Source organism: Xanthobacter pollutisoli, assembly GCF_040044995.1.
GTDB lineage: Bacteria > Pseudomonadota > Alphaproteobacteria > Rhizobiales > Xanthobacteraceae > Xanthobacter.
The window spans coordinates 108,823-163,763 of the sequence record NZ_JBDZDP010000007.1 but is presented as its reverse complement, the minus strand read 5'-3'; the positions used below and the strand labels follow the sequence as shown (position 1 = coordinate 163,763).

Sequence of the window (54,941 nt, the reverse complement as noted above, 5' to 3'; positions counted from 1 at the left end):
AGTGGACTGCGGAGTATGGGGGGTCTAGCGGCATATAGAGTCGCCCATCATTTAATAACTACATTTTCCCCCTGAGATTCCGAGATGCGGTATGCTGAGCTCAATATATTGTCGAGATGATCCCCTGATATCGAACGGAATGATATATTTTTTATTACGCTTTCCCACGAAATTGAGGTGGGCATATTCTCGTCACGCCCCCTACCATAGTCGTACATTGAATTTATAATGCAATGAATAATACAATATTCAATATAATATGAATATAGATTGTAAATGACAATTGACCTAGATTTTTGTCTATCAGACAAATCCGCTATTCGCGATGACTGATACTGTAGCATACTGATCATATTCTCAATCAACGTCGTTTTTACTTGAGCGTACTCGATAAAATCGGAAAAAAAATTTATTGGTTCATCTGGAAGTATCGGAATTTCTCTGTCGTCAAGGAGTGCCGTTCTAGATATTCTTGCTGCCTCGTAACGCAATATCGCAATTTCAACGGATCTGATTGATTTTTCAACGTATCGGCTTGTATCGCTGAGGCGCAGTGGCATTAACGCCCTCTGTGCTTTGTGTTTCTGGAGCCTGCGAAAATCCTCTAATCTATCAGCTTGACGAACTTGATTGTATAATAGGATTGCGCCTATGCCGGTGCTGATTGCGGCTATGCAGCCGAGAATGAATGTTCCGGGATCGTCGACCCATCTAAGCAGAACTGTATCTTCGATTAGCTTAGAAATGCATTCATATGAAAATAATGGAGTGCATTTTATATTTTTGATATGAAATCCATATGCCGCTCCTATCCAGACGGACAGGGCACATGAGATAATAAGCAAAAAAGTGGAAAGTCGAGAGAGAATTGACATGTATAAACCTAGGGTCCGCTCGTTTTTGAGTCATCATATCTCAAAGAGGATCGATAACTGTCGATTGCTCTGTGATCTGTCTCCAGTAGGGCGGCATCCCTATTCGAGTAGGAGCCATTGGTCGATAGATCGGTTTCCAGGGACATGGCCGAAGCGATAGGCTAACGGTACCATCCTTCTAACGAGCCCCGGCAGCCTTTGCCGCATCCCTCTCGCGCTCCCACGCATCCCATGGATCTTCCGGCATCGCCCCAGCCTCGCGCAGCCCGCTCGCCTTGTCGAGGGCGGCGTCAAGCGCCTTGCGGTCCCATCGGTTCGTGCCAGGGATCGGGCCCGGCACCAGCCCCTGCCGCTGCCAAGCCGAGAAGCCGCTGCGCGTGAGGGCGCAGTAATCCGCGGCTTGCTGGAGCGTCAGGCAGCGCGGCTCGATGGCTGGACCGGTGGTGTTCTTGTCGTGCGCCATGGGCTCCGGTCCTCTGTTCGCCGCGGATGGGCGGGCCTGAGGATAGCGAGGATCATTGCCGCCGTCGTCTTTTCCAGCCTCCTCCTCGGGATCACGCTCGCGATCCGACCGAGGAGCGGGACATGCAACTGCGGTGGGCAGCCAGGGGCGCGAGGATTAAGGGCGAACCTCACGCGGTGAAGGATTAGTCGGTCGCGGCAAAGTGCGCTGTTCTTCGGAGTTCGGTAGCGGTCGCGCCAGCACTGCAAAAACTGACCTAGGGTGCGACTGGTCTATTTCCACCTTGACGCGAGGCGCCTGGAATTCGCCGGAATTGGCCGCTCGGCGCCAATGGCGAAAAGACGCTATCGGATCAGCTTGGACCCTCAAATCGCCGCCCACGGGTCTCCCAGGCGATTGGCGCGACACTTCCTTGACTTGGGGAGGGTAATATGGAAGCATGACAGTAGAGAGCGAGTCTCTCCATAGAAAAACCGAGGCCCGGCAAGGCCTCGGTTTCTATGATCCGCAACTGCCTACGAAGCCTTGCGGAGGGTCGTGTTCACACGCGCAATCATGCGCATTCGCGCCCTTTTGTCAAGCTTCGTAGGCCTCTTTAAAAGAGGTTTAAAATGAAGACTGACCCCCGCGGCCCCTCACCGAAACTCACATTTGAGGACGCGGTCCGCATCTGGCCTCGCCATTGGAAAGGCGAATTTCAGAACCGAATCGCATCCGATTTCGACGTCAATCCCGGCCGCGTCAACGAAGTGCTCAAAGAGCGCAAGTTCCTGGGCAGCAAGGAAGAAGCGCTGAAGCGCTTCGGAAATCCTTCCTGATATACTCAGCAAGAGCAGAGAAGCCCGGCTTAGGCCGGGCTTTTTTGGTTTAAAGTCTTCGTCCCCGCTGGGAACCAGCGCAATTCAGTCGATCCCAGCGCTTCCTTATCCCAGACGAACCATGCGTAGGCTACGGTGCCTGAGCCTGCCTGCGGAGCGCCTTTCGGGTAAAACGTGATCCGCTCGGAAAACACCCACACCCGCGTTGGCGGCGTTGTGGCGAAGAGTGACCGATGGCGGGCACCCCCCTCCAGGAACGCAAGGCGGAGGAGTAAGCAAACCTTTCTACTGGCTTGATCAAGCCCCCGAGAAGCGAAGCCCTCAGCGCTGTGGTAGGGCGGGTTCGTTACGATGTTGGAAGCGCGCCTGTCGGCTGTTAGGAAATCGATGCCAGCTGAGCCATAGCCGCGGTCTACGAGGTCGGAGCTGCTCACCTCGCATCCGGTTTCCGCCAGCACCTCCGACATTGCGCCATCGCCGCAGGCCGGCTCCCAAATATCGCCGACAAACGCCTCGTTTCGTACGAGCGCGCGGGTCGCCCACGCGGGCGTCGGATAGAAATCGGGCCCGTCCAAATCTACGCGACGTTTCATTGTCGGCTGCGCTGTGCGGCTCAAGCTATATGTCGCATCCATGGTTGCTCTCTACTCTAAATTCCCAAACAGGGGCGCATTCTCAGATCGTCTCGTTCATTGTTTTCGATCTTTCCTCAGCCGCACCCCAGGCCCCTCGCCGTTCTCGGCCACGAAGATCACACCGGCGGCTTCGAGGGCGGCGCGGATGGCCCGCTCATCGCGCTCCCCATCACGCAGCAATCGTCTAGCCCCATTGTGTGCCAGGTCGGAACAGCAGATCACCGCCAGCCTCATCCCCTGTTCGGGCAGCGCCTTCCGTCGCCGCTCGTCATAGATCCGGCGCTGCTCACCGCGCGAGATGCCGGCTGCGGTAATTCGCCGGTCAAAAAATGGGACCGGCTCACCATGCTGGCGCTCGTGATACTCCACCACAAGGCCAAGCTCGGGATAGTAGGCGTCAACGGGAAGGCGGGCGCATCGTCCGTTCTTTCCGGGATCGCCCAGGAGAAACGGGAAGCGCCACTGACGATGCGCCTTCATGCCGAGCTGAAGGTCGCACAAGTCGATCACGTAGGCTTCATCGCTGTGAGCGCGAGGCACCACGGCTACTTCGGCTTCTGATTTTTCACACGTGCCTCCCGCCCTTCTTTCGCGATTTGCGCGGCACGACGTGCTCCGGTTATGAATGGGTCATCGGGGGCTTTATGCTCGCCAGTCGGCGCCAGGGATGCAAGCGCAGCCTCTACGGCCGCCCACGACCAGCGGACGCAGCCGTTGGACAGGCGCAGCGGCCGGGGCAGCACGCCGCGCCGAACCATCTCATCAACCGTGCTCTCTGACATGTCGAGTTCGCGCGCCAGTGTCGATCGGCTCACATATGCAGGTGGGCGGTCGGACGGCATGACCTAGGCTTGGCTTGCGCCCTGCTGAGACCTCAGCCTCACCCCCGGCTGCCCATGGTTCAGGAACTCGACGCCGGCTTCTTCGAGGGCGCGCATGACCGCGGCGACGTTGTTCGCCAACCCCGCCGCCGCCCCCTCGCTAGCCTCCATCCGCTTCAGGGTCGGCACGGAGATGTTCGCCCGCGTGGAAACTTCGGCCTGCGACAAGCCGACGAGCGCGCGAGCCGCCGCAATCTGCCTTCCAGTGAGCGGTGAATGATCCATAGGGATTAATTTTATCCTTAAGTGTTGACTAATGTCCTTTTTCGATCCATAAGTATCATATTGATGCGTTGGATCAAAGCCGGACAGCTCACCATGCTGAACAAATCCCTCCTGATGCGCCGCGCCTGGTCGCTGCTGCGGCAGTCCATGGCGCCCTACAGCCGGCCCGCCTTCGCCGCCCACCTGCGGCAGGCGTGGCACGAGGCGCGCAACGCCCCGGTGACGCCGTGGGAGGTGCTGCAGCGCTATGTCTCTGTGGCGCGCGGCTGCGACCGGGCCGAAGTCATCCGTCGCGCCGAGCACGCCCTGGCGGCAGCCCACATCACGGCGGCGCGCTACCGGAACGCACCTGAACCCCGCGACGCCTATGCGGCTCGCAAGCGCTCGAATGACATCCAGCGTCTCGCAGCGCTGGAGCGGATCGTCGCCGCCGAGAAGGCGGCCGCCGGCCTCTCCGCCACCTACACCGCCAAGCGCGACGGCGCCGGCTTCGTCCTGAAGCGCAACGGCGTCGAGTTCGGCCGGCTGATCGGCTCGGCCGGTGCGCTCACCTTCACCACCACCGACAACGCCCTCGCGGAGCGGGTGCGCACCGCCGTCGTGCCGTGGGGCGGGGTTCCCGCGGCGCTCGCCAAGGTCCGGGCCGCAGACGAAGCCCTGCGCCTCGCCCGCATCGCCTGATCCCGAGGCGGCCCACCGCCTCCCCCGCATTCGTCATTTCACCACCGGAGAAGACCCATGCCGAAGCCCACCGCGGCGGCAAACGCCGCCCCCATGCCTGCATCCTCCCGTCGCGCATTTCTCAAGGCCGGCGCTGCCCTCGGGACCGTTGCTGCCCTCGCCGTGCCGGTGGCCGTGCTGCCGAAGGCAGAGGCCAGCCAACCTGATCCGGTGCTCGCTGCGCTTGCGGCTGTCCGCAGCGCTCGGCAGGATCGCGCTCGCCTGTATCGCAAGGCCGATGCCGAGCATATGGCCGGCGGCATTTCTGCTGGGACGGATGACGAAGTGATGGCCGCGTGTTCGGCCTATATGGCCGCTCTGCGCCATGCCGTGCGCACGGTCCCGACCACCGCAGACGGCATGCGGGCATGGCTCGCCCTCATGTGGGCTCCCGGCACCTGGGAGGGCGCCATTCCCGAAGAGGAAGTCCGTCCCATCCTCGCGACCGTGCGCGCCTATCATGCTCGGGAGGCAGCCCATGCGTGAGCAGCCCACCCTTTCCCGACGCGGCGCCCTCCTCGGAGCTGCCGCGCTCTCCCTCGGGGCAACGGCTGCGGTGGTTTCGGCCGCTCCCGTCTCCGATCCTGTGTTCGCGGCCATCGCCACTTTCCGGGCGAAGCGCGCGGCCTTCAATGCCGTCATCAAGGAGCAGGGCGAATATGAAGAGCGGTGCACCGCGCGCGGCGTCTCGTTCTGTGCGCCCTCGCCGGAGGGTGACGAAATTGAGGAGCGATACAACGCGGCCTGCGATGCCGACGCGGATGCGTGGTGGGATTTTCTGAACACTACGCCCACGACGCGCGCCGGGCTTCTCGCCTATCTCGACATGCTGACCGAGAAGGACGGCTACAGCGGCGGACCGGTGGCCGATGACGAGGCCATGGGCGCCATCTGCGGCGCGATCCGTGGTTTCGTGATGGGAGGCGACCATGCGTGAGCGCGGCTCCTCTCCTTCTCGGCGCGGCCTCCTCAAAGGGACCGTCGCTGCCACGGCTGCGGCATCGCTGGCAAATCTTGCCGTTGCCGATCAGGCCGACGCGGAACTGCTCACCATGGGGAGCGAGCTGGAAGCCTTATGGGTCGAGGAGCAGGAATTCTCTGCCCAGGCCGAAAGGCTAAACAAGGTTGGCGAGCGCCTTAGGCCCGAGCCGTCCGCAGCGTTGCTCGCCTACGACAACGAAGGTGAGCCCCTGTTCCACTTTAGGGCTGGTGCCTACCGACCAAACCCTCCAGTGCTGGCGCACGTCCAAGACTGCGAAAGGGCATGGCGCGTCACGGGCTTTCGGGAAGGGCCATGCCCGGAGGCGGCGCTTCTCGTGGATCTGGAAGCCTGGAATAGCGGGGGAGCACGAGCCCACGAGGCGTGCGGTGCGGCTGCCGCGGAGCGGGAGCTGGAACGTGCCGCTGCTGCTTGCTGTGTGCTGGTGAAGCGCATCGTCCACATGCCAGCCAGGACGGCTGCCGGCCTCGCCGTGAAGCTCCGGGCGCTCACCATCGCCCGAACCGATGGGCCCGAAGACGACTATATCGGCGAGGTCATCACGAGCCCGGAGGACTACACGACGGACCAGCGTATGGCGTTCAGCGTCCTTCGCGACGCGCTCGCCATTCTCGGTGTGGGAGCCACGCAATGACCCGCCGCACGTCCGCAGGTCGGCCGGGCCGCGCCCTCGCCATTGTGCCACAGCCCCCGGCTGTCCAATTTGAGCACCAGCCCGAGTTGCGCGACCTGATGATGCTCCCGACGCTCCCGCCGGGCCACATGACGTTCCCCGTGGAGGACAACGCCGTCCACCCGCACCTGCGCCGCTGCGAGTTCGCGGTGGTGGACCTCGCCGACCATCAGCCTGCGCAGGGCGAGCTGTTCCTGATCGCCTACCGTGATCTGCGGATCGAGTGTGACCTGAGCCCCATTTCTCCTCCGGTTCAGGAGAGAGTCCGCATGCACTGGATCCCGCCGGCTGATCCGCGGGACTGCGAGGCGGCGCTACGCTCCGGACGCTTCGGCGCGAGCGAAGGCCCGTTCACCACCGAGCACGCGGCCGAGAAGCTGGTGGGGCGCGTCGTGGGGGTGCGGGTGCCGGAGCGGCCCTAAAAGGGCGACATCAGGCCGCGCGAGCAAATATTTCGTCCGCGGCAGTCAGTTCTACCGTCTGCGCCACGCGGTGAAGCACCTTGAGGCGAGGGGTATCCTTGATGCTCGTCAAAACCGCCACTCGCTTCGGCGCGGCGTCGCCAAGATCCTTAACATCGAGAAATTTCATCGTGGCGCTGCTGACCGAGTTGGCGTGGGGCGACACGACATCGAAGAGAGTAAGGTGGCCCTCAACTGCAAGCGCCGCGTCGAACTCCCATTCTTCCGATGCGCCCCTAAACCTCCTCTCAGGGAGGAGAGAGCGCGAACCGAAAAGATGCTCCAACCGATCAAGCAGCATTGCTCGATGATCCGGGTGGACCGATGCGGCGAGATGCTCCGCAGTGGTCTCCACCGCCGTCTTTGCTGCGTTCGCTACCGCGGCGACGGCCACCACCAAATCCGCCTCGCGAACATCGAGGTCGAAGATCATATTCCGGTCAAAGCGGACGCCGAAGCGTTGCGCGACCGTTGGCGCCAGGCGCGCAAACGCGCGCTCGCCCCCCATAAGGCCTGCTTCCCTGCGAGCTGAACCTGCATCCGTGACTAGGAAACCGTCTCTGCCCCGCGACAGCTCAACGCCGATCATGCTCCCGCCTGGATAGAGAAGCGGGGTGGATAGCCGCGCAACTTCACGCCCCCCGGAGACCAGCACCAGGGAGCGCGCCACTTCTGCAGCGATATCGGCCATGGATGCGGTTGCAGTTAGGATCATGGTCAGAGCAGCACCTGCCAGCTATCCGGAGGAGGTATGTCCTCGATGCCGTCGACGCGAAATTCGAGAGATACAATACGCAGAAATTGACGAAAACTCACCACCGGTTCGTCGGTGCCGATGGCCGCAGGGAGATTGTCATGTGGAGCGAACCCCTTCCGCCCCATATGAGCGTTGTCTGAAAATCGGTGGACGTGGTCCCCGGTCACGATAGACGGAAGGTGGCCTAAGGCAGCGTTTTTACGGCATCTGGTGTTCATGTGCGGATCCGCGGGCCAGGCGTCGACCCGAGCAATCGCGCAGAATGAACGGCCGCCAGACGCCTCCAATGTTGCAGTGACCTCAAATTGGCGACGGAAGGAATAGACACAAATCCGCAGCCGCACCCCCTCTAGCCCGGGACCGTTCTTCTCCCCAAGGGGCACGAGGAGGTCGATGGTCTCTGCGCTCGCGGTTCGCAGCTCGCCCCAAACAGGTCGGATAATTGCGCCACTTTGGAGCACAGGAGGAGAGGGCCATTCAGGCCAGCCGATGATCTCCTTGGCCACCTCCGCGGCATGGCGCCACGATTGAGGGACTGGACTATCACCGTCTTCTGCTCCCGGACGTCTGCCCAAAGCCCGCGCACCCTCTCTCGGATCATGCGAGCGCGTACAGGGTGCTCGCACAACGGCCCAGCCTTACAACCTATTCACGAGAGTCGCCTTGCTTGTCCACCACGGACCACCACGAGCTAACGCACGTGCTGGGGCAGATGCTGGGGCACAGAATTTCGACGTCCGAGATTATGACGTCAAATCAGCATCTTAATATCGGAAATCTGGTGTCCCGGAAGGGATTCGAACCCCTGACCTGCGGTTTAGGAAACCGCTGCTCTATCCTGCTGAGCTACCGGGACGCGCCCTTCTTCTAGAACGCCCGAGCGCGTGAGGGAAGGGCCGTCGGCGGGTGCGCGACGGGCTGGAAAGAGGGCGGAAACGCGCTGTAAGGACAGTTGATCCTTGAGGCCTTCATGCCTGCGGCAGGAAGGGGCTATCCTTGCGGTATGAGTGAAGACGAGGCGACCGGGCATATCCTCGGCCAAGGGGCGTCGGACGACGGGATGTCCGCCGCGGGTCCATCGGGCGAGGGGACGGCGCGCAGGCGCCGCGTGATGCCGGCCGTGGCTGCAGTGCTTGCGCTCGTGCTCGTCGCGCCGGCGCTGACAACCGCCCATGCCGCCCCGGCCGGCCGAGGAGCGGGTTCACCCGCGCCGGCGGTGCCTGCCGCCGGCCTCTGCGCCGTGGCGCCCGGTTCGGCGGGGGCGCAGGCGGCCGCGTGGACGGACGCCGGGGCGCTCGTCCTTGCCGACGGTCGCGCTCTCATTCCGGAAGGCATCGCACTGCCGACACGGCTGGAGCCGGATCCCGCCCGCGTCGCGGCGGCGGCCGAGGCGGCCCGGCAGGTGCTCGTCGGCTGTTCGGTGGCGCTCGCCGGCGGATCATCCGATCGTCACGGCCGACTTGCGGGCGCGGTTGCCCTCGTCTGTCCGCAAGCGGAAGGGGACCGGCGGGAGGACCTCGCGCGGGCCTTGCTGCGCGCCGGAGCCGGTCTGGCACGGGCAGAGGGCGAGGCGGCCTGCATGGAGGCGCGGCTCGCGGCCGAGGCCGAGGCGCGGGCGGCCGGACGGGGCATCTGGGCCGACCCCGCCGTGGCGGCACCGGCGGCGGATGCCGGCGCGCTGGCGCTGCGATCCGGCCTTTTTACCCTAGCGGAAGGTCGCGTTTTGGCCGCCGGCGGGCGGGACCGGATCTATCTGAATTTCGGATCAAGCTGGAAGCAAGATTTCACGGTCATGATTGCGAAGGAGGATTTCGCCACAATCTTGGGCGATAGCCTCGATGCCGCCGTTTTGCGGGGTACGCGGATCCAGGCGCGCGGAGTGGTGCGTGCTGACGGCGGGCCTGCGATGATGGTGCGCCGCCGGGGCGAGATGGCCCGCCTCGACGGTGCAGGGTGGGCGCCGGTGAGGCGCCGGGGGCAAGGAACGGACGCGAGGTGATGGTGCCGGACAAGCGGATGCGGCAGACGGCGAGCGGGATGCGAGGTGCGGCGCGGCAGGCCGTGCCGGCGCGCCGCGTCCGCCGGGCCGTCATGGCCTTGCCCCTGCTGCTCCCCCTTTGGCTCCTCGGCTGCGCCGGTATCGACCTCGACCAGGCGAGCGTGCCGCTCACCTCCGCCAGCGCCGCGGCCGAGTTTGCCGACATGTCGCCCGCCCAGCGCCGCGAGCATGAGCGGCTCGTGGCGAGCTACGGTGGCGCCTATGACGATCCCGAGCTGAAGGCGCTGATCCAGCAGGTGGTGGAGCGCCTCGTGGCTGCTTCCGAGCGGCCCGACCTCAAATACCGCGTCACGGTGCTCAATTCGCCGGCCATCAACGCCTTCGCCCTGCCGGACGGGTCGCTCTACGTGACCCGCGGCCTGCTGGCCCTGGCCAACGACACGTCCGAGCTGTCATCCGTGCTCGCCCACGAGATGGCGCACGTCATCGCTCGCCACGCCACCATCCGCGAGGACCAGGTGAAGCAGGCGGTGCTGGTGAGCCGGGTGATCTCCGACGTGGTGAACGATCCCGACCTCGGGGCGCTGGCCATGCAGAAGAGTCGGCGCACGCTCGCCTCCTTCTCCCGCGGGCAGGAACTGGAGGCCGATGCCATCGGCGTCGGCATCGCCGCGCGGGCGGGCTTCGATCCTTACGGCGCCACCCGCTTCCTCGGCGACATGGGCCGCTATGCCGAGCTGAAGAGCACGGCCTTCTCCGGCCAGAACGCGTCCCAGGGCGCCTCCACCACCCCGGACATGGACTTTCTGTCGTCCCATCCGGCGACGCCGGAGCGCATCTCCATCGCCATCGCCAATGCGCGCCAGTATGCCGGCGCCGGCGGGCAGGCCGATGGCGAGCGCGACCGCAGCGCCTATCTGTCGGCCATCAACGGCATGGTCTATGGCGACGATCCCAAGGAAGGCTTCGTGCGCGGGCGCAAGTTCTTCCATCCCAAGCTCGGCTTCACCTTCACCGCGCCGGACGGTTTCTCGCTGGAGAACACCTCCCAGGCGGTGCTCGGCGCCACCCAGACCGGCCGCGAGGCGCTGCGGCTCGATGCGGTGCGCATCGCCACCGACCAGTCGCTGGCGCAATATCTCTCCTCCGGCTGGATCGACGGGGTGGAGATCAACACGGTGGAGACCCTCACCGTGAACGGCTTCTCCGCGGCCACCGCCGTGGCGCGGGGCGACCAGTGGTCGTTCCGCATGTTCGCCATCCGCTTCGGCACCGACGTCTACCGCCTCATCTTCGCCGCGCGGGAACTGACCCCCGAGCTGGACAAGCAGTTCCGCGCCGCCGCCGACACCTTCCGCCGCGTCTCGTCCGGCGAGGCGGAGACGGTGAAGCCGCTCAGGGTGCGCATCGTTCAGGTTGGCCTTGGCGACACGCCGGAGAAGCTCGCCTCCCGCATGCAGGTGCCGGACCGGCCGGGCGAGCGCTTCCTGATCCTCAACGGCCTCGATGCCAACGCCAAGCTCAAGTATGGCGAGAAGGTGAAGATCATCGCCGACTGAGCGCCATGCCCCTGCCTGCCGCTGGCCTCCCTGCAAAGTGATAGGGCCCAAGCGGTGCCGTTCGCACCCGGTGCTATGCTCCCGCCCTCCCGGAAGGGGAGGAAATGCATGTACAAGAAGATATTGGTCGCCACCGACGGCTCGGCGCTCTCCGACCTCGCACTGGCCCATGGCGTGGCCCTGGCCGCGGTGCTCAAGGCGGGTCTGGTTCTCGTCACCGCCACCGAGCCGTTCCATCTGCTCTCCACCGAGGCCGACCAGATCGCCGACACAGAGGCGGAATACCGCCGGCAGATGCAGCGCCGGGCCGCCGCCCTGCTGGAGCGCGCCGCGTCCGTCGCCGCAGCGGCGGGACTTTCGGCAATGCCGGTGCACATGGAGGGCAACCACCCCTTTGAGAGCATCATCGCTGCCGCTGGGCAGGAGGGCTGCGACCTCATCGTGATGGCGTCCCACGGCCGCCGCGGCCTCTCGGCCGTGGTGCTGGGCAGCGAGACCACCAAGGTGCTCACCCACTCGAGCATCCCCGTGCTGGTGGTGCGGGCCCAAGCGCCCCAGGCCGCAGAAGGCACCAGCGCGGCAGTGGAGTGGCCCTCGCCCGATCCTGCCTTCCTCGCACCGGGGCGCTGAGGCACGCGCCGGCGCCCTGCCGGTCGCATCCATCCGCGTCGCCATGTTGCGCCGTGATATTGCGCCGTCCCTTGCGTCGCCGGGGGTTTTGCACTATCTCAGCGCGGTCCGAGGCCGCGCTCCTTCAAAGCAGGGAGCCGCCCGGGCGGGCAGGAACATGCGGGATACGCGGTTCCGTTCGTGGAGGCAGCCCGCCCTGGCTTTCGCTGAGCGCGCATCGACACCCAATTCATCGCCCGTACCGCCCGGCTTTCGCGCCGGCCCGCCGCTTTGCCGGCGGCCGTTCGTCCTTCCTTCGTGAAGGCGGACACCCGAGCGGTCCGGGCCTCGCAACGCGAGATGCCGGCGCAATATGTTTGGAGCGTGAATGTCCGCCGTAGAAACCACCCGTGACGATTTCGCCGCCCTGCTCGACGAGAGCTTCGGCCGCGCCGACATGCAGGAAGGTGCCGTTGTCAAAGGCATCGTGGTCGCCATCGAGAAGGATCTGGCGATCATCGACATCGGCCTGAAGACCGAGGGCCGCGTGGCCCTGCGCGAGTTCGCCGGCCCCGGCCGCGAGAGCGCGATCAAGGTGGGCGACGAGGTCGAGGTCTATCTCGAGCGCGTCGAGAACGCCATGGGCGAGGCCGTCCTCTCGCGCGACAAGGCGCGCCGCGAGGAGAGCTGGGTCAAGCTCGAGAAGGCCTTCACGGCCAACGAGAAGGTGTTCGGCGTCATCTTCAATCAGGTCAAGGGCGGCTTCACCGTCGACCTCGACGGCGCCGTAGCCTTCCTGCCGCGCTCCCAGGTGGACATCCGCCCGATCCGCGACGTCGGCCCGCTGATGCACAATCAGCAGCCCTTCCAGATCCTCAAGATGGATCGCCGCCGCGGCAACATTGTCGTCTCCCGCCGCACCGTGCTGGAAGAGACCCGCGCCGAGCAGCGCCACGAGCTGGTGCAGAACCTCGAAGAGGGTCAGGCCATCGACGGCGTGGTCAAGAACATCACCGACTACGGTGCGTTCGTTGATCTCGGCGGCATCGACGGCCTGCTGCACGTCACCGACATCGCCTGGCGCCGCGTGAACCACCCGACCGAGGTGCTCAACATCGGCCAGACGGTGAAGGTCAAGATCATCAAGATCAACCACGAGACCCACCGCATCTCGCTCGGCATGAAGCAGCTTCTGGGCGATCCCTGGGAGGGCATCGAGGCCAAGTATCCGGTGGAGGCCCGCTTCAAGGGTCGCGTCACCAACATCACCGACTACGGCGCGTTCGTGGAGCTGGAGCCCGGCATCGAAGGCCTCATCCACGTCTCCGAAATGAGCTGGACCAAGAAGAACGTCCACCCCGGCAAGATCGTCTCCACCTCCCAGGAGGTCGAGGTTCAGGTGCTGGAAGTGGATTCCGCCAAGCGCCGCATCTCCCTCGGCCTCAAGCAGACCCTCCAGAACCCCTGGGAGGCCTTCGCCGAGAAGTATGCGCCCGGCGCGGTCGTGGAAGGCGAGGTCAAGAACAAGACCGAGTTCGGCCTGTTCCTGGGTCTCGACGGCGATGTGGACGGCATGGTCCACCTCTCCGACCTCGACTGGAACCGTCCCGGCGAGCAGGTAATCGACGAATACCGCAAGGGCGACATGGTGAAGGCCGTGGTGCTCGACGTGGACGTCGAGAAGGAGCGCATCTCGCTCGGTATCAAGCAGCTGGCTGGCGATCCCTTCGCCGACGCAGGCGAGGTGAAGAAGGGCGCTGTCGTGACCTGCGAGGTCACCGACGTGAAGGACGGCGGCATCGAGGTGAAGCTCACCGGCACCGACCTCTCCGCCTTCATCAAGCGCTCCGAGCTCGCCCGCGACCGCAACGACCAGCGCCCCGAGCGCTTCTCGGTGGGCGACAAGCTCGACGCCCGCGTCACCCTGTTCGACCGCAAGGCGCGCAAGGTGCAGGTCTCCATCAAGGCGATGGAGATCGCGGAAGAGCGTGAGGCCGTGGCCCAGTTCGGCTCGCAGGATTCGGGCGCTTCGCTCGGCGACATCCTGGGCGCCGCGCTGAAGCAGCGCGCCGCCGGCGGCGAGGCCGACGAGAAGGAAGACTGATCGCCGCGCGCGATCGCAGGATGGAAAGGGCCGGCGCGTCGCGCCGGCCCTTTTCTTTTGCGCCGCGCCTCATGGGCGAGCCAAAGATTGCGGCCCCTCTTCAGACTATCCCCGTCGCCCGCCGCAGTGCGTCTACCTTCCGCTCCGCCGGCCCACGAAACGCCACATAACCGTCGGGCCGGACGATAACCCCCTCGCGGATGCCGAGGCGGTAGGCGGCGGCGAAGGCGCCCGCCGCGTCCTCCAGCAGGCTCATGCCGAAAGGATCAGGAAGATCCGCACCGGCCGGAGCCACGCCTACCGTTCGTATCGGAAGTCCCGTCGCCCTCAGGTGCGCGGCGAACGCCTCGGCAGCGGCGAGCCCCTCCTGCGTCCCGTCCAGCATGAGGAGCGCGACGAAATCGGTGCCGCGCAATAGCTCGAAGACGCGCAGCGGCGCCCCAAGGCCGCGCCGCCGCAGCCCGGCGGCATCGGGCGCCCGGTCCCCGGCCACGGGGGGCCTGTCGCCGGGCAGGCCGTCGCCGCTCGCCCCCTCCACCAGCGCCGCGCCAGCCAGGCCTGCGTAGGACACCCGGATCTGGGTGTCGGCCAGCCGGTCGCGGGGGCCGGCGGGAGCGCCGATCCTCACGCTGTCGGCGAGGGTGCGGGCGATGACCTCCGCGGCAACTGGCCGGCGCTCCGCTTCATAGCTGTCCAGCAGGCGCACCGGCGCCCGACCCTGCATCACCAGAGCGAGTTTCCAGGCAAGGTTGTAAGCGTCCTGAATGCCGGTGTTCATGCCCTGTCCGCCGGTGGGCGGATGGATGTGGCAGGCGTCCCCCGCCAAAAACACCTGCCCGGCGCCATAGCGCGCGGCCAACCGCATGGAGATGCGGAACTGGGACGACCAGCGCAGGTCGTCGACCCGCATCTGTCCCGGCGCGAGGCGCTCGGCCACCTCCTGGATGTCGGCCAGCGACGGCCCGGGCCGTTCCGACTGGATGCCGTGGGACGAGGCGTCGGCGGGCGCGCCCGAAGGCTGGGCGCCGGCCAGGCGCTCAGGCGCCAGCATGGACACGCGATAGCGCCCGTGCTCGGGCAGAGGGATGGCGATGAACATGTCCGGCGCCGTGTCCTCGCGGGTCCGGATGAGGCGAAGAGCGACGCCGCGCGGCGGGGCGAGGGCGCCTGTAAACGCGAGGCGCACGTCGCCGAGCATGAAGGGATAGGGAAAGGCATCGCCTTCAAACGCAATGCCGAGGACGTGGCGCACCGTGCTGTGGGCGCCATCGCAGCCCACCACGAAGCGGGCGTGGGCGACGTCCGCGCCGCCATCGGCAGTCGCAAGCTCCAGCCGCACCGTGTCGCCGGCCTGGACGAGGCCGGTCACCGCGACGCCTCGCTCCACTGTGATCCCGAAGCCCGCGAGATGGCTGGCAAGGATGCGCTCGGTTTCGGGCTGGGGAATTCCGAGGGTGCCGTAGGGCAGGTCTGAATAGTCCGCGGGGAGGATGCGCATCGGCGTATCGTCCACCGCCAAGGCGAGGCCGGTGAGCCAGAGGCCGGCGTCGATCATGGCGCGGGAAACGCCCATGTCCTCGTAGATTTCGAGGGTCCTGGGCGTCACGCCGAGGGCGCGGCAGAAGGGGGAGGGCGCTGCGGCCTTCTCCACGATGCGGCAACGCACGCCGTGCCGCGCCAGCTCCGCCGCCAGCGTGAGACCCACCGGTCCGGCGCCGACCACGATCACATCCGCGCTTGCGCCCATCTCGTTCCCCCGTTGATCCCGGCCGAATCGTTCAACCTTCGCCCGCACCATGCAAGCCCGCGTGGTCGACGGCGGTAAGGAGGTGGACGATCTCCCGGGCGGGATCGCGGGCGCGCATCACCGCCCCCATCACGGCGATGCCTGCGGCGCCCGCGGCGCGGCATGGCGCCATCTGCTCGGCGCCGATTCCGCCCAGGGCGATCACCGGCGCGCGACATGCCGCGGCGAAGGCGGCGAGGCCCGCGATGCCGAGGGCCGGCCCGTAGCCCGGCTTCGATGCCGTGGCGAACACCGGGCTCAAGCTCACGTAGTCGACGACGCCGGGATCGGCCGCGGCAGCCTCCGCGAGGGTGTGGGTGGAAAGGCCGACCAGCGCGTCGGGGCCGAGCAGCGTCCGGGCCGTCGCGGCATCGCTGCCGGCGGGCAGATGCACGCCGTCCGCGCCCGCGGCCCGCGCCAGCGCGGCTTGGCCGTGCAGGGTGAGGCGGGCGCCGGCCGGCGCGGTCACGGCGCGCAGGCGGGCGAAGAGAGCGATCTGCTCGCGCTCGGGCAGGTCCTTCTCGCGCAGGCTGATCCAGCGGCAGCCGCCGGCCACGGCCTGCGCGACCACGTCCACAAGGTCGCTCGCCGCCTGCGTCCGGTCGGTGATGACGAGCAGCGGCGGGGCGGGCAAGGCCGGCAGGGGTCAGCTCCCGACCAAACCGAACTCGGGGCTGGAAGCCTCGGCGTGCAGCCGCTTGGGAATGCGGCCGGACAAGCGGGCGAGGCGACCGCCCTCCACCGCATGGCGGAAGGCGGCCGCCATGCGCACCGGATCATGCGCCTTGGAGACGGCGGTGTTGAGCAGCACGGCCGAGCAGCCGAGCTCCATGGCCAGCGCCGCGTCCGAGGCCGTGCCGATGCCGGCATCGAGCACCACGGGAACGGGCGAGCGCGCACAGATCAGCTCGATCATGTGCGGGTTGGCGATGCCGAGGCCGGTGCCGATCATGGAGCCGAGCGGCATCACGGTGGCGGCGCCGAGGTCGGCCAGCTTCTGGCAGGTAACGGGATCGTCGTTGCAATAGGGCAGCACGACGAAGCCGCGGGACACCAGCTCCTCGGTGGCCTTCAGCAGCTCCTCCACATTGGGATAGAGCAGCTCGCGATCGCCGATCACCTCCAGCTTCACCCAGTTGGTCTCCAGCGCCTCGCGCGCCAGCTCGGCGGTGAGCACGGCGTCTTTCGCCGTCTGGCAGCCGGCGGTGTTGGGCAGGATGTGCACGCGGCCGGACAGCAAATCGGTGAGGCTCTCCTCATAGCCGGCGAGGCTGATACGGCGGATGGAGGCGGTGGCCATCTCGCTGCCCGACGCGGCCAGGGCGTCGAGGAACACCTTCTGGTTGGGATAGCCCGCCGTGCCGAGGAACAGCCGCGAGGTGAAGCTGCGGTCGGCGATGACGAGAGGGTCGCTCTGCGGGGTGGTGAACGCGCTCATGGTGTTTCTTCCCGGCGCCCGTGTGCGCCTCGTTCTGTTGGGCCGCAAGGGTCAGCCGCCCTGCTTGGCCTCGATGATCTCCACCGCGTCTCCGGCGGCAAGCGGCATCTCGGCCCAGGTGCGGCGGGGCACGACCGCGCCGTTCACAGCCACCGCGATGCCCTTGCGCTCCGGGTCGAGGTCCTTGGCGCGGAGCAGATCGGCGACCGTCTCCACCGCATGCGCCTCGACGATGCCATTGACCTTGAGCGACAGGGCCGTGCGCGCGTCCATGGCGCCTACTCCGCCGCCGCGCGGGGCGGCTGGAAGCGGGCCGCGCCGAACGGCGCCGCCACATCGGCCATGCGACCGGTGAGGATCTGATCGGCGATCACGTCCGTCGTCACCGGCAGCAGCAGGATGCCGTTGCGGTGGTGGCCGGTGGCGTAGACGAGGCCGTCCACCTCCGGGCTCGGGCCGAGGATGGGCGCATCGTCCCGGCTGCCGGGGCGGAAGCCGACCCATTGCTCGATGATGCTCAGCTCCTCCAGCGTCGGCAGCGCCCGCCAGGCGTGGGTGAGCAAGGCGAGCTGGCCGCCGGCGGTGAGATCGGGATCGAATCCCTTCTCCTCGGTGGTGGCGCCGACGATGAGCCGCCCGTCCCGCCGTGGCACCAGATAGGAGCCGGGGGCCCACAGCACATGGGAAAGGATGGGCGCGGCCGGGTCCATGCGCAGGGCCAGCATCTGACCCTTGATGGGCCGCACGGGCAGAGGTGGTGCCGGGGTGATGTCCACGGCGCGGCTCCACGCACCCGCGGCCAGCACCACCACGTCGGCGCCATGATGGACGTCGCCGGACACCACGCCCGTCACCCGGGCGCCGGCAGTGGCGACGCGCTGAACCGGTGTGTGCTCGTGCAGCCGCGCGCCAGCTTTCAATGCGGCGATCTTCAGCGCGGCGGCGACCTTGCGGTTGTCCACCTGATGGTCTTCGGGGCTCAGCACGCCGCCGGCGAGGCGGGGCGCGAGATAAGGCTCACGCCGGCGCACCTCGGCGGCGGTGAGCCACTGGACGGGCAGGCCCAGCCCTTGCTGGAAGGCGTAAAGGTGGCGCAGCTTCGCGAGATCATCGGCCGTAAGGGCGATGGTGAGGGTGCCCTCGGTGCGCAGGTCCACGCGCTCGCCCGATGCCCGCTCCAGCTCGGCGGCGAAGGCGGGCCACAGGATCTGGCTGGCGCGGTTGAGGGCGAGGAGGCCCTCCTCGCCGGGCTCGGCTTCGGCGCAGGCGGCGAGCATGCCGGCGGCGGCGTGGCTCGCGCCGCGGCCAGTCTCGCCGGCCTCGAACAGGTCCACCGGACAGCAGGCCTCAGCCAGCCGCCACGCCAGCGCAAGGCCTATGACGCCGCCGCCGACGATGGCGACGCGCGGACGCGCCTTCCCCGCCGCTGCCGAGCCGGCTGAAGAGCCAGCCGATGCTGGTGGTGATGAAACGTGCGACAAGCTCTCGCTCATCGGCATCTCCCTACGCTGGCATGATCCAGACAGGTTCGATGGGTGTGATCTCAGCCGCGCATGATGCGAGGCACCCCAGGCCGTGTCGGCATTATCCATGCCTGGAGGCGCGATCGCAAGGGGCGGCTCCCCGGACGAGCAAGCGGCGGGCCCCACGCGGCTGGCGCGGCGGCCAGCAGGAGCTATGCTCGCGCATGCGCTCTCCGCTTCCACTCCTGCGCCGCCTGCGCCACGGCATGACCCTTGGCGTGCGGGTCTTCGCGGCCGATGCATCCGGCCGCATCCTTCTCGTGCGCCATACCTATGTGGCCGGCTGGCATTTCCCCGGCGGCGGCGTGGACCTTGGGGAAAGCGCGCCGGAGGCGGCGCGGCGAGAGCTGAGGGAAGAGGCCAACGTGGAGGTGGAGGGCGAACTCGTTCTCGCCGGGCTGTTCTTCAACCCGAAGGTGGGCGGCCGTGACCATGTGGCGCTGTTCCGCGCCGGCCGGCTCGTCGTCGGGCCGCGTCCCAGGAGAAACCTGGAGATCGAGGCCTCCGAATTCTTCGCCCCCGACGCGCTGCCGGCGGACACAACGCCCGCGACGCTGCGGCGCATCGCCGAGGCGCAGGGCGCTCCGGTGGCTGACCGCTGGTGAGGCGTGGGACGGCGCGCGCCTTTCACCCGCAGGGACCGCTTGCCAACATCGCGGCGCCTGCTTAAGTCCGCGGGGGGATGCAAAGGGGCCGCCTGCCCGGAGAATTGCCATGTCGCTCGACGCGGACCAGATCGTCGAACGCCGCCGTCTGCGGCGGAAGGTCACTTTCTGGCGCACGCTCGGGGTGCTGGGCGTCATCGCGGCGCTGGCGGTGGGCGTCGCCACCCTCGCCGGCGGCAACGTGCCCGCCTCCTCTCCTCACGTGGCGCGCCTGTCCATCGGCGGACTGATCCGCAACGATCGCGATCGGGTGGATCTGCTGGAGGAGATCGGCCGCTCGCGGGCGAGCGCCGTCATTCTTTCCATCGATAGCCCCGGCGGGACCGTGACGGGCTCCGAGCAGCTTTACGACGCCCTGCGCCGCCTCGCGGCCAAGAAGCCGGTGGTGGCGGTGGTGGAGGGCGTCGCCGCATCCGGGGCCTACATCGCGGCGCTCGGAGCCGACCACATCATTGCCCGCCGCAACGCTCTGGTGGGCTCGGTGGGCGTGATCTACCAGTTTCCCAATTTTACCGAGCTCCTCAAGACCGTGGGCGTGACCATGGAGGACATCAAGTCCTCGCCGCTGAAGGCTTCGCCCAACCCCTACACACCCACGTCGCCCGAAGCCCGCGCCGCCGTCGATTCCCTGGTGAAGGACAGCTACGCCTGGTTCCGCACCCTGGTGGGCGACCGCCGCAAGCTCTCCGATGACAAGCTCTCCCAGGTGGCCGACGGCCGCGTATTCACCGGCCACCAGGGGCTGGAGCTGCAGTTGGTGGACGAGGTCGGCGACGAGCGCACTGCCCGCGCCTGGCTCGCCCGCGAGAAGGGTGTCAGCGAGGACCTCAAGGTCCGCACCTGGCACACCAAGGAAGTGGGCGACGAATTCGGCTGGCTGCTCGGCGCCGCCCGCGGCGTGGTGAGCGCCGTCGGCTTCCCCGAGGCGGCGGTGTTCCTGTCGAGCGCGGCGAAGAGCGCCATGGAACGGACCCAGCTTGACGGTCTTCTGGCCCTCTGGCACCCTCGCGCCAATGGTTAGAACGGCTTTGGGTCAGGCGCCGCAAGAGCTTGGCCATATGTGATAAACGCCGTCGCCGGGTAGCCACGCTTCGCCAATCCCGGCATCGTCTCGGATCCGGCGCATCGCTCCGGTGCATCGCTCTCGAGGGAACTGGGGCACCATGATCAAGTCCGAGCTTGTCCAGAAGATCGCCGAAGCCAACCCGCATCTCTACCAGCGGGACGTGGAAAACATCGTCAATGCCATCCTGGAGCAGATCGCCTCGGCGCTCGAGCGGGGCGACCGCGTCGAGCTGCGCGGTTTCGGCGCCTTCTCGGTGAAGAAGCGCGACGCGCGCGTCGGCCGCAATCCGCGCACCGGCAAGCAGGTGGACGTGAGCGAGAAGACCGTCCCTTATTTCAAGACGGGCAAGGAGATGCGCGAGCGTCTCAACACCGGGAAGTAGACGCCGTGAGCCGGTTCATCTCCATTCTCATCGGCCTGCCCCTGTCGATCCTTCTGGTGGCGCTTGCGGTGGCCAACCGCAAGAGCGTCACGCTCTCCCTCGATCCCTTCTCGCCCGAGGCGCCGGCCCTGTCGGTGACGCTGCCGTTGTTCGCGCTGGTGTTCGCCGCGGTGATCGTGGGCGTGATCGCCGGCGGGCTCGTCACCTGGGCCCGCCAGGGGCGCTATCGCCGCGAAGCCCGCGCCGCCCGCCGCGATCTGCGCCGCGAGGCCGAGGCGCGTCCTGCGCCCTCCACCGCTCTCGGCCTTCCCGCCCCCCGGCGCTGATCCCACGCCGGGATCCCCGCCGCCTGTCTGCCACCGCTGGGCGCGCTCAGTGCGCCGGGCCGCGCGTCGCGACGACCTCGCCGCGCGCCCGCTCGGCCCGCTCGATCAGATACTTCGCCACCAGCGTGAAGAGGGCAACGCCCGCCAGCACGGTCGCGGCGGCGAAGACCGCCAGGGTGTGGCTGTCCTGATAGAGCAGCTCGATCTGCAGCGGCAGGGTTGATGTCTGGCCGCGGATGTTGCCCGAGACGATGGAGACCGCGCCGAACTCGCCCATCACCCGCGCGTTGCACAGGGCTGCGCCGTAGAGCAGCGCGAACTTCACATTGGGCAGGGTGACGAGCCGCAGCACGTCGAAGCCCGAGGCGCCCAGACTCACCGCGGCCTCCTCCTCCTCGCGGCCCTGCGCCATCATCAGCGGCACCAGTTCGCGTGCCACGAAGGGGGCGGTCACGAACAGGCTGGCCAGGATGATGGCCGGCACCGCGAACATGATCTTGATGTCGTGCGCCTGCAGGAACGGCCCGAACAGGCCCTGCCCGCCATAGACGAAGAGATAGGCGACGCCCGCCACGATGGGCGAGATGGAAAAGGGCACCTCCACCACCGCCAGCAGCAGATTGCGGCCGGGGAAGGTGAATTTGGTCACCGCCCAGGCGGCGGCGATGCCGAAGGCGACGTTCACCGGCACGCAGACGAGGGCGGTAAGGAGGGTGAGCCCAACCGCATGCAGCGTGTCAGGCCGCGCCAGCGCCTCCAGATAGGCCGGCAGGCCGCGGGCCAGAGCCTCGGTGAAGATCACGGCGAGGGGCGCGAGGATGGCGACCGCCGTCACGGCGAGGATGAGGGTCAGGAGCACCGCGCGCGTGGCGCGGCCGTCGCCCACGCGCAGGCGGTGGCGGTTGACCGGTGGCGCCATCAGGCATCCCCCATGGCGTGCTTCTGGTGCCAGGCCTGCACCGCATTCACCACCAGCAGCATCATGAAGGCGAGGGCGAGCAGGGTGACGGCAATGGCCGCGGCCGCCGCGTAGTCATATTCCTCCAGCCGGATGAAGGTCAGCAGCGCCACGATCTCGGTGCGGAACGGCTGATTGCCGGCGATGAACACCACCGCCCCGAACTCTCCCAGAGAGCGGGCGAAGGCGAGGGAGGTGCCGGCGAGGAAGGCGGGAAAGAGGGTGGGGAAGATCACCTTGCGGAAGATGGTGAGGTCGCTGGCCCCCAGCGTCGCTGCGGCTTCCTCCAGCTCCGGCTCCATGTCCTCCAGAACCGGCTGCACGGTGCGCACGACGAAAGGGATGGAGGTGAAGGCCATGGCGCAGACGATGCCGGCCGGGGCATAGGCCACCTGGATCCCCCACGCCTCCAGCGGGGCGCCGAACCAGCCGTTGCGCGCGAACAGGGCGGTCAGCGCGAGGCCGGCCACCGCCGTGGGCAGGGCGAACGGCACGTCGACGAGCGCGTCCAGCAGCCGCTTGCCGGGGAAGTCGTAGCGCACCAGCACCCAGGCGAGTCCGAGGCCGTAGACGGCATTGAACAGCGCCGCCAGCGCCGCAGTGGTGAGTGTGACCTGGAACGAGGCGAGGGTGCGGGGCGAGGTGATGATGGCGATGTAGCGTTCCAGCCCCACGTCCGCGGCCTTCAGCAGCAAGGCGCCGATGGGCAGCAGCACGATGAGGCCGAGATAGAGCAGCGTCACGCCCAGGGCCAGGCGGAAACCGGGGATGACGCTGCGGCGCGTCCGGCCGGCCGGACCCGGCAAGGCGTGGCGGAGGGAGGGCATGGGGCGGGCCCTGTGGGTCGATGAGCGGGCGGCGGAGCCGCGAGCGAAGGGCCGTTATGGCGTGGCGGCGCGCAAATGTCATGCGCTGGCGGGTGAAAAAACTTATCCCGGAAAAATAATGTGATTAGCCGAGCTGCACAAGCTTCCACGCAAAAGGGCCGCCGAGGCGGCCCTTCCGAAACTCTGCGCGCCGAGGGGCCGAACGCGGGCGGCTCAGTAGCCCGGCAGGTCGAACTGGCCCGGAAGCGGCCAGCGCATGCCGGTGATGGGGCCGGGACCGGCGGCGCCGCCCTGGCCGTAGCCCGGGTAGAACCAGCCGGGGGGCAGAGCGTAGTCGAGATAGGACTTGGAGCCGGGCTTCACCACGGTGCCGGCGTCGAGATAGGAGCGGCGCTCCACCACGATGCGGTTGCGCTTGGTGGTCTGGGCTTCCGCCCGATCGGCCGAGGCGATGGCGAAGGTGCCACTCACGGTAGCCACCGCGGCGAGCGCCAGCGACACCGAGAGCGCCATCCGGAGGCCCGCGCGGGCGGGGGCGGCGAAGGTGGTGAACGGCGCGAAACGCATGGCATCCTCCAGACATCGGCGCTGGGCCGAGCTTGACTGAATTAATTGAGGTTCGTCCCCTGCGCAAGGAAACCCGCCGTGATGCCGCCCTGTTCCCGCCGTCTCCGCGCCTTCGCGTGGCCCTGAGGCAACAGTTCGGGCGCGCGCTCGCGAATCTTCGATTTGCATGGCCCGGCCGATGGGCATAAAAGGCCCGTTCCGGCCGCATGGGCCGGCCAATCCCGAGGAATGTCATGGGTTACAAGGTCGCCGTCGTCGGCGCCACGGGCAACGTGGGCCGGGAGATCCTCTCGATCCTCGCCGAGCGGGGCTTTCCCGCGGACGAGGTCATCGCGCTCGCCTCGCGCAAGTCGCAGGGCGTCGAGGTTTCCTACGGTGACAAAACCCTGAAGGTTAAGGCCCTCGAGACTTACGACTTCTCCGACACCGACATCTGCCTGATGTCGGCCGGCGGTTCCGTGTCGAAGGAATGGTCGCCCAAGATCGGCGCCCAGGGCTGCGTCGTCATCGACAATTCGTCCCAGTGGCGCATGGACCCGGACGTCCCGCTCATCGTGCCCGAGGTGAATGCGGACGCCATCGTCGGCTTCACCAAGAAGAACATCATCGCCAATCCCAACTGCTCCACGGCGCAGCTGGTGGTGGCGCTGAAGCCGCTGCACGACGCCGCGACCATCAAGCGCGTGGTGGTCTCCACCTACCAGTCCGTGTCTGGCGCCGGCAAGGACGCCATGGACGAGCTGTTCACCCAGACGCGGGCGATCTTCGTCTCCGATCCGGTGGAGGCGAAGAAGTTTCCCAAGCGCATCGCCTTCAACCTCATTCCGCAGATCGACGTCTTCCTCGACGACGGCTCGACCAAGGAAGAGTGGAAGATGGTGGTCGAGACCAAGAAGATCCTCGACCCCAAGATCAAGCTCACGGCCACCTGCGTCCGCGTGCCGGTCTTCATCTCCCATTCCGAGGCGGTGAACGTGGAGTTCGAGAAGGAACTCTCGGCCGAGGACGCGCGCAAGATCCTGCGCGAGGCCCCCGGCATCCTCGTCATCGACACCCGCGAGCCGGGTGGTTACGCCACCCCGCACGAGGCGGCCGGCGAGGACGCGACCTACATCTCGCGCCTGCGCGACGATCCCACCGTGGACAACGGCATCGCCTTCTGGTGCGTGTCGGACAATCTGCGCAAGGGCGCGGCGCTGAATGCGGTGCAGATCGCCGAGGTGCTGGTGAACCGCAAGCTCATCACCGCCCGCTCCAAGGCGGCCTGAGCTTTTCCGACCTGAACTGTTGCGACGGCCCGCCCCTATGGCGGGCCGTTTGCGTTGGCGGCTCAGCCGGCGGGCGGCTCCACGACGGCGCGGGGGGTGCGCGTCCGCGCCTTCTGTGCCAGCGCCACCACCAGCGCCACGGCGGCGGCGAAGGCAAGGGTCTCGGCGTCTGGCACCTCGCCGTTGATCGGCCAGGCGAGGCCCACCGTGACGAAAGTCTGGAGCAGTTGCATCTGCCCGACCCGGGCGATACCGCCCATGGCGAGGCCGGCGTTCCAGAAGAAGAAGCCGATGAGCTGGCTGAACAGCCCGAGATAGAGGAAGGCGGCCCAGGAAGCTCCGCTCACCGGCGCGCCGTTCGTCCCGGCATCCCACGGAAAGGTCAGCAGCGCCAAAGGCAAGGTGATGGGCAGGCACAGGACCAGCATGAAGGCGATGACCTCCCATCCGGCCATGGTTCGCGCGAGATTGCCGGTGATGGCGTAGCTCGCGGCGCAGGCGATCACGGCGATGAGCAGCAGCGTATCGCCGAAGCCCAGCGCCCCGCCCCCGCCGTTGCGCAGCGCGAACGCGACCACCAGCGCCGCCCCGGCGAAGCTGGCGGCGAACAGCGGCAGGCCCGGCCGTTCGCCGGCGAGGAGCATGGCGAAGAGCGCCGTGAACAGGGGCAGGAGGCCGAGCACGATGCCGCCGTGGGCGGCCGGCACGGTCTGGGTGGCGATGGCCATCAGCACTGGGAAGACGAAGATCAGGCCGCCGGAGGCGATGACGAGGCTGCGCAGCACCTGCGGCTGGCGGAACGGCCACGGCCGCCTCAGCGCCAGCACCAAGGCGAGCGAAGCCAGACCGGCGAGCGCCGCACGGCCGAAGCTGATGAACCAGGGGCTCATGTCGTGGAGCGCGAGCCGGGTCATGGGCAAGGTGGCGCCGAACATGACCACGGCGACGAAGCCGAGAAGGAGCCCGAGGGGCAGGCGTCGGTCCATGAGTGTCCGTTGCGGGGTGGCGAGGTGCCTTGAATAGAAGCTCGACCGCCCGAATGACAGCAAATCCCGCTGATATCCGCATCACGGGGCGTGATGGCGGGCGATTTTCTTCGCCTAGGGTGATCCCCATCGCCTGCAGAAAATGCTCTAAGGTTGCGACGCCCCGAAGCGGGCACCGAGCCAACGAGCATGCGATGATCCAATCCCAGCGCCCCGGCCACGACGTGGACCCCAAGCTCCTCGAAATCCTGGTGTGCCCGCTCACCAAGGCGCCGCTGGAATACGACCGTGAGCGGCAGGAGCTGATCTCCCGCGCCGCGCGCCTCGCCTATCCCATCCGCGACGGCATCCCCATCATGCTCGCCGACGAGGCCCGCAAGCTGGACGATAGCGAGCTGAACCGCTGAGGGATCGCGGGCCGCGCCGCTGCCCGCCCGTCATTCCGCTCGCCCACACCGCCCCGCACCGCCGTCATGCTCCGGTGTGACCGGAACATCCATGCCTCCACCCCACGCGGCGCCTTGGGGCGCGATGGGCCCTCCGGTCGAGCTGGAGGGCGACGGGGGTGAGGAAAGCCCAAAGCGTCCCCACCAGCTCCACCCTCGTCATGCTCCGGCTCGACCGGAGCATTCATGCCTCCACCCCACGCGGCGCCTTGGGGCGCGATGGGCCCTCCGGTCGAGCTGGAGGGCGACGGGGTGAGAAAGCCGAAAGCGTCCTCACGAGCTCCATCGCCGTCATGCTCCGGCTCGACCGGAGCATTCATGCCTCCACCCCATGCCGGCCCTTGGAGGCGCGACGGGCCCTCCGGTCGAGCCGGAGGGCGACGGGGGTAAGAAAGCCGACAGCGTCCCCACCAGCTCCACCGCCGTCATGCTCCGGTGTGACCCGGAGCATCCATGCCCCCACCCCATGCCGGCCCTTGGAGGCGCGATGGGCCCTCCGGTCGAGCCGGAGGGCGACGATCGTAGAAGCGCGTCCCGCGCGGGACGCCGTCCCTCACTCCGCCGCATCGGGCAGGGGCTCGGGGCGGGACCAGCGCAGGACGGGGGCGCGGGCGGCGCGGGTTTCGTCGAGGCGGCGGCGCGGGGCGTGATAGGGCGCGCCGAGGAAGCGCTCCTTGTCCCCGGCCTTGGCCGCCATGGCGAGGTCGCGCAAGGCCGCGATGAAGAGGTCGAGGGAGGCCTTCGATTCGCTCTCCGTCGGCTCGATCAACATCGCCCCGTGCACCACCAGCGGGAAATAGACCGTCATGGGGTGGTAGCCCTCGTCGATCAACGCCTTGGCCACGTCCAGCGTCGAGATGCCGGTGCCAGCGAGCCAGGCGTCGTCGAACAGCGCCTCGTGCATGGCCGGCCGCTCGGCAAAGGGCGCGCTCATGACGTCCATGAGGCAGGCGCGGATGTAGTTGGCCGACAGCACCGCATCCTCGGAGGCCTGCCGCATGCCATCGGCGCCGTGGGAGAGCATCCACGACAGGGCGCGCACGAACATGCCCATCTGGCCGTGGAAGGCGCTCATGCGGCCCAGCGCCTGCTCGGCTCCCGCGGCGCCTTCGTCCTCAACCAGCGTCAGGCCGTCGGCGGTGTCGACGAGCGCCGGCACCGGCGCGAACGGCGCGAGGGCTTCGGAAAGCACCACCGGTCCCGCGCCGGGCCCACCACCGCCGTGCGGCGTAGAGAAGGTCTTGTGCAGGTTGATGTGCATGGCATCGACGCCGAGGTCGGCGATGCGCACCTTGCCGAGGATGGCGTTGAAATTGGCGCCGTCCGAATAGAAATAGGCGCCGGCCGCATGCACCGCCTCGGCTATCGCCACCACGTCCCGCTCGAACAGGCCGCAGGTGTTGGGATTGGTGAGCATGAGGGCGGCCACCTCAGGGCCCAGCGCGGCCTTCACCGCCTCCGGGTCCACCGTGCCATCGGCACGGGCGGGGATGGAGCGCACCTCATAGCCGATGAGGGCGGCGGTGGCGGGATTGGTGCCGTGGGCGCTCTCGGGCACCAGCACCACGTGGCGCTGGCCCTCGCCGCGGGCGGCGTGGGCGGCCTTGATGGCCATCATGCCGCACAATTCGCCATGGGCGCCGGCCTTGGGGGTGAGCGCCACCGCCTGCATGCCGGTGAGCTCCATGAGGTATCGCGCCAGCTCGCCCATCAGCTCCAGCGCGCCCTTCACCGTGGAAAGGGGCTGGAGCGGGTGGATGTCGGCGAAGCCGGGCAGCCGCGCCATCTTCTCGTTGAGGCGCGGGTTGTGCTTCATGGTGCACGAGCCGAGCGGGAACAGCCCGCTGTCGATGCCGTAATTCATGCGGGAGAGCCGCACGTAATGGCGCATGGCCTCGGGCTCGGAGAGGCCCGGCAGTTCCAGCGGCGCGGTGCGCGCATGGGCGCCCAGGCGATCCGTGAAGGGGGCGGGCTCGGCGATGTCGACCCCGGTCACCTCAGTGCGGCCGACCTCGAAGAGGAGGCCTTCCTCCAGTTCCAGCGCGCGGTTGCCGGTGAAGGTCTTAGGCGCTGAAAGCGCAACGATCTGCGGCGTGGTGGCGCCGCGGCCTTCGCGGTTCATCACAGCACCTCCTTCAGTGCGGCGGCATAGGCGGCGCGGTCGTCTGCGGTGGTGACCTCGGTGGCGGCGACGAGGATGAGGTCGTCGAGGCCCGCCTTGGGCGCGAGGCGGGAATAGGGCACGCCGGCCAGAATGCCCTTCGCCGCCAGCTGCTCCACCACCTCGGCCGCGGAGCCGGGGACGCGCAGCGTGAATTCGTTGAAGAAGGTGGCGTTGAGGACCTCGGCGCCGGGCACGGCAGCGAGCCGGTCGGCGAGGTCGCAGGCCGCCGCGTGGTTGGCCCGCGCCAGCCGGGTGAGCCCGGTCTGGCCGAGCAGGCTCATGTGGATGGTGAAGGCCAATGCGCACAGGCCGGAATTGGTGCAGATGTTGGAGGTCGCCTTCTCGCGGCGGATGTGCTGCTCGCGGGTGGAGAGGGTGAGCACGAAGCCGCGCCGGCCCTCCGCATCCACCGTCTCGCCGGCGAGCCGCCCCGGCATCTGGCGCACGAACTTCTGCCGGGTGGCAAACAGGCCCACATAGGGCCCGCCGAAGTTCAGCGCATTGCCGATGGACTGCCCCTCGCCCACCACGATGTCCGCGCCCTGCGCACCGGGTGGCTCGATGAGGCCGAGGGCGACCGCCTCGGTGAACACGGCGATGAGCAATGCCCCGGCCTTGTGGGCCGCCTCGGCGATGGGCTTCAGATCGACCAGATTGCCGAACACGTCGGGCGACTGCACCACCACGCAGGAGGTGCCCGCGTCGATGGCGGTGATGATGTCCTCCCCGCCCGTGGGCACCGGCGCCAGCGCCACGACCTCGTCGGCCGCATAGCGCGACACGGTCTCGATGGTCGCGCGATAGTGCGGGTGCAGGTTGCCGGCCAGCAGGGCCTTGCGGCGCCTGGTGACGCGGTGGGCCATCAGCACCGCCTCGGCGGCGGCGGTGGAGCCGTCATACATGGAGGCGTTGGCCACCTCCATGCCGGTCAGCTCTGCCACCTGCGTCTGGAACTCGAAGAGATATTGCAGGGTGCCCTGCGCGATTTCCGGCTGGTACGGCGTGTAGGAGGTGAGGAATTCCGAGCGCTGGATCAGATGGTCAACGCTCGCCGGCACATGGTGGCGATAGGCGCCGGCGCCGACGAAGAAGGGCACCGAGCCCGCCGGCACGTTCTTCGCCGCGAGGCGGGCGAGGGCGCGCTCCACTTCCAGCTCGCCCTTGGCGAGGGCGAGGCGCGGCAGCTCGATTTCCCGCTGCGCCTCGGGGATGTCGGCGAACAGCTCGGCGATGGACGAAACCCCGATCCGCGCGAGCATCTCCGCGCGGTCGTCCGGGGTGAGGGGAAGATAGCGCATCAGCGAGCCTCCCTCACGCCAGCGTGTCGAGGTAGGACTTGTAGGCGTGGGCGTCCATGAGGTCCCCCAGTTCGGCGGGATCGGCCACCTTCACCTTCAGGAACCAGCCCTTGCCCTCGGCATCCTCGTTGACGAGGCCGGGAGCGCCTTCCAGTTCGGAATTCACCTCCACCACCTCGCCGGAGACGGGGGCGTAGACCTCGCTCGCCGCCTTCACGCTCTCCACCACGGCGGCTTCCTTGCCGCGGGTGACGCCCTTGCCGATGTCGGGAAGCTCGACGAAGACCACGTCTCCGAGCTGGCCCTGGGCGTAGTCGGAGATGCCGATCACCGCCACGTCGCCCTCGATGCGGACGTACTCATGGTCCTTGGTGTAGCGCACGGTCATGGTCAGGCCCCGGTTTTCTGTTTGCGCGCATAGCGCGACGGCACGAAGGGAAGGGATGCGACGGTGGCCGGCAGGGCCTTACCGCGCACGAGGATGTCGAGGCGGGTACCGGGGGCGGCGAGCGCCGGCGGCACGTAGCCCATGGCGATGGGCGCCTGGAGCGTCGGGGCGAAGCCGCCCGAGGTGACGCGGCCGACCACTTCGCCGGCCGATGCGATCTCCGCGCCCTCGCGGGCCGGGGCGCGGCCGTCCAGCTTCAGGCCGACGCGCACCCGCGCCGGCCCCTCGGCCAGCTCCCGCTGGATGCGGGCGGCGCCGGGAAAGCCGCCGCCCTCGCGCCGCCGCTTCTGCATGGACCACACCAGTCCCGCCTCCACCGGGGAGGTGCCGAGATCGATGTCGTGCCCGTAGAGGCATAGGCCAGCCTCGAGGCGCAGGCTGTCACGGGCGCCGAGGCCAATGGCCTTCACCTCGGGCTCGGCGAGGAGCGCGGCCCACAACAAAGGGGCATCGCCTTCCGCCACCGAGATCTCGAACCCGTCCTCCCCGGTGTAGCCGGAGCGCGAGACTTCGACCGCGATGTTGCCGAAGGCGAGGGGCAAGGCGGTCATGAAGTCGAGGTCGGCCGCCGCGGGGCAATGGCGCGCCATTACTGTCGCGGCCTCCGGCCCCTGCAAGGCGAGGAGGGCGCGTTCGGGGCGCGTCACCAGGGCCACGGTGTCCGGCAGGTGGGCGGCGATGTGGGCGAAGTCCGCAGCCTTGCAGGCGGCGTTGACCACCAAAATGAGCGTGCCGTCGGCCGCGGGATCGGCCGGGCGGGTCACCATGAAGTCGTCGCGGATGCCACCGTCCTCGGCCAGGAGCTGGGAATAGCGCTGCTTGCCGGGGGCGAGATTGAGGAAGTCGGCGGGGGCGAGGGCTTCCAGCGCCAGGGCGGTGGTGGCGTGGTCCGGCCCCTTCAGCAGGGCCTGCCCCATGTGCGAGACATCGAACAGGCCGGCGTGGGTGCGGGTCCAGGCGTGCTCGGCGAGGATGCCGTCGGGATATTGCACCGGCATCTGATAGCCGGCGAACGGCACGATGCGCGCGCCGAGGGCGACATGGGCCGGATAAAGCGGGGTTTCGAGCAGCGGCTCGACGGGATCGACGGGGGACGAATCCACAAGGGGGCTCCGGACGTCAGCGCCAATTTCCGGACCGAGGGCAGGATTGCCCATGGGTCCGCGCGGCGCCCCCTCTGTCTGATGACCTGAGAGATTTCACCGCGCCTCGTGGAAGGGCACGGCTTACTCCTTCGGTGAACCCCGCCGCGCGCACCTGAAGCGTGCGCAGCGATGCTGCTTTCCAGAGGCTCGTCCCCCTGCGGCCCTTTTTGCCTGAGCGGTTCCGGGGCGGTTGCGCCTTCGGCGCCGGCTGCGCCCTGAAGGCCGCCGGTCTCTCCCGCAGGGATCGTCCGATGCGTTCAGGCCAGAAGCCGGAACGCGGGTGCAGCATAGGCATTCGCGAGGCGGCGTCAACGCGCCGTTCGTAAGGGGTATCGCGGTCGGGGCGAAGGCCCGCCGCTCGCCGCCCGCCATCCTTCGGATTGACGCGGACCCCGCCCGCCCCTATAAGCCCACCCGAACTCAGGCGGCTGCGGCGGCCGGAGCCCAGCCCTCATTACCGTATCGGTCCCGCCGGGATCGGCCGCGGGTGCCGGGCACCGGCGAAGGTCGCCGTCGCAGCCATGCTGCTGGGGTCCGTGTCCACGCGCGGGCTGCCAGATGCCACAGATATCCGGAGACGACCCGTGAAGCGCACCTATCAACCCAGCAAGCTCGTGCGCAAGCGCCGCCACGGCTTCCGTGCGCGCATGGCGACCCGCAACGGCCGCAAGATCATCGCCGCCCGCCGCACGCACGGCCGCAAGCGCCTGTCCGCCTGAGGGGTGGACATTCGCGGAGCTGCCCATCGTGGATCGTCTCCGCAAGCGTCGTGACTTTCTCGCCGCGGCCAAGGCCGAGCGCGCCGGCGTATCGAGCGTGCTGATGCAGGGCCGCGACCGTGGCGATGACGGGCCGGTGCGCGTCGGTTTCACCGTGACCAAGAAGACCGGCAACGCCGTGATCCGCAACCGCATTCGCCGCCGCCTGCGCGAGGCGGTGCGCCGCGTGCTGCCCGAGGCTGGCCGGGCCGGCTTCGATTATGTGCTCGTGGCGCGCGAGGCCGCCCTGCGCACCCCGTTCGACGGGCTCGTCACGGAGATCGAGCGCGCGGTCCGCAAGCTCCATACGCCGCGTTCCGCGAAGGACGTGTCCCGCGGTGAGAAGGACGGCTCGCGCCGGCGCGACCGGCGGCCGTCGCAGGGCGCGGCCACCGTTCCGGGCGCCACCTCCAATTCGGCCTCGCCCGGTGCGATCGCGCCTGCCGCAGGGCGACCCCTTGCAGGGCCGCCCGCCGCCGATACATCTACGCCCGACCCGATCCCGACCGCGCGTGCGCCGGTGGACCGGTCCGGTTCGCCGATCCTTCGAAATTCAGCCGACGCCGCCGACGGAGACCCTCCGGCATGAGTGACAACCGCAACATGTTCATCGCCATTGGCTTGTCCATGGCGATCCTCATCGGCTGGCAGTTCTTCTTCGGCATCCCGCAGGCTGAGAAGCAGCGGCAGCAGGCCGAGCAGCAGCGCATCGCCCAGCAGGCGCAGCAGCAGACCGCGCCGGCTGCGCCCGGCACTGACGGCGCTGTGCCGACCCCCGGCGCCGGCCCGGCCGGCGTGCCGCAGGGCGCAAGCCCCGTGGCCGGCCGTCCCATGACGCGCGAGCAGGCGCTGGCCGCCACCCCCCGCGTCGCCATCCAGACCGCGCGGCTGAAGGGTTCCATCGCCCTGCGCGGCGCTCGCGTCGACGATCTGCTGCTCACCGAATATCACGAGACCGTGGACCCCAAGAGCCCGAACATCGTGCTCCTGTCGCCCTCCGGCGCGCCCAATCCGTTCTATGCGGAGTTCGGCTGGACCTCGGCTGCCGGCGCCTCCGTGGCCGTGCCCGGCCCCGACACCCTGTGGACCGCGGCACCCGGCGCCGCGCTGACCGAGAAGACCCCCCTGGTCCTGACCTGGGACAATGGCGGGGGACTGACCTTCCGGCGCACCCTCACCATCGACGACCATTACATGTTCGCGGTGAAGGACGAGGTGGAGAACAAGGGCGGCACGGCGGTCACGCTCTATCCCTACGCCCTCGTCTCGCGCCACGGCCTGCCCAAGGTGGAGGGCTTCTACATCCTGCACGAGGGCCTCATCGGCGTGCTCGGCGACAGCGGTCTGCAGGAAGTCACCTACGCCAAGATGGACAAGGAGAAGCCGCTCGCCTTCTCCGCCACCGGCGGCTGGCTCGGCATCACCGATAAATATTGGGCCGCCACCGTCATCCCCGACCAGAAGGTGAAGGTGGACGCGAAGTTCTCCACCGGCAGCCTCAACGGCGTGCAGACCTTTCAGACCGATTTCCTCGCCCAGCCCCTCACCGTGGAACCGGGCGGCACCATCGCCTCGTCCGGCCAGCTCTTCGCTGGCGCCAAGGTGGTGCAGGTGGTGGACGGCTACAGGACCCAGTACGGCATCGACCGCTTCGACCTGCTCATCGACTGGGGCTGGTTCTACTTCATCACCAAGCCGCTGTTCCTCGCCATCGACTGGCTGTACCGGCTGGTGGGCAACTTCGGCGTCGCCATCCTCATCATTACGGTGGTGCTGAAGGGCATCTTCTTCCCGCTCGCCAACAAGTCCTACGCCTCCATGGCGAAGATGAAGGCGGTGCAGCCCGAGATGACCACCATCCGCGAGCGCTACGCCGACGACAAGGTGAAGCAGCAGCAGGCGCTGATGGAGCTGTACAAGAAGGAGAAGATCAATCCGGTGGCGGGATGCCTGCCCATCCTGATCCAGATCCCGGTGTTCTTCGCCCTCTACAAGGTGCTCTTCGTGACCATCGAGATGCGGCACGCGCCCTTCTTCGGCTGGATCCGCGACCTCTCCGCGCCCGACCCGACCACCGTCTTCAACCTGTTCGGGCTGATCCCGTGGGATCCCGGTTCCGTGCCGGTGATCGGCAGCTACCTTCTGCTCGGCGCCTGGCCGCTCATCATGGGCGTGACCATGTGGGTGCAGATGAAGCTGAATCCGGCCCCGCCGGATCCGACCCAGCAGATGATCTTCAACTGGATGCCCATCATCTTCACCTTCATGCTGGCGCACTTCGCCGCCGGCCTGGTGATCTACTGGGCCTGGAACAACACCCTCTCGGTGGCCCAGCAGGCGCTCATCATGAAGCGCCACGGGGTGAAGATCGAGCTCTGGGACAACATCAAGTCGGTCTTCAAGAAGAAGCAGCCGGCCAAGGGCTGAGCCGCTCCGCCACGACCCAAAAAGCGCCGCGCCCCGCAAGGAGCGCGGCGCTTTCCATGTTTGCTATCATGTGACCATATTGACACGTGACGATATTGGCACATAATAAACGCATGGACGATGTGTTCGGGGCGCTGTCCCACCCCTTCCGCCGTGCGGTGCTGGATCTGCTGCGGGAGCGGGACGGGCGGACCCTTGGCGAACTGGAGCGCGCGCTGGCCCCTCAGGCCGGTCTCACGCGGTTCGGCGTGATGAAGCACATCAAGGTGCTGGAGGAGGCGCATCTCGTGCTCGCCCGCAAGGTCGGACGTGAGAAGCATCATTACCTCAATCCGACCCCCATCCAGTTGATCGCCGATCGCTGGATCTCGCGTTTCGCCGCGCCCCACGTCGCGGCCATGACTGGACTGAAGCATCTTCTGGAGGAGCGCCCCATGGCCCCCGTCGCGCCCAAGCACGTCTACGAGCTGTTCATCAAGGCCACCCCCCAGGCGCTCTGGGACGTGCTGACCGACGACAGCAAGACGCCCCTCTACGAGCATTTCAACATGACCAGCCGCAGCGACTGGCGGGCGGGCGGCGCGCGGACCTATTTCATGGGGGAGCGCCAGGTCATCGCCTGCTCCATCCTCGAGATGGAGCCCCCGCGCCGGCTCGTGCTGTCGTTCCATGCCCAATGGGCGCCGGACGTTGCCGCCGACCGCCCCTCGCGCGTCACCTGGGAGATCACGCCGGTCGGAGCCGACGCCTGCAAGCTCACGCTCACGCACGACGATTTCGACGGCGAGACGGCAACCTCCAAGGCCGTGGTCCACGGCTGGCCGGAAGGCCTGTCGCGCCTGAAGACCCTGGTGGAAACGGGCGAGCCCTTCTTTATGAGCGCCCCCGCCGCCTAGCGCCCCTCGCCGAGGCCTAAAGCCGCTGCGCCGGCAGATAGCAGCGCCCACCCTCGCCGCCGGGCATCTGTGGCAGGAAGCCCTCGCCCTCGCGGGCCAGAAACTCCATCAGCGCCTGCCCCGCGGGCATCAGGCGCTTGTCGCGGGCTCGCACCACCAGCCACTGGCGCACCACGGGCAGGCCTTCCACCGCGAGCACCTTGAGCCGCCCGTCGGCCACTTCCGCCGCCACCGTGTGGGCGGAGATGAAGGACAGGCCGAGGCCCGCCATCACCGCCTGCTTGATGGTCTCGTTGGAGCCGATCTCCATGGCGATGGGGATGGGCATGATGCCGGCCTCCTCGAACACCCGCTCCATGAGAATGCGGGTGCCGGAACCCGGTTCGCGCACCAGCAGGGCCTCCCGCGCGATGTCCGCCGGGGTGATTCGCTTGCGCCGCCGCAGCAGCGGGTGGTGGGGCGGGGCGATCACCACATGAGGATGGTCGCCGATCAGCCGGGTCTCGGCCTCCAGCGCCGGCGGCGGGCGGCCCATGATGGCGAGGTCGAAATCGAGGCTGATCATGCCCCGCACGATGTCCTCGCGGTTGCCGATCATCAGCTTGAGCTCGATTTCCGGCCGTCGCCGCAGGAAGGCGGCGAGCGCCATGGGGGCGAAATACTTGGCGGTGGAGACCACCCCCACCACCACCGATCCACGCTCGGGGCTCTTCAGGGCGGCGATGGCGCGCTCGGCCTCTGACAAGGCGAGGGCGATGCGCTGCTGGGCGGCGAGAAGCTCCGCGCCAGCGGCGGTCGGTCGCAGCCGGCCGTCCACGCGCTCGAACACCGGGACACCGATGTCCTCCTCCAGCGCCTTCATCTGGGCGGTCACGGCCGGCGGGCTCAAACCCATGTCCTGCGCGGCTTTCGCGTAGGAGCCGGAGGTCGCGGCGAGGGCCACGAGGCGCAGCTGGCGCAAGGTCCAGTGGGGAGCCACTTCAGCTTTCCTGAATGGTTGCTTCACATCATTTAAATTTACCTGAAATCCGCCGGCCGGCAAGGTCGCCTCAACAAACAGGAGGGCCGCCATCATGGGTGCCGACGCCGCCATCGGGCAGATCAAGGACGCCAAGAAGAGATACGCCGCCGGCGTGCTCAAATACGCCCAGATGGGCTATTGGGACGGCGACTACGAGCCGAAGGACACCGACGTCCTGGCCCTCTTCCGCGTCACCCCGCAGGACGGCGTGGACCCCGTCGAGGCCGCCGCTGCCGTGGCCGGCGAAAGCTCCACCGCCACCTGGACCGTGGTGTGGACCGACCGCCTGACCGCCGCAGACCTCTACCGCGCCAAAGCCTACAAGGTGGAGCCGGTGCCGGGGCAGGTGGGGCAGTATTTCTGCTGGGTCGCCTACGACCTCGCGCTGTTCGAGGAAGGCTCCATCGCCAACCTCACCGCCTCGATCATCGGCAACGTCTTCTCGTTCAAGCCGCTGAAGGCGTGCCGGCTGGAGGACATGCGCCTGCCGGTGGCCTATGTGAAGACCTTCCGCGGCCCGCCCACCGGCATCGTGGTGGAGCGCGAGCGCCTCGACAAGTTCGGCCGCCCGCTGCTGGGCGCTACGACCAAGCCGAAGCTCGGTCTCTCCGGCAAGAACTACGGCCGCGTGGTCTATGAGGCGCTGAAGGGCGGCCTCGACTTCGTCAAGGACGACGAGAACATCAATTCCCAACCCTTCATGCACTGGCGCGACCGCTTCCTCTACTGCATGGAGGCGGTCAACAAGGCCCAGGCCGAGACCGGCGAGGTGAAGGGGCACTATCTGAACATCACCGCCGGGACCATGGAGGAGATGTACCGCCGCGCCGAGTTCGCCAAGGAACTGGGCTCTTGCATCGTGATGGTGGACCTCATCATCGGCTGGACCGCCATCCAGTCCATCTCCAACTGGTGCCGCGAGAACGACATGGTGCTGCACATGCACCGCGCCGGCCATGGCACCTACACGCGGCAGAAGGGCCACGGCATCTCCTTCCGGGTGATCGCCAAGTGGCTGCGCCTCGCCGGCGTGGACCATCTCCACACCGGCACCGCGGTGGGCAAGCTGGAAGGCGACCCCATGACCGTGCAGGGCTATTACAACGTCTGCCGCGAGATGGTGACGCAGACCGACTACACCCGCGGCCTGTTCTTCGACCAGGACTGGGCGGGCCTGCGCAAGGTGATGCCGGTCGCCTCGGGCGGCATCCATGCCGGCCAGATGCACCAGCTCATCGACCTGTTCGGCGAGGACGTGGTGCTGCAGTTCGGCGGCGGCACGATCGGCCATCCCGACGGCATCCAGACCGGCGCCACCGCCAACCGCGTCGCGCTGGAAGCCATGATCCTCGCCCGCAACGAGGGCCGGGACATCCGGAACGAGGGCCCGGAAATTCTCATCGAGGCAGCCAAATGGTGCCGTCCGCTGCGCGCGGCGCTCGATACCTGGGGCGAGGTGACCTTCAACTACGCCTCCACCGACACCTCCGACTTCGTCCCCACCGCCTCCGTCGCCTGAGGAGAGGACAGATGCGCATCACCCAAGGCACCTTCTCCTTCCTGCCCGACCTCACGCCGGCGCAGGTGAAGGCCCAGATCCAGTACGCCCTCGATCAGGGCTGGGCGGTCTCGGTGGAGCACACCGACGATCCGCACCCGCGAAACACCTTCTGGGAAATGTGGGGCCCGCCCATGTTCGACCTGCGCGACGCCGCCGGCGTCTATGGCGAGGTCGAGGCCTGCCGCTCCGCAAACCCCGGCCAATACGTGCGGGTCAACGCCTTCGACTCCGTCCGCGGATGGGAGACGGTGCGCCTCTCCTTCATCGTCCAGCGGCCCGCGCAGGAAGACGGCTTCCGCCTGGAGCGCACCGAAGGCCCCGGACGTACCCAGCGCTACGGCCTGCACCACCGGCAGTACTCCGCCGGCTGACCCGACACCGAGCTTCACCAGCGCGGACGTTCCCACCGCGCCACTCAACGCCGAGGTTCGAGCATGCTCAACGCAGCCTTTTCCGCACCGTCCGCCGCGTTGCCGGCAGAGGCCGCCGCGGGCAGGCTCGACCTCGGCGCTCTCTTTACCGAGAGCGAGGTTCCTGCATTTCTCGCCGAGCTGGACGAGGGCCTCATCGGGCTGAAGCCGGTGAAGCGGCGCATCCGCGAGATCGCCGCCCATCTCGTCATCGGCCGCGCCCGCGAGCGGCTCGGCCTCACCTCCGGCGCCCCCACGCTGCACATGGCATTCACCGGTAATCCCGGCACCGGCAAGACCACCGTCGCGCTCAAGATGGCGCAGATCCTCCATCGCCTCGGCTATGTGAGGCGGGGTCATCTTGTCTCGGTGACGCGGGACGATCTTGTGGGTCAATATATCGGACACACGGCACCGAAGACCAAAGAGATTCTTAAGAAGGCCATGGGCGGCGTCCTGTTCATAGACGAGGCTTATTATCTGTACCGGCCCGAGAACGAGCGGGATTACGGTCAGGAAGCCATCGAGATCCTATTGCAGGTGATGGAAAACCAGCGCGACGATCTGGTCGTGATCCTCGCCGGCTACAAGGACCGCATGGACCGCTTCTTCGAGAGCAATCCAGGCTTCCGCTCGCGCATCGCCCACCACATCGACTTCCCCGACTACGAGGACGTCGAGCTGGTGGAGATCGCCCGCACCATGGCGCAGGCGGCGGACTACGCCTTCGCGCCCGGGGCGGAAGCGGCACTGGTGGAATATGTGGCCAAGCGCCGGGCGCAGCCGAATTTCGCCAACGCCCGGTCCATCCGCAACGCCTTCGACCGCATGCGGCTGCGCCAGTCGCTGCGGCTGTTCGAGGAGGGCGGCCTCGCCGACCGCGCGGCCCTCGCCACCATCACCGAGGGCGACGTGCGCGCCAGCCGGGTGTTCGCCGGCGGCATCGACGCCCCGAAAGCCCCATCCCGTCCCGGCTGAGCCGGGCCCGTAGGACCTGCGAAGGCACGACGACCCAGGACCAAGTCAAGACGACCGAAGAACAAGACCGATGACGGCCCGAACAACGGGACGCGCGGAGGAGCCCTCAGGGAGACTGCCATGCTGGAGCCGAACGCCGATCATCCCGCCGCGCCTGCCGCCGGCGCCGGCATCACCCTCGCCTGTGCCCTCGACGAATGGGTCGGTGCCGATGCCCGCCGACGCGACGTCGCCGCGACGGTGACCGCCCTCGCCGCCGGCTGCGTGGCGTTGGCCGCCGCCATCGCCGAGGGGCCGCTTGCCGGCGACCTCGGGCGCACCCTGTCCTCGGGCGAGGCGGGGGAGGGGCAGAAGGCGCTGGACGTGATGGCCAACGACCTGGTCATCTCCGCCTTGCGCAACGCCCCGGTCGCGGCCGTCGCGTCGGAGGAGAACGACGCGCCGGTGCTGCTCGATGCGGACGCGCCGCTGCTCGTGGCCATCGATCCGCTGGACGGCTCGTCCAACATCGACACCTGCCTTTCGGTCGGCACCATCTTCGCGCTCTTCCCCCGACGCGAGGGGGCCGATGCCGCAAGCGTCGAGGCCTTCCTGCAGAACGGGCGGGAGATGCTGGCGGGGGGCTACGTGCTCTATGGCCCGCACACCGCGCTGATGCTCACCGTGGGCGCGGGCACCTGGCACTTCGCCCTCGACCGTGGCGGCACCTTCCGCCTGGTGAATGCCGACGTGCGGGTGAGGGAGGACACGGCGGAATTCGCCATCAACATGTCCAACTACAACCACTGGGACGAGCCGGTGCGGGCCTATGTGGACGATTGCCTCGCCGGCCGGAAGGGGCCGCGCGAGCGCGACTTCAACATGCGCTGGGTGGCCTCGATGGTGGCCGACGCCCACCGCATCTTCCAGCGCGGCGGCGTGTATCTTTATCCCGGCGACGGCCGCAAGGGCTATTCAGCCGGCCGCCTGCGGCTGCTCTACGAGGCCTTCCCGGTGGCCTTCATGATGGAGCAGGCCAGGGGAGGCGCCAGCGACGGGCGCGCCCCCATCCTCGACCTGTCCGCCTCGGGCCTGCACCAGCGCGTGCCCTTCGTGTTCGGCTCGCGCGACGAGGTCGCACGCGTCGCGCGCTATCACCTGGAGCAGGCCGGCCACGGCGAGCGCTCGCCGCTGTTCGCCCGCCGCGGCCTGTTCATCTGATCCTTCGCGCCCTGCGGATCCGGAACTCAAATGTCCATCAAGCATCCCATCATCGTCGTCACCGGTTCGTCGGGGGCCGGCACGACCTCCGTCAAGCGCACCTTTGACCAGATCTTCCGCCGCGAGGGGGTGAAGGCCGCCTATGTGGAAGGCGACGCCTTCCATCGCTACGACCGCTACGAGATGCGGGAGCTGATGGCCGTTGAGGCCGCCAACGGCAACAAGCATTTCAGCCATTTCTCGCCCGAGACCAATCTCCTCGGCGAACTGGGCCAGCTGTTCAAGGACTATGGCGCCACCGGAACGGGACGGTTCCGCCACTATGTCCACGATGCCGAGGAGGCCAAGGCCTACGGCACCGAGCCCGGCCGCTTCACAGGCTGGGAAGATCTGGAGGGCGGCACGGACCTTCTGTTCTACGAGGGGCTGCACGGGGCCGTGGTCACCGGCGACCTCAACCTCGCACAGCATGCCGACCTGAAGATCGGCGTGGTGCCGGTGATCAATCTGGAGTGGATCCAGAAGATCCATCGCGACAAGTCCACCCGCGGCTATTCCACCGAAGATGTCACTGACACCATCCTGCGGCGGATGCCCGATTACGTGCGCTACATCTGCCCGCAATTCACCGAGACCGACATCAACTTCCAGCGCGTGCCGACGGTGGACACTTCCAACCCGTTCATCGCCCGCTGGATCCCGACGCCAGACGAATCCATGGTCGTGATCCGCTTCCGCGACCCGCACGGCATCGATTTTCCCTATCTCCTGTCGATGATCCACAACTCCTTCATGTCGCGGGCGAATTCCATCGTCATCCCGGGCAACAAGCAGGACCTTGCCATGCAGCTCCTGCTGACCCCGCTGATCATGAAGCTGATGGACAGGAAGCGCCGCGCCGGCTGAGCCCGCGCGGCAGACACGAGGCGCCGGCGGGCGCCGAGCTTCCCTCCCCCGCGCCGGGGGGAGGGCGAGGGGGGAGGGTGGCACGTCCTGGAAGCCCTTGGACGCGTGGCTGCCGCCCTCCCCCCGTCTCCCGGATGGAAACCCGGCCGACGGTACGCCTGCCGGGCCGATGGAAGGACACGCGCCATGACTGCTCAAGCGAGCGCCGCCCATGCCAGCACCGCCTATTCCGGCACGGCGCCGGTCGGCTCTGCCAAGCCCCTGCCGGTGCCGGCCGCCAACCTCGACCGCTCCCCGGGCGCCCTCGGCTGGCCGGTGACGGCGGCGCTGCGCGCCCTCGCCATGGACGGCGTGGAGCAGGCGAAGTCGGGCCATCCCGGCGCGCCCATGGGCATGGCGGAGATCGCCGCCGTGCTGTGGCGCGAGCACCTGCGGCACAATCCCGCCGATCCCGCATGGCCGGACCGCGACCGCTTCGTGCTGTCCAACGGACACGGCTCCATGCTGATCTACGCGCTGCTGCACCTCACCGGCTACGATCTGCCCATCGCCGAGCTGAAGCGCTTCCGCCAGCTGCATTCGCGGACGCCGGGCCATCCCGAGCTCGGGATGACGCCGGGGGTGGAAACCACCACCGGCCCCCTCGGCCAGGGCCTCGCCAATGCGGTGGGCATGGCCATCGCCGAGAAGACCCTGGCCGCCCAGTTCAACCGGCCGGGCCTCGCCATCGTCGATCACCGCACCTTCGTCTTCCTCGGCGACGGCTGCCTGATGGAGGGCGTGAGCCACGAGGCCTGCTCGCTGGCGGGGCGCCTCGGCCTCGGCAAGCTCGTCGCCTTCTATGACGACAACGGCATCTCCATCGACGGCAGGGTGGAGGAGTGGTTCCCGGACGACACGCCGGCGCGCTTCGCCGCCTATGGCTGGCAGGTGATCCGGGACGTGGACGGCCACGACCCGGCCATGCTGCGCGACGCCATGGAGGCGGCCCTCGCCGAGACCGGCAAGCCGACGCTCATCTGCTGCAAGACCACCATCGGCCGCGGCGCGCCCACCAAGGAAGGCCACCAGGACACCCACGGCGCGCCGCTGGGCGCCGAGGAGATCGCCCGCACCCGCGCCGCCATGGGCTGGGACCACGCGCCCTTCGAGGTGCCGGACGACATCTACGCTTTGTGGGACGCCCGCAAGGCCGGCGCTGCCCGCCAGTCCGCCTGGGAGGCGCGCATGGAGGCCTATGCCCGCGCCTATCCGCAAGAGGCGGCCGAATTCCGCCGCCGCCTCAAAGGCGACCTCTCCGCAACCTTCGCGCCGACCTATGCGGCGGCCCTGAAGGCGACCGTCGAAAAAGCCGAGACGGTGGCCACCCGCAAGGCCAGCCAGCAGGCCCTCGCGGCCCTCGCCCCGGCGGTGCCGGAATTCCTCGGCGGCTCGGCGGACCTCGCGCACTCCAACCTCACCACCTTCCCCGGCGCGGTGCCGATCACCCGCGATCCGGCCGGCAACCAGATCTTCTACGGCGTGCGCGAGTTCGGCATGTCGGCGATTGCCAACGGCATCGCGCTGCACGGCGGCTTCATCCCCTTCGTCGCCACCTTCCTGGTGTTCTCGGACTATGCCCGCAACGCCATGCGCATGAGCGCGCTCATGGGCCAGCGGGTGATCTACATCCTCACCCACGATTCCATCGGCCTCGGCGAGGATGGCCCCACCCATCAGCCGGTGGAGCATGTGGAGAGCCTGCGCCTCATCCCGAACCTCGATGTGTGGCGCCCCGCCGACACGGTCGAGACTCTGGCCGCCTGGCACGCCGCCCTGACCCGCACCGACGGGCCGAGCGCGCTCATCCTGTCGCGGCAGAACCTGCCCTGCTGGCCGCGCGACGCCGCGCAGCTCGACGCCATCGAGGCCGGCGCCTATGTGCTGCGCGAGAGCGAGGGGCTCGCCCGCGCGGTGCTGGTAGCGACCGGCTCCGAGGTGAAGCTGGCGGTGGCGGCGGCGGACCTGCTCGACACGGCGGGCATCCCTACCCGCATCGTCTCCATGCCCTGCCGCGAGCGCTTCGAGGCGCTGACCGAAACCGAGCGTGCCACCCTGTTTCCCAAGGGTGTGCCCGTGGTGGCGGTGGAGGCGGGCGTGACCCGCGGCTGGCGCGGCCTCTCCGGCACGCGCGCCGACGCCATCACCGCCATCGGCATCGACCGCTTCGGCGAATCCGCGCCGGAAAAGGATCTTTGGCCGCTCTTCGGCTTCACCGCCGAGGCCGTGGCCGACGCCGTGCGCCGCGCGGTGGGGTGAGACGTCTCGCGTCCCGGCCGACTGCAACGGAGCGGACGCGCAGCGGAAGGAGAGCCGGGACCCAGCGCACAGGTACGCCGAGCGCGGCATCCGAAACAGACGTCCCCGGGTCCTGACTGCTGCGCAGACGTTTTGCGCTGGACCCCGGCTCGGCACTCCGGCTGACGCCGTCGCTGGGCCGGGGAACCATCAAGGATTGAACAGAAGGAGAGGACAATGGCCCTCGTTTCCATGCGCCAGCTGCTCGACCATGCGGCCGAGCATTCCTACGGACTGCCGGCCTTCAACGTGAACAACATGGAGCAGGTGAAGGCGATCATGGACGCAGCCCGCGCCACGTCCTCGCCCGTCATCCTCCAGGGCTCGGCCGGCGCGCGCAAATATGCCGGCGAGCCCTTCCTGCGCCATCTCATCGCCGCCGCCGTGGAGGCCTATCCCGAAATCCCGGTGGTGATGCACCAGGACCATGGCGCCTCCCCCGCCGTCTGCATGGGCGCCATCAAGTCCGGCTTCTCCTCGGTGATGATGGACGGCTCGCTCAAGGAAGACGGCAAGACCCCGGCGGACTACGACTACAACGCCTCCGTCACCGCCAAGGTGGTGGAGCTGGCCCATGCGGTGGGTGTCTCCGTGGAAGGCGAGCTGGGCTGCCTCGGCTCGCTGGAGACCGGCAAGGGCGAAGCCGAGGACGGCCACGGCGCCCAGGAGGCCCTCGACCACTCCCGCCTCCTGACCGACCCCGATGAGGCCGCCGAATTCGTGAAAGCCACCCAGTGCGATGCACTGGCCATCGCCATCGGCACCTCCCACGGCGCCTACAAGTTCACCCGCAAGCCCACCGGCGACATTCTCGCCATCGACCGCATCAAGGCCATCCACCAGCGCATCCCCACCACCCATCTGGTAATGCACGGCTCATCCTCTGTGCCGCAGGAGCTGTTGGAGGAAATCCGCACCTATGGCGGCGACATCAAGGAGACCTATGGCGTGCCGGTGGAGGAGATCCAGGAGGGCATCCGCTACGGCGTGCGCAAGGTGAATATCGACACCGACATCCGCCTCGCCATGACCGCCGCCATCCGCCGCGTCGGTGCGAAGAACAAGTCCGAGTTCGACCCGCGCAAGTTCATGGCCGCCGCCATGGACGAGGCCAAGAAGGTCTGCATCTCCCGCTTCGAGGCCTTCGGCTCCGCCGGCAAGGCGGAGAAGATCCGCCCCGTGGAGCTGGACGACATGGCCAGGCGCTACGCCTGCGGCGAGCTCGCCCAGGTGGTGCATTGAGCGCACGGCTGGCGCCGACGCGGCGCGGTGACTATAGGAATGCCTGAGGCGGTCGCGGCCGCCGCGTTCCCCGGACACGCGACAGCGCAGCTGGCGCGCCGATCCGGGGTCCAGGGAATGATCCTGCGCAGCAGGCTCTTCCCGAGACGGTCATGAAGGCAGCCGCCTTCGGCGCAGTCTTGCGCTGGGCCCCGGCTCTCCTTCCGCTGACGCTCCAGTCGGCCGGGGCACCGAACCGTGCGCCGCCTATCCAGACGCTGAGGAGAGACACCCATGGCCCGCGCCCATCCCATCATCGCCCCGTCCATCCTCTCGGCGGATTTCGCCCGGCTCGGCGCCGAGGTGGATGCGGTGCTGGAGGGCGGCGCGGAGTGGATCCATTTCGACGTGATGGACAACCATTACGTCCCCAACCTCACCATCGGCCCGCTGATCCTCCAGTCCCTGCGCAAGGCGACCAAGGCGTTCGTGGACGTGCATCTCATGGTGAAGCCGGTGGACGGCATGATCGAGGCCTTCGCCAGCGCCGGCGCCGACCTCATCTCCTTCCATCCGGAAGCCTCCGAGCATGTGGACCGCTCGCTCCAGCTCATCCGGTCGAAGGGCGTGAAGGCGGGCCTCGTGTTGAACCCCGCCACTCCCCTTTCGGTGCTGGACTACACGCTGGACGCCCTCGACTTGGTGCTGGTCATGTCGGTGAACCCCGGCTTCGGCGGGCAGGCCTTCATCCCCTCGGCCCTCGACAAGCTGAAGGCCATCCGCGAGCGCATCGACGCATCCGGCCGCGACATCCGGCTGGAGATCGACGGCGGGGTGAAGGTGGACAATATCGGTGCCATCGCGGCCGCGGGGGCGGACACCTTCGTTGCCGGCAGCGCCATCTATGGCGCCAAGGACTATGCCGCCACCATCGCCGCCATGAAGCACGAGATCGCCGCCGCAACCGGCACCGCCGCGGCGGCCTGAGGGCAACGGCGTCCCGTTTCGGGACGGCCTCCGCACGCAAGGCGAACGCACCGGGACCGAATCGGTGCGGGCAGGACCTTCCCCATCCGTTCCTCCGACACCACCCTTTCCTTCGGCGCTGGCCGGGGCTCTAATCAAAACGATTAGGGTTCGCCCTCAAGACCAAGACGCCCAAGGACCAGACCGCGATGCCCCTCACCCTCGGCGTGATTGCCGACGATTATACCGGCGCCTCCGACCTCGCGAACACGCTGAGCAAGGAGGGCGTCCGCACCGTGCAGACCATCGGCGTCCCGGACGATGGCCTGCATCTGCCCGACACCGACGCCGTCGTGGTCTCGCTGAAGAGCCGCTCCATCCCGGCGGACGAAGCCGTGGCGCTGGTTCTCGCTGCCCACCAGTGGCTCAAGGCGCGCGGCGCGTCGCACATCCTGTTCAAGGTGTGCTCCACCTTCGATTCCACCGATGCCGGAAACATCGGTCCCGTTACTGATGCCCTGCGCAGGGCCACCGGCGCCGGCATCGTTCCGGTGACGCCGGCCTTCCCGGAGACAGGGCGCACCGTCTACATGGGCCACCTCTTCGTGGGCACCGTTCCGCTGAACGAAAGCCCGCTGAAGGACCACCCGCTTAATCCCATGACCGATTCGGACCTGAAGCGGGTCCTCGCCCGCCAGAGCGTCGGCAAGGTGGGTCTCGTGCCGTTGAAGGACGTGGCCCGGGGCGCCGCGGCCGTCTCCGCCAGGCTGGCGCAGCTGGAGCAGGAGGGGTGCATCGCCGCCATCGTCGATGGGGTGTTCGATCCGGATCTGGAGGCGGTCGGCACGGCGGCGGCGGCGCTGCCGCTCTCCACCGGCGCGTCCGGCCTTGGTCTCGGCCTCGCGCGGGCGCTGGTGGGCGAGGGGCGGGTGCTGCGGCAGGCGGGCGACGGCGCCACCATCGCCGCCGGAATCGGCGGATCCGCCGCCGTCGTGGCCGGCAGCTGTTCGGCCGCGACGCTGGAGCAGATCGCCGTCGCCGAGGCGGCAATGCCGGTGCTGCGCCTTTCGGCGGAGCGGCTCGTCACCCATCCGGTGGAGGAGGTCGGCGCCGCCCTCGGCTGGGCGCGGGCGCGGCTTCAGGACGGGCCGGTGCTGATCGCGGCGAGCGACACCCCCGACAAGGTCGCCGAGGTCCAGGCCCGCTTTGGCCGCACCGCGGCGGGGCTCGCCGTGGAGCACGGCACGGCCGCCATTTCCGAGGGGCTGGTGGCCGCCGGGGTGCGCCGCCTGGTCCTCGCCGGCGGCGAGACCTCGGGGGCGAGCGTCGACCGGCTGAAAATCCCGGCCTTCCTGGTGGGACCCGAGATCGCCCCCGGCGTCCCGCTGCTGCGCACCGAGGGGCAGGCCGGCGAGCCCATGGTGCTGGCGCTGAAGTCCGGCAATTTCGGCGGGCCGGACTTCTTTGCGAAAGCCCTCAAGATGATGGGCCACTGAGTCCCGGACAAGCGACAGCAGAGCTGGAGCGCTGATCCGGGGGGCTGAGAAAGCGCGGCGAAGCCGGCGATCCGACGAACCCCGGATTTAGCCGCCTCCGGTGACACTTGCGCTGGGCCCCGGCTCGCATTGCGCTGACGCTGCATGCGTCCGGGGCGGGAGGGTGGCTCCTTATTCCCCTGGCTGCAGGGCGTGCGGCGCAGGTGCGTGGGGCGCCGGCGGGGTGTCGGTGAGGGTGGCGTGCCCGTGCTGGGTGAGCGGCCGGTTGCCCGACAGCGCCCGCAGCATCACGTAGAACACCGGCGTCAGGAAGATGCCGAAGAAGGTGACGCCGATCATGCCGGCGAACACCGCCGTGCCCATGGCCTGGCGCATTTCCGCGCCGGCGCCGATGGAGGTGACGAGCGGCACCACGCCCATGATGAAGGCGAGCGACGTCATCAGGATGGGCCGCAGCCGCAGCCGGCTCGCCTCCATGGCGGCCTGCACGGGGGTGCGTCCGGCGAATTCCAGCTCGCGAGCGAACTCCACGATGAGGATGGCGTTCTTCGCCGAGAGGCCCACGAGAACCACAAGGCCGATCTGGGTGAAGACGTTGTTGTCCCCGCCCGCGAGCCACACGCCGGTCATGGCCGCGAGCAGCCCCGTCGGCACGATCATGATGATGGCGAGCGGCAGCATGAGGCTTTCATACTGCGCGGCCAGGACCAGGAAGACGAGGAAGATGGCCAGCGGGAACACCCACACCGCAGAATTGCCGGCAAGGATGTCCTGATAGGTCAGCTCCGTCCATTCGAAGGAGAAGCCCTTGGGCAGGGTCTGGGCGGCGATGCGCTCCACCGCCGCCTGCGCCTCGCCCGAGGAGAAGCCGGGCGCGGCGCCGCCGTTCACGTCGGCCGAGAGGAAGCCGTTGTAGCGCATGGCCCGCTCCGGCCCCGCGGCCGAGCGCACCTTGAGCAGCGCCGAGAGGGGGATCATCTCGCCGGTCTGCGAGCGCACCTTCAGCGTCCCCACGTCCTCCGCCCGCGCCCGGAACGGGGCGTCGGCCTGGACGCGGACCGTGTAGGTACGGCCGAACTTGTTGAAGTCATTCACATAGGACGAGCCGAGATAGATCTGCATGGTCTCGAACACGTCGGTGACGGCGACGTTGAGCTGGCGTGCCTTCACCCGGTCGATGTCGGCGAAGAGCTGGGGCACGTTGACCTGATAGGAGGAGAACAGGCCGGCGAGCTCCGGCGCCTGCCGCGCCGCCCCGAGGAAGGCCTTGGTGGCCTGGTCCAGCGCTTCGTAGCCGAGGCCGGCGCGGTCCTCGATCTGGAACTTGAAGCCGCCGATGGTGCCGAGGCCCTGCACCGGCGGGGGCGGGAACATGGCGATCATGGCGTCGGGAATGGCGGCGAACTTGCCGTTCAGCTTCATGGCGATGGCGTTGCCGTTCAGGGACGGGTCGCGGCGGGCCTCGAACTCGTCCAGGCCGACGAAGACGATGCCGGAGTTGGACGAATTGGTGAAGCCGTTGATGGAAAGCCCCGGGAAGGCGATGGCGGAGGCAACGCCGGGCTCCTTCAGGGCCACGTCGCTCATCTTGCGGATGACCTCCTCTGTGCGGTCGAGGGTGGCGCCGTCGGGCAGCTGGGCGAAGCCCACGAGATACTGCTTGTCCTGCCCCGGCACGAAGCCGGGCGGCACGGCGCGGAACAGCACCACGGTCATCGCCACGAGCACGAGATAGACGCCCACCATCAGCACCTTGTGGCCGATGACGCGGCGGACCACCCCGCCATAGGCGTCGGAGCTCTTCGCGAAGGCCTTGTTGAAGCCGCGGAAGAACCAGCCGAACAGGCGGTCCATGATGCGGGTGAGACGGTCCTTGGGCGCATCATGGCCCTTGAGGAGGAGCGCCGCGAGGGCCGGCGACAGGGTGAGCGAGTTGACCGCCGAGATCACCGTCGAGATGGCGATGGTGAGGGCGAACTGCTTGTAGAACTGTCCCGTCAGACCAGTGATGAAGGCGAGCGGCACGAACACCGCGATCAGCACCAGGGCGATGGCGATGATCGGGCCCGAGACCTCCTGCATGGCCCGGTAGGTGGCCTCGCGGGGGGAGAGCCCGTTCTCGATGTTGCGCTCGACGTTCTCCACCACCACGATGGCGTCATCCACCACGATGCCGATGGCGAGCACCAGGCCGAACAGGGTGAGCGCGTTGATGGAGAAGCCGAAGACGTGCATCACCGCGAACGTGCCGACGATGGACACCGGCACCGCCAGCAGCGGAATGATGGAGGCCCGCCAGGTCTGCAGGAAGACGATCACCACCAGCACCACCAGGGCGACGGCTTCCAGCAGGGTGTGGACCACGGCGTCGATGGAGGCGCGCACGAACTGGGTGGTGTCGTAGACGATGGAATAGTCCACGCCCTCCGGCATGTTCTGCTTGATCTCCTCCATCACCCGGCGGGTGTCGTCGGCGATGCGGATGGCGTTGGAGCCGGGCGCCTGGAAGATCGGCACCGCCACCGCCTGGGTGTTGTTGAGCAGCGAGCGCAGGGCGTATTCGGACGCGCCGAGCTCGATGCGGGCGATGTCCTTCAAGAGCACGATCTCGCCGCCGGTGCCGTTCTTCACGACGATGTTGCCGAACTCCTCCTCGTTGGCGAGACGGCCCTGGGCATTGATGGAGAGCTGCAGGTCGAGGCCCTGGGCGGCGGGCGAGGCGCCCACCACGCCGGCCGCCGCCTGCACGTTCTGGGCGCGGATCTCGCGCACCACGTCGGCGGCGGACAGCCCATGCTCGGCCACCTTCTGCGGGTCGAGCCAGATGCGCATGGAATAGTCGCCGGCGCCGAACAGCTGCACCTGCCCTACGCCCTCGATGCGGGCGAGGCGGTCCTTCACGTTCAGCACCGCGTAGTTGCGCAGATAGGTCGTGTCGTAGCGGTTGTTGGGCGAGATGAGGTGCACCACCATGGTGAGGTCGGGCGAGGACTTCACTGTGGTCACGCCGAGGCGCCGCACCTCTTCCGGCAGGCGCGGCTCGGCCTGGGAGATGCGGTTCTGCACCAGCTGCTGCGCCCGGTCAGGATCGGTGCCGAGGCGGAAGGTCACGGTCAGGGTCATCAGGCCGTCGGTGGTGGCCTGGCTGGACATGTAGAGCATGTCCTCGACGCCGTTGATGGCCTCCTCCAGCGGAGTGGAGACGGTTTCGGCGATGACCTTGGGATTGGCGCCCGGATAGGTCGCGCGCACCACCACCTGCGGCGGCACCACCTCGGGATATTCCGAGATGGGCATGGCCCGCATGGCGATGAGGCCGGCGAGGAAGATCATCACGGACAGGACGCCCGCGAAGATCGGGCGATCGATGAAGAAACGGGACAGGTTCATGGCATCCTCCCCACGTCGCGTGGGTTGAGCGGACTTGGGGACATGCGAACACACGCGCCGGGAACAGCGCCGGCACCAGCGCGAAGCCACGCCCGCCGCACACAGCGCGGCAGGCGCGGGCAGATCGGGAGGTGAGGGCCACGCCGCACGCCGGGGGCGCAGCGCCCGACGTGACCCTCACCCGGCCCCCGCGCGGCCGAAGCCGACGGGGGAAGCGGGAAAGCTCAGTTTGCCGCGGTGGGCACCGCGGCCGCCGTCACCCGCATGGGCACCGGCTCAGGGGTCACTTCGGCGCCGGGCCGCACACGGTGGAGGCCGTTGACCACGACGCGCTCGCCGGCCTTCAGCCCGCTCGTCACCACGCGCAGGCCTTCCACCGGAGCGCCGAGGGTCACCTCGCGCCACACCGCCTTGTTGGCGGCGTCCACCACGAACACGAACTTCTTGTCCTGGTCGGTGCCCACCGCCCGCTCGCTCACGAGGAGCGCCGGCTCGGTGCTCGGCTGGCCCATCTCCAGGCGGACGAACTGGCCGGGCAGAAGCCGCCCGTCGGGATTGGCGAAGCGGGCGCGCACCCGCACCGTGCCGGTGCGGGGATCCACCTGATTGTCCACCAGCTGCATCACGCCCTCCAGCGGCTGGGTGCCGGCGGTGGTGGTCATCAAAACGGGAATGCGGTCCAGCCGGTCGGCCACGTCGCCGCCGGCGCCGAGCCCGGCGAGCGCGCGGCCAACAGTCGCCTCGTCGGCGCTGAAGCTGGCGTAGATGGGATCCACCGAGACCAGGGTGGTGAGCACCGGCGCGCCGGGACCGGCCGCGACGAGGTTGCCCACCGTGATCTCGGACTTGCCCACCCGGCCGGAGACCGGCGCACGCACCCGGGTGTAGGAAAGGTTCAGCTTGGCGGAGGCGAGCTTCGCCTGGGCCGAGCGCAGCGCGGCCTCGGCGGCGCGCTGGCCGTTCAGGCGCTCGTCGAGGGTGCTCTGGGACAGGGTCTTGGTGGTGAAAAGCTTCTCGCCGCGCTCCAGCTCGCTGCGGGCGAGGTCGAGCCGCGCCTGTGCCGCCGCGACCTGCGCCTCGGTCTCGGAGACCTCGGCCTCGTAGGGCTCGGGGTCGATGGAGACCAGGAGCTCACCCTGCTTCACCAGGGCGCCTTCGCGGAAATGCACCGCCTTGATGGCGCCGGCGACGCGGGAGCGCACCTCCACCCGCTCCACCGCCTCGAGGCGGCCGGAGAAGGTGTCGAACAGGCGCGCGTCGCGCTGCTCGATGGTTGCGACGGAGACCGGCACCGCGGGCGGGGCGGCAGCCGCCGCCGGCTTCTCCGCATGGGCGTCGCCCTCGCGCGGCAGGCCGTAGAGGATGCCGAACACCGCGAGCACCGCGAAGGCGCTGATGAGCATCCCTTCGCGCAGGCGGGACTTGCGCGCGGCGGTCTTGTCGGCGGGGCGGGGCGCGTCGGGGGTGGGGGGCGTTGCGTCGAGGGCGGTCATCGGGGCAATCCTTGAAAGGTTCAACAGGTGGCGTTCAAAGGACGGGCGCGCCGGCCTTGGGCCGACTCGCGCGTTTCCCGGGACGCGTGGATTCGAAGAAGCGGGCGAACAGGTCGCGCATGGTGGCGCCCCAGGCGGCGGGCTTCGGCTCGGGACAGGAAATGCTGTCTGGCCAGTGGGTCGGGCCTTCGAGCAAGTGGAGGCGGGTGTCGACGCCCGCTTCCTCCAGAACCGCGGCGTAGCGCTGGCTTTCGTCGCACATGGGGCAGTCCTCGGCGCTCACCACCAGCGCCGGGGGCAGCGCCTTCAGGCGGCAGGAGGCGAGGGGAGCGGCGTAGGGATGGCCGGCCTTTTCCGGGGAGCCGAGATAGGTCTGCCAGCCGTCCGCCCACTTGCATCCGCTGCTGCCGGCGTCGGCACGCCGGATGGAAGCGGTCGCGAGGCTCGGGTCGAGCATGGGCGAAACGAGGATCTGGCCGGCGAGGGGAGGCGATTGCTGGTCACGCGCCATCATGGCGAGGCCGGCAGCGAGGTTGCCACCCGATTCCTCCCCGGCCACATAGAGGGGCGCGGTGCGCCCGGCGAATTCGGCACGCTGGCGGTAGAGGGCGCCGAGCGCCGCGAAGCCAGCGGTCAAGGCGAACGGAAAGGGATGGTCGCTGGCCAGCGGGTAGTCCACCGAGGCCACCACCGCCCCGGCGGAGGCGATGAGCCCGGCGATATAGGCTCCGCATTCCAGCGTGCCGCCGGTGAAGGCGCCGCCGTGCAGGTGGAGGACCAGGGGCACAGAACCTCGCGCCGGGCGCGTGCCATAGAGGCGGGCGGGCATCTGGCCAGCCTCCGTCTCGATGGAAATGTCGCGCCACGTCGGGGTCATCGGTCGGGTCTCTCGCTTCTGTCACGGGCTTGTGCAGTGCAAGAACCATATTGGCGCGCTAGATGCGGATAAACACCCTTTCAGTGACAACATTGTTCACATATGGGAATAATCGCGTCTATTAGATGCCGATGAGGTCGTGATCATGGATCAGCTTGCTGCGATGCGGGCATTCGTGCGCGTGGTGGAGACCGGCAGCTTCACCCGCTCGGCGGACCTTATGGGAATGCCCAAGGCCACCTTGACCAAGCATGTGCAGACGCTTGAGGCGCATCTGCGCACCCGTCTGTTCAACCGCACTACCCGCCGGGTGACGGTGACGCCCGACGGCGCCGCTTATTATGAGCGCGCCCTCGCCATTCTGCACGACATCGACGAACTGGACGGCTCGCTCTCCTCCGCCCAGGCGGCGCCCCGCGGGCGGCTTCGCATCGACATTTCGCCCTCGCTGGCGACGCGCCTGCTGATTCCGGCGCTGCCCGACTTCTTCGCCCGGTTTCCCGACATCAGCATCGACGTCGGCTGCACCGACCGGCCGGTGGACCTGCTGAGCGAGAACGTGGACTGCGTCATCCGGGTCGGCGAGATCCAGGATCCCAATCTCGTGGCGCGGCGCATCGGTGTGCTGCGCTTCGCCACCGTCGCGGCGCCCGACTACATCGCTCGCAACGGCGCGCCGTCCCATCCGCAGGATTTCGACGACGACCACGTGATGGTGCGCTATTTCAGCTCCCAGAGCGGCCGCTACTATCCGTTCGATTTCAACCGCGGCAACGAGACCGTGGAACTGACCGGCCGCTACCGCGTCGCCACCAACGATGGCAACGCCTATGTGGCGGCCGCGCTGGCGGGGCTCGGGGTGGTGATGGCGCCGCTGTTCCAGGTGGAGGAGCACCTGCGCTCCGGCGCCCTCGTGCGCGTGCTGCAGGAGTGGGACGGCGGCGAGATGCCCATCCATGTCGTCTACCCGCCGAGCCGACACCTCACCAACCGCCTGCGCGTCTTCGTCGACTGGGTGGCGGACCTGTTCGCCCGCTCCGAGCTGTCGCGCCGGCAGGCGGCCTGAGCGGGGATCAGTCGTCCGAGTAGCGCTGCTCGGCCCACGGGTCGCCGCGCATGTGATAGCCGCGCTCCTCCCAGAAGCCGGCCTTGTCGCGGGCGATGAACTCGATGCCCTTCAGCCACTTGGCGCTCTTCCAGAAATACAGGTGAGGCACCACGAGGCGCACCGGCGCGCCGTGCTCCTGGGTCAGGGGCGCCCCCTCCCACGAATGGGCCAGCAGCGCGTCCTCCACGGCGAAATCGGCGAGGGGCAGGTTGGTGGTGTAGCCGTCGTAGCTGTGCAGCATCACCGCCGCCGCATGGGGCGCAGGGCGCACCAGCTCCATGAGGTCGCGGGTGAGCACGCCCTCCCACGTGTTGTCATAGCGTGACCACGTGGTCACGCAGTGGATGTCGCTCACGTTGCGGCTCTGGGGCAGCGCGGTGAAAGCCGCCCAGTCGAGCGAGACGGCGTGCTCCACTGCGCCGGAAATGTCGAGCCGGAAGGCCTCGCGCGTCACCACCGGCTGGAGGCCGAGGTCCAGCACCGGCCAGTCGCGCACCAGATGCTGGCCCGGCGGCAGGCGTTCTGAGTCCGGACGGGAGATGCGGCCGGTGAGGAAGCGGCCTTCCTCGGCCCAGCGCTGCTTCGTGGTGGTGAGCTTGGTGTCGGGGGGTACGGCGTCTTCGCTCATGGCGGCAACTCCTGGCGGGGCGGTTCCAGGCGGAAGGAGCGCCCATGATGCCACGCCGGCGCCGCCCGCGAAACGTTCGCCGTCCTACCCCCACCTCGGCCCGCGCGCTTGCCCTCGCGGCTGCGGTGTGGGAGAGGGCTCGCCCGAAGGCGGCTTTCAGGAGATTTCGGCGTGGCGCAGACGGCAGCGGGGTTTG

Annotated in this window: 55 protein-coding genes, 1 tRNA gene and 2 riboswitches (2 of these 58 only partly in view); of the genes, 32 read left to right on the top strand and 24 right to left on the bottom strand. The window is 68.2% G+C overall.

From position 1 onward, the window contains the following. Positions 1-38, top strand: partial view of a terminase small subunit gene (locus ABLE93_RS15685; protein ID WP_348840776.1) — the 3' end only. The gene continues 382 nt to the left of window position 1, outside the view; the window shows 38 of its 420 coding nt (coding positions 383-420); the start codon falls outside the window, past its left edge; it ends in the stop codon at positions 36-38. A gap of 1,015 nt (positions 39-1,053) precedes the next feature. Here the strand turns inward: ABLE93_RS15685 and ABLE93_RS15680 are convergent. Beyond that, complete coding sequence (locus tag ABLE93_RS15680; protein ID WP_348840775.1) at positions 1,054-1,338, bottom strand: hypothetical protein; 285 nt, start codon at positions 1,336-1,338, stop codon at positions 1,054-1,056. A 611-nt stretch (positions 1,339-1,949) separates the two neighbouring features. Between ABLE93_RS15680 and ABLE93_RS15675 the strand changes: the two genes are divergently transcribed. After that, positions 1,950-2,156, top strand: a complete 207-nt coding sequence (locus tag ABLE93_RS15675) for a hypothetical protein (RefSeq protein WP_348840774.1) — start codon at positions 1,950-1,952, stop codon at positions 2,154-2,156. A gap of 689 nt (positions 2,157-2,845) precedes the next feature. Here the strand turns inward: ABLE93_RS15675 and ABLE93_RS27000 are convergent. Together ABLE93_RS27000 and ABLE93_RS15665 are read right to left on the bottom strand one after the other, a co-directional pair. Further along, complete coding sequence (locus ABLE93_RS27000; protein ID WP_510183039.1) at positions 2,846-3,025, bottom strand: hypothetical protein; 180 nt, start codon at positions 3,023-3,025, stop codon at positions 2,846-2,848. A 611-nt stretch (positions 3,026-3,636) separates the two neighbouring features. Beyond that, a complete protein-coding gene (locus tag ABLE93_RS15665) occupies positions 3,637-3,897 on the bottom strand; it encodes a helix-turn-helix domain-containing protein (RefSeq protein ID WP_348840773.1) in 261 nt (86 codons plus the stop codon). 63 nt (positions 3,898-3,960) lie between these two features. Between ABLE93_RS15665 and ABLE93_RS15660 the strand changes: the two genes are divergently transcribed. From ABLE93_RS15660 to ABLE93_RS15640, 5 genes are read left to right on the top strand one after another with little or no spacing between them, the layout of a single operon-like run. Further along, complete coding sequence (locus ABLE93_RS15660) at positions 3,961-4,578, top strand: hypothetical protein (RefSeq protein ID WP_348840772.1); 618 nt, start codon at positions 3,961-3,963, stop codon at positions 4,576-4,578. Between the two features lie 57 nt (positions 4,579-4,635). Next, positions 4,636-5,103, top strand: a complete 468-nt coding sequence (locus ABLE93_RS15655; RefSeq protein ID WP_348840771.1) for a twin-arginine translocation signal domain-containing protein — start codon at positions 4,636-4,638, stop codon at positions 5,101-5,103. Continuing rightward, the gene (locus tag ABLE93_RS15650; RefSeq protein ID WP_348840770.1) at positions 5,096-5,554 is read left to right on the top strand and encodes a hypothetical protein; all 459 of its coding nucleotides are present in this window, start codon (positions 5,096-5,098) and stop codon (positions 5,552-5,554) included. Before ABLE93_RS15655 ends, ABLE93_RS15650 begins: the two co-directional genes overlap by 8 nt. Further along, the gene (locus ABLE93_RS15645; RefSeq protein WP_348840769.1) at positions 5,547-6,251 is read left to right on the top strand and encodes a hypothetical protein; all 705 of its coding nucleotides are present in this window, start codon (positions 5,547-5,549) and stop codon (positions 6,249-6,251) included. Before ABLE93_RS15650 ends, ABLE93_RS15645 begins: the two co-directional genes overlap by 8 nt. Next, complete coding sequence (locus tag ABLE93_RS15640) at positions 6,248-6,712, top strand: hypothetical protein (RefSeq protein WP_348840768.1); 465 nt, start codon at positions 6,248-6,250, stop codon at positions 6,710-6,712. The genes ABLE93_RS15645 and ABLE93_RS15640 overlap by 4 nt, the downstream gene beginning before the upstream one ends. A 10-nt stretch (positions 6,713-6,722) precedes the next feature. On the opposite strand, the gene ABLE93_RS15635 is transcribed toward ABLE93_RS15640, so the two are convergent. The 3 genes from ABLE93_RS15635 to ABLE93_RS15625 all read right to left on the bottom strand — a co-directional run bounded on the left by ABLE93_RS15635 (position 6,723) and on the right by ABLE93_RS15625 (position 8,364). Next, positions 6,723-7,442, bottom strand: coding sequence for a hypothetical protein (locus ABLE93_RS15635; RefSeq protein ID WP_348840767.1), 720 nt, complete (start codon positions 7,440-7,442; stop codon positions 6,723-6,725). Positions 7,443-7,468: 26 nt separating this feature from the next. Next, positions 7,469-8,014: a hypothetical protein gene (locus ABLE93_RS15630; protein ID WP_348840766.1), complete on the bottom strand. Its 546-nt coding sequence runs from the start codon at positions 8,012-8,014 to the stop codon at positions 7,469-7,471. Positions 8,015-8,287: 273 nt separating this feature from the next. Continuing rightward, positions 8,288-8,364 (bottom strand) — tRNA-Arg (locus ABLE93_RS15625). A gap of 147 nt (positions 8,365-8,511) precedes the next feature. Here ABLE93_RS15625 and ABLE93_RS15620 point away from each other — a divergent pair. From ABLE93_RS15620 to rpsA, 4 genes are all read left to right on the top strand, one after another. After that, positions 8,512-9,507: a thermonuclease family protein gene (locus tag ABLE93_RS15620; RefSeq protein ID WP_348840765.1), complete on the top strand. Its 996-nt coding sequence runs from the start codon at positions 8,512-8,514 to the stop codon at positions 9,505-9,507. A 38-nt stretch (positions 9,508-9,545) separates the two neighbouring features. Next, the gene (locus ABLE93_RS15615; RefSeq protein WP_510183038.1) at positions 9,546-11,066 is read left to right on the top strand and encodes a M48 family metalloprotease; all 1,521 of its coding nucleotides are present in this window, start codon (positions 9,546-9,548) and stop codon (positions 11,064-11,066) included. A gap of 108 nt (positions 11,067-11,174) precedes the next feature. Next, positions 11,175-11,696, top strand: coding sequence for a universal stress protein (locus tag ABLE93_RS15610; protein ID WP_348840763.1), 522 nt, complete (start codon positions 11,175-11,177; stop codon positions 11,694-11,696). 367 nt (positions 11,697-12,063) lie between these two features. Further along, on the top strand, positions 12,064-13,779 hold the full coding sequence (rpsA, locus tag ABLE93_RS15605) for a 30S ribosomal protein S1 (RefSeq protein WP_348840762.1): 1,716 nt from the start codon (positions 12,064-12,066) through the stop codon (positions 13,777-13,779). Positions 13,780-13,879: 100 nt separating this feature from the next. Here rpsA and ABLE93_RS15600 read toward each other — a convergent pair whose 3' ends face one another. The 5 genes from ABLE93_RS15600 to thiO all read right to left on the bottom strand — a co-directional run bounded on the left by ABLE93_RS15600 (position 13,880) and on the right by thiO (position 18,496). Then, on the bottom strand, positions 13,880-15,526 hold the full coding sequence (locus ABLE93_RS15600) for an FAD-dependent monooxygenase (RefSeq protein WP_348840761.1): 1,647 nt from the start codon (positions 15,524-15,526) through the stop codon (positions 13,880-13,882). A gap of 31 nt (positions 15,527-15,557) precedes the next feature. Then, entirely contained in the window at positions 15,558-16,199 is a 642-nt protein-coding gene (locus ABLE93_RS15595) for a thiamine phosphate synthase (protein WP_348840760.1), read from the bottom strand. Between the two features lie 12 nt (positions 16,200-16,211). Beyond that, the gene (locus ABLE93_RS15590) at positions 16,212-17,003 is read right to left on the bottom strand and encodes a thiazole synthase (RefSeq protein WP_348840759.1); all 792 of its coding nucleotides are present in this window, start codon (positions 17,001-17,003) and stop codon (positions 16,212-16,214) included. A 51-nt stretch (positions 17,004-17,054) separates the two neighbouring features. Continuing rightward, positions 17,055-17,276, bottom strand: a complete 222-nt coding sequence (gene thiS / locus ABLE93_RS15585) for a sulfur carrier protein ThiS (RefSeq protein WP_348840758.1) — start codon at positions 17,274-17,276, stop codon at positions 17,055-17,057. A gap of 5 nt (positions 17,277-17,281) precedes the next feature. Next, the gene (gene thiO, locus ABLE93_RS15580) at positions 17,282-18,496 is read right to left on the bottom strand and encodes a glycine oxidase ThiO (protein ID WP_348840757.1); all 1,215 of its coding nucleotides are present in this window, start codon (positions 18,494-18,496) and stop codon (positions 17,282-17,284) included. Then, positions 18,485-18,584: riboswitch (TPP riboswitch) on the bottom strand. (Overlaps the previous gene by 12 nt.) Positions 18,585-18,690: 106 nt before the next feature. On the opposite strand from thiO, the gene ABLE93_RS15575 reads away from it, so the two are divergent. From ABLE93_RS15575 to ABLE93_RS15560, 4 genes are all read left to right on the top strand, one after another. Further along, entirely contained in the window at positions 18,691-19,131 is a 441-nt protein-coding gene (locus tag ABLE93_RS15575; protein WP_348840756.1) for an NUDIX domain-containing protein, read from the top strand. A 109-nt stretch (positions 19,132-19,240) separates the two neighbouring features. Further along, complete coding sequence (sppA, locus tag ABLE93_RS15570; RefSeq protein WP_348840755.1) at positions 19,241-20,212, top strand: signal peptide peptidase SppA; 972 nt, start codon at positions 19,241-19,243, stop codon at positions 20,210-20,212. Between the two features lie 142 nt (positions 20,213-20,354). Beyond that, positions 20,355-20,639 carry an integration host factor subunit beta gene (ihfB, locus tag ABLE93_RS15565; RefSeq protein ID WP_024277130.1) on the top strand — a complete coding sequence of 95 codons (285 nt, stop codon included), beginning with the start codon at positions 20,355-20,357 and terminating at the stop codon, positions 20,637-20,639. Positions 20,640-20,644: 5 nt separating this feature from the next. Beyond that, positions 20,645-20,965, top strand: coding sequence for a lipopolysaccharide assembly protein LapA domain-containing protein (locus tag ABLE93_RS15560; protein ID WP_348840754.1), 321 nt, complete (start codon positions 20,645-20,647; stop codon positions 20,963-20,965). A gap of 46 nt (positions 20,966-21,011) precedes the next feature. On the opposite strand, the gene cysW is transcribed toward ABLE93_RS15560, so the two are convergent. The 3 genes from cysW to ABLE93_RS15545 all read right to left on the bottom strand — a co-directional run bounded on the left by cysW (position 21,012) and on the right by ABLE93_RS15545 (position 23,317). Beyond that, a complete protein-coding gene (gene cysW / locus ABLE93_RS15555) occupies positions 21,012-21,884 on the bottom strand; it encodes a sulfate ABC transporter permease subunit CysW (RefSeq protein ID WP_348840753.1) in 873 nt (290 codons plus the stop codon). Then, on the bottom strand, positions 21,884-22,750 hold the full coding sequence (gene cysT / locus ABLE93_RS15550; RefSeq protein WP_348840752.1) for a sulfate ABC transporter permease subunit CysT: 867 nt from the start codon (positions 22,748-22,750) through the stop codon (positions 21,884-21,886). The genes cysW and cysT overlap by 1 nt, the downstream gene beginning before the upstream one ends. A gap of 213 nt (positions 22,751-22,963) precedes the next feature. Then, the gene (locus tag ABLE93_RS15545) at positions 22,964-23,317 is read right to left on the bottom strand and encodes a hypothetical protein (protein WP_348840751.1); all 354 of its coding nucleotides are present in this window, start codon (positions 23,315-23,317) and stop codon (positions 22,964-22,966) included. Between the two features lie 233 nt (positions 23,318-23,550). Here ABLE93_RS15545 and ABLE93_RS15540 point away from each other — a divergent pair, with 233 nt between their 5' ends. After that, entirely contained in the window at positions 23,551-24,585 is a 1,035-nt protein-coding gene (locus tag ABLE93_RS15540) for an aspartate-semialdehyde dehydrogenase (protein ID WP_348840750.1), read from the top strand. Between the two features lie 62 nt (positions 24,586-24,647). Here ABLE93_RS15540 and ABLE93_RS15535 read toward each other — a convergent pair whose 3' ends face one another. After that, on the bottom strand, positions 24,648-25,571 hold the full coding sequence (locus ABLE93_RS15535; protein WP_348840749.1) for a DMT family transporter: 924 nt from the start codon (positions 25,569-25,571) through the stop codon (positions 24,648-24,650). A 194-nt stretch (positions 25,572-25,765) separates the two neighbouring features. Between ABLE93_RS15535 and ABLE93_RS15530 the strand changes: the two genes are divergently transcribed. Then, positions 25,766-25,978 carry a Trm112 family protein gene (locus tag ABLE93_RS15530; protein WP_348840748.1) on the top strand — a complete coding sequence of 71 codons (213 nt, stop codon included), beginning with the start codon at positions 25,766-25,768 and terminating at the stop codon, positions 25,976-25,978. A gap of 592 nt (positions 25,979-26,570) precedes the next feature. Here ABLE93_RS15530 and gcvPB read toward each other — a convergent pair. The 4 genes from gcvPB to gcvT are packed head-to-tail and all read right to left on the bottom strand — an operon-like array spanning position 26,571 to position 31,030. After that, a complete protein-coding gene (gene gcvPB, locus ABLE93_RS15525; RefSeq protein WP_348840747.1) occupies positions 26,571-28,139 on the bottom strand; it encodes an aminomethyl-transferring glycine dehydrogenase subunit GcvPB in 1,569 nt (522 codons plus the stop codon). Then, a complete protein-coding gene (gene gcvPA / locus ABLE93_RS15520) occupies positions 28,139-29,479 on the bottom strand; it encodes an aminomethyl-transferring glycine dehydrogenase subunit GcvPA (RefSeq protein WP_348840746.1) in 1,341 nt (446 codons plus the stop codon). Before gcvPA ends, gcvPB begins: the two co-directional genes overlap by 1 nt. Before the next feature lie 13 nt (positions 29,480-29,492). Next, positions 29,493-29,867 (bottom strand): glycine cleavage system protein GcvH, encoded by a 375-nt coding sequence (gcvH, locus tag ABLE93_RS15515; RefSeq protein ID WP_348840745.1) that lies wholly within the window; start codon positions 29,865-29,867, stop codon positions 29,493-29,495. Positions 29,868-29,869: 2 nt separating this feature from the next. Next, a complete protein-coding gene (gene gcvT / locus ABLE93_RS15510; protein ID WP_348840744.1) occupies positions 29,870-31,030 on the bottom strand; it encodes a glycine cleavage system aminomethyltransferase GcvT in 1,161 nt (386 codons plus the stop codon). A gap of 190 nt (positions 31,031-31,220) precedes the next feature. Next, a riboswitch (glycine riboswitch) is annotated at positions 31,221-31,320 on the bottom strand. A gap of 336 nt (positions 31,321-31,656) precedes the next feature. Here gcvT and rpmH point away from each other — a divergent pair. From rpmH to ABLE93_RS15490, 4 genes are all read left to right on the top strand, one after another. After that, positions 31,657-31,791 carry a 50S ribosomal protein L34 gene (gene rpmH, locus ABLE93_RS15505; RefSeq protein ID WP_237344918.1) on the top strand — a complete coding sequence of 45 codons (135 nt, stop codon included), beginning with the start codon at positions 31,657-31,659 and terminating at the stop codon, positions 31,789-31,791. A gap of 28 nt (positions 31,792-31,819) precedes the next feature. Next, entirely contained in the window at positions 31,820-32,419 is a 600-nt protein-coding gene (gene rnpA, locus ABLE93_RS15500) for a ribonuclease P protein component (RefSeq protein ID WP_348840743.1), read from the top strand. Then, positions 32,416-34,257 carry a membrane protein insertase YidC gene (yidC, locus tag ABLE93_RS15495; RefSeq protein WP_348840742.1) on the top strand — a complete coding sequence of 614 codons (1,842 nt, stop codon included), beginning with the start codon at positions 32,416-32,418 and terminating at the stop codon, positions 34,255-34,257. Before rnpA ends, yidC begins: the two co-directional genes overlap by 4 nt. Positions 34,258-34,370: 113 nt before the next feature. Then, positions 34,371-35,153 carry an ArsR/SmtB family transcription factor gene (locus ABLE93_RS15490; protein ID WP_348840741.1) on the top strand — a complete coding sequence of 261 codons (783 nt, stop codon included), beginning with the start codon at positions 34,371-34,373 and terminating at the stop codon, positions 35,151-35,153. Positions 35,154-35,169: 16 nt separating this feature from the next. Here the strand turns inward: ABLE93_RS15490 and ABLE93_RS15485 are convergent, their stop codons facing one another. Then, positions 35,170-36,132 (bottom strand): LysR family transcriptional regulator, encoded by a 963-nt coding sequence (locus ABLE93_RS15485; RefSeq protein WP_348840740.1) that lies wholly within the window; start codon positions 36,130-36,132, stop codon positions 35,170-35,172. Between the two features lie 94 nt (positions 36,133-36,226). On the opposite strand from ABLE93_RS15485, the gene ABLE93_RS15480 reads away from it, so the two are divergent. The 9 genes from ABLE93_RS15480 to otnK all read left to right on the top strand — a co-directional run bounded on the left by ABLE93_RS15480 (position 36,227) and on the right by otnK (position 47,249). Next, positions 36,227-37,693, top strand: a complete 1,467-nt coding sequence (locus ABLE93_RS15480) for a form I ribulose bisphosphate carboxylase large subunit (protein ID WP_348840739.1) — start codon at positions 36,227-36,229, stop codon at positions 37,691-37,693. An 11-nt stretch (positions 37,694-37,704) separates the two neighbouring features. Continuing rightward, a complete protein-coding gene (locus ABLE93_RS15475; RefSeq protein WP_348840738.1) occupies positions 37,705-38,106 on the top strand; it encodes a ribulose bisphosphate carboxylase small subunit in 402 nt (133 codons plus the stop codon). A 63-nt stretch (positions 38,107-38,169) separates the two neighbouring features. Then, complete coding sequence (gene cbbX / locus ABLE93_RS15470) at positions 38,170-39,123, top strand: CbbX protein (RefSeq protein ID WP_348840737.1); 954 nt, start codon at positions 38,170-38,172, stop codon at positions 39,121-39,123. Between the two features lie 120 nt (positions 39,124-39,243). Beyond that, a complete protein-coding gene (locus ABLE93_RS15465; RefSeq protein WP_348840736.1) occupies positions 39,244-40,323 on the top strand; it encodes a class 1 fructose-bisphosphatase in 1,080 nt (359 codons plus the stop codon). Between the two features lie 30 nt (positions 40,324-40,353). Further along, on the top strand, positions 40,354-41,229 hold the full coding sequence (locus ABLE93_RS15460) for a phosphoribulokinase (RefSeq protein ID WP_348840735.1): 876 nt from the start codon (positions 40,354-40,356) through the stop codon (positions 41,227-41,229). Positions 41,230-41,415: 186 nt separating this feature from the next. Beyond that, positions 41,416-43,527, top strand: coding sequence for a transketolase (gene tkt / locus ABLE93_RS15455; protein WP_348840734.1), 2,112 nt, complete (start codon positions 41,416-41,418; stop codon positions 43,525-43,527). Between the two features lie 216 nt (positions 43,528-43,743). Then, positions 43,744-44,808 (top strand): class II fructose-bisphosphate aldolase, encoded by a 1,065-nt coding sequence (fba, locus tag ABLE93_RS15450; RefSeq protein ID WP_348840733.1) that lies wholly within the window; start codon positions 43,744-43,746, stop codon positions 44,806-44,808. Positions 44,809-45,081: 273 nt separating this feature from the next. Next, positions 45,082-45,774: a ribulose-phosphate 3-epimerase gene (rpe, locus tag ABLE93_RS15445; RefSeq protein ID WP_348840732.1), complete on the top strand. Its 693-nt coding sequence runs from the start codon at positions 45,082-45,084 to the stop codon at positions 45,772-45,774. Between the two features lie 188 nt (positions 45,775-45,962). Next, positions 45,963-47,249, top strand: a complete 1,287-nt coding sequence (gene otnK / locus ABLE93_RS15440; RefSeq protein ID WP_348840731.1) for a 3-oxo-tetronate kinase — start codon at positions 45,963-45,965, stop codon at positions 47,247-47,249. Between the two features lie 171 nt (positions 47,250-47,420). Here the strand turns inward: otnK and ABLE93_RS15435 are convergent, their stop codons facing one another. The 3 genes from ABLE93_RS15435 to ABLE93_RS15425 form a co-directional block, all read right to left on the bottom strand. Further along, the gene (locus tag ABLE93_RS15435) at positions 47,421-50,639 is read right to left on the bottom strand and encodes an efflux RND transporter permease subunit (protein ID WP_348840730.1); all 3,219 of its coding nucleotides are present in this window, start codon (positions 50,637-50,639) and stop codon (positions 47,421-47,423) included. 224 nt (positions 50,640-50,863) lie between these two features. Beyond that, positions 50,864-52,042, bottom strand: coding sequence for an efflux RND transporter periplasmic adaptor subunit (locus ABLE93_RS15430; RefSeq protein ID WP_510183037.1), 1,179 nt, complete (start codon positions 52,040-52,042; stop codon positions 50,864-50,866). 124 nt (positions 52,043-52,166) lie between these two features. Continuing rightward, positions 52,167-53,009, bottom strand: a complete 843-nt coding sequence (locus ABLE93_RS15425; RefSeq protein ID WP_348840728.1) for an alpha/beta hydrolase — start codon at positions 53,007-53,009, stop codon at positions 52,167-52,169. 145 nt (positions 53,010-53,154) lie between these two features. Between ABLE93_RS15425 and ABLE93_RS15420 the strand changes: the two genes are divergently transcribed. Then, complete coding sequence (locus ABLE93_RS15420; RefSeq protein WP_348840727.1) at positions 53,155-54,075, top strand: LysR family transcriptional regulator; 921 nt, start codon at positions 53,155-53,157, stop codon at positions 54,073-54,075. 7 nt (positions 54,076-54,082) lie between these two features. Here the strand turns inward: ABLE93_RS15420 and ABLE93_RS15415 are convergent, their stop codons facing one another. Then, positions 54,083-54,745, bottom strand: a complete 663-nt coding sequence (locus ABLE93_RS15415; protein WP_348840726.1) for a sulfite oxidase-like oxidoreductase — start codon at positions 54,743-54,745, stop codon at positions 54,083-54,085. A 171-nt stretch (positions 54,746-54,916) separates the two neighbouring features. Here ABLE93_RS15415 and murB point away from each other — a divergent pair, with 171 nt between their 5' ends. Further along, positions 54,917-54,941, top strand: the 5' end (the start) of a protein-coding gene (gene murB / locus ABLE93_RS15410) for a UDP-N-acetylmuramate dehydrogenase (protein ID WP_348840725.1). It continues 917 nt past the right edge of the window; the window shows 25 of its 942 coding nt (coding positions 1-25); the start codon lies at positions 54,917-54,919; the stop codon falls past the right edge of the window.

Bases quoted from the DNA above. Each gene is read 5' to 3' on its own strand.
- ihfB (WP_024277130.1), top strand. From the start codon at position 20,355: ATGATCAAGTCCGAGCTTGTCCAGAAGATCGCCGAAGCCAACCCGCAT.
- sppA (WP_348840755.1), top strand. From the start codon at position 19,241: ATGTCGCTCGACGCGGACCAGATCGTCGAACGCCGCCGTCTGCGGCGG.
- rpe (WP_348840732.1), top strand. From the start codon at position 45,082: ATGGCCCGCGCCCATCCCATCATCGCCCCGTCCATCCTCTCGGCGGAT.
- ABLE93_RS15655 (WP_348840771.1), top strand. From the start codon at position 4,636: ATGCCGAAGCCCACCGCGGCGGCAAACGCCGCCCCCATGCCTGCATCC.
- ABLE93_RS15545 (WP_348840751.1), bottom strand. From the start codon at position 23,317: ATGCGTTTCGCGCCGTTCACCACCTTCGCCGCCCCCGCCCGCGCGGGC.
- ABLE93_RS15615 (WP_510183038.1), top strand. From the start codon at position 9,546: ATGCGAGGTGCGGCGCGGCAGGCCGTGCCGGCGCGCCGCGTCCGCCGG.
- ABLE93_RS15465 (WP_348840736.1), top strand. From the start codon at position 39,244: ATGCTGGAGCCGAACGCCGATCATCCCGCCGCGCCTGCCGCCGGCGCC.
- ABLE93_RS15530 (WP_348840748.1), top strand. From the start codon at position 25,766: ATGATCCAATCCCAGCGCCCCGGCCACGACGTGGACCCCAAGCTCCTC.
- cysT (WP_348840752.1), bottom strand. From the start codon at position 22,750: ATGCCCTCCCTCCGCCACGCCTTGCCGGGTCCGGCCGGCCGGACGCGC.
- ABLE93_RS15640 (WP_348840768.1), top strand. From the start codon at position 6,248: ATGACCCGCCGCACGTCCGCAGGTCGGCCGGGCCGCGCCCTCGCCATT.
- ABLE93_RS15425 (WP_348840728.1), bottom strand. From the start codon at position 53,009: ATGACCCCGACGTGGCGCGACATTTCCATCGAGACGGAGGCTGGCCAG.
- ABLE93_RS15645 (WP_348840769.1), top strand. From the start codon at position 5,547: ATGCGTGAGCGCGGCTCCTCTCCTTCTCGGCGCGGCCTCCTCAAAGGG.
- ABLE93_RS15575 (WP_348840756.1), top strand. From the start codon at position 18,691: ATGCGCTCTCCGCTTCCACTCCTGCGCCGCCTGCGCCACGGCATGACC.
- gcvPA (WP_348840746.1), bottom strand. From the start codon at position 29,479: ATGCGCTATCTTCCCCTCACCCCGGACGACCGCGCGGAGATGCTCGCG.
- ABLE93_RS15680 (WP_348840775.1), bottom strand. From the start codon at position 1,338: ATGGCGCACGACAAGAACACCACCGGTCCAGCCATCGAGCCGCGCTGC.
- ABLE93_RS15620 (WP_348840765.1), top strand. From the start codon at position 8,512: ATGAGTGAAGACGAGGCGACCGGGCATATCCTCGGCCAAGGGGCGTCG.
- tkt (WP_348840734.1), top strand. From the start codon at position 41,416: ATGACTGCTCAAGCGAGCGCCGCCCATGCCAGCACCGCCTATTCCGGC.
- ABLE93_RS15430 (WP_510183037.1), bottom strand. From the start codon at position 52,042: ATGCTCATCAGCGCCTTCGCGGTGCTCGCGGTGTTCGGCATCCTCTAC.
- ABLE93_RS15420 (WP_348840727.1), top strand. From the start codon at position 53,155: ATGGATCAGCTTGCTGCGATGCGGGCATTCGTGCGCGTGGTGGAGACC.
- otnK (WP_348840731.1), top strand. From the start codon at position 45,963: ATGCCCCTCACCCTCGGCGTGATTGCCGACGATTATACCGGCGCCTCC.
- ABLE93_RS15590 (WP_348840759.1), bottom strand. From the start codon at position 17,003: ATGAGCGCGTTCACCACCCCGCAGAGCGACCCTCTCGTCATCGCCGAC.
- ABLE93_RS15635 (WP_348840767.1), bottom strand. From the start codon at position 7,442: ATGGCCGATATCGCTGCAGAAGTGGCGCGCTCCCTGGTGCTGGTCTCC.
- ABLE93_RS15535 (WP_348840749.1), bottom strand. From the start codon at position 25,571: ATGGACCGACGCCTGCCCCTCGGGCTCCTTCTCGGCTTCGTCGCCGTG.
- ABLE93_RS15665 (WP_348840773.1), bottom strand. From the start codon at position 3,897: ATGGATCATTCACCGCTCACTGGAAGGCAGATTGCGGCGGCTCGCGCG.
- fba (WP_348840733.1), top strand. From the start codon at position 43,744: ATGGCCCTCGTTTCCATGCGCCAGCTGCTCGACCATGCGGCCGAGCAT.
- ABLE93_RS15675 (WP_348840774.1), top strand. From the start codon at position 1,950: ATGAAGACTGACCCCCGCGGCCCCTCACCGAAACTCACATTTGAGGAC.
- ABLE93_RS15540 (WP_348840750.1), top strand. From the start codon at position 23,551: ATGGGTTACAAGGTCGCCGTCGTCGGCGCCACGGGCAACGTGGGCCGG.
- cbbX (WP_348840737.1), top strand. From the start codon at position 38,170: ATGCTCAACGCAGCCTTTTCCGCACCGTCCGCCGCGTTGCCGGCAGAG.
- thiO (WP_348840757.1), bottom strand. From the start codon at position 18,496: ATGAGCGAGAGCTTGTCGCACGTTTCATCACCACCAGCATCGGCTGGC.
- ABLE93_RS15460 (WP_348840735.1), top strand. From the start codon at position 40,354: ATGTCCATCAAGCATCCCATCATCGTCGTCACCGGTTCGTCGGGGGCC.
- ABLE93_RS15475 (WP_348840738.1), top strand. From the start codon at position 37,705: ATGCGCATCACCCAAGGCACCTTCTCCTTCCTGCCCGACCTCACGCCG.
- ABLE93_RS15650 (WP_348840770.1), top strand. From the start codon at position 5,096: ATGCGTGAGCAGCCCACCCTTTCCCGACGCGGCGCCCTCCTCGGAGCT.
- ABLE93_RS27000 (WP_510183039.1), bottom strand. From the start codon at position 3,025: ATGAGGCTGGCGGTGATCTGCTGTTCCGACCTGGCACACAATGGGGCT.
- ABLE93_RS15600 (WP_348840761.1), bottom strand. From the start codon at position 15,526: ATGGGCGCAAGCGCGGATGTGATCGTGGTCGGCGCCGGACCGGTGGGT.
- rpsA (WP_348840762.1), top strand. From the start codon at position 12,064: ATGTCCGCCGTAGAAACCACCCGTGACGATTTCGCCGCCCTGCTCGAC.
- gcvH (WP_348840745.1), bottom strand. From the start codon at position 29,867: ATGACCGTGCGCTACACCAAGGACCATGAGTACGTCCGCATCGAGGGC.
- yidC (WP_348840742.1), top strand. From the start codon at position 32,416: ATGAGTGACAACCGCAACATGTTCATCGCCATTGGCTTGTCCATGGCG.
- gcvPB (WP_348840747.1), bottom strand. From the start codon at position 28,139: ATGAACCGCGAAGGCCGCGGCGCCACCACGCCGCAGATCGTTGCGCTT.
- ABLE93_RS15610 (WP_348840763.1), top strand. From the start codon at position 11,175: ATGTACAAGAAGATATTGGTCGCCACCGACGGCTCGGCGCTCTCCGAC.
- cysW (WP_348840753.1), bottom strand. From the start codon at position 21,884: ATGGCGCCACCGGTCAACCGCCACCGCCTGCGCGTGGGCGACGGCCGC.
- ABLE93_RS15490 (WP_348840741.1), top strand. From the start codon at position 34,371: ATGGACGATGTGTTCGGGGCGCTGTCCCACCCCTTCCGCCGTGCGGTG.
- ABLE93_RS15660 (WP_348840772.1), top strand. From the start codon at position 3,961: ATGCGTTGGATCAAAGCCGGACAGCTCACCATGCTGAACAAATCCCTC.
- ABLE93_RS15415 (WP_348840726.1), bottom strand. From the start codon at position 54,745: ATGAGCGAAGACGCCGTACCCCCCGACACCAAGCTCACCACCACGAAG.
- ABLE93_RS15480 (WP_348840739.1), top strand. From the start codon at position 36,227: ATGGGTGCCGACGCCGCCATCGGGCAGATCAAGGACGCCAAGAAGAGA.
- ABLE93_RS15435 (WP_348840730.1), bottom strand. From the start codon at position 50,639: ATGAACCTGTCCCGTTTCTTCATCGATCGCCCGATCTTCGCGGGCGTC.
- thiS (WP_348840758.1), bottom strand. From the start codon at position 17,276: ATGGACGCGCGCACGGCCCTGTCGCTCAAGGTCAATGGCATCGTCGAG.